The sequence below is a fragment of the Daejeonella sp. genome (assembly GCF_017495225.1).
GTDB lineage: Bacteria > Bacteroidota > Bacteroidia > Sphingobacteriales > Sphingobacteriaceae > Daejeonella.
Map to the genome: position 1 here is coordinate 1 of NZ_JAFEIG010000011.1, position 57,671 is coordinate 57,671.

The 57,671-nt window shown below is 34.6% G+C and carries 61 protein-coding genes (1 of these 61 running past the window's edge); 53 read left to right on the plus strand and 8 right to left on the minus strand.

Going from position 1 to position 57,671, the window contains the following annotated elements; translation table 11 throughout:
• Positions 1 to 511: 511 nt before the first annotated feature.
• The 13 genes from QZ136_RS04060 (at position 512) to QZ136_RS04120 (ending at position 14,141) form a co-directional block, all read left to right on the plus strand.
• On the plus strand, positions 512 to 1,024 hold the full coding sequence (locus QZ136_RS04060; protein ID WP_291400613.1) for a M23 family metallopeptidase: 513 nt from the start codon (positions 512 to 514) through the stop codon (positions 1,022 to 1,024).
• Positions 1,025 to 1,209: 185 nt separating this feature from the next.
• Positions 1,210 to 1,461 (plus strand): DUF4160 domain-containing protein, encoded by a 252-nt coding sequence (locus QZ136_RS04065; protein ID WP_291400615.1) that lies wholly within the window; start codon positions 1,210 to 1,212, stop codon positions 1,459 to 1,461.
• Position 1,462: 1 nt separating this feature from the next.
• Positions 1,463 to 1,693 (plus strand): DUF2442 domain-containing protein, encoded by a 231-nt coding sequence (locus QZ136_RS04070; protein WP_291400617.1) that lies wholly within the window; start codon positions 1,463 to 1,465, stop codon positions 1,691 to 1,693.
• Between the two features lie 605 nt (positions 1,694 to 2,298).
• A complete protein-coding gene (locus tag QZ136_RS04075; protein WP_291400619.1) occupies positions 2,299 to 3,957 on the plus strand; it encodes a hypothetical protein in 1,659 nt (552 codons plus the stop codon).
• Positions 3,958 to 4,122: 165 nt separating this feature from the next.
• Positions 4,123 to 5,073 carry an SPFH domain-containing protein gene (locus tag QZ136_RS04080; RefSeq protein ID WP_291400621.1) on the plus strand — a complete coding sequence of 317 codons (951 nt, stop codon included), beginning with the start codon at positions 4,123 to 4,125 and terminating at the stop codon, positions 5,071 to 5,073.
• Between the two features lie 4 nt (positions 5,074 to 5,077).
• Complete coding sequence (locus QZ136_RS04085) at positions 5,078 to 5,329, plus strand: hypothetical protein (RefSeq protein ID WP_291400623.1); 252 nt, start codon at positions 5,078 to 5,080, stop codon at positions 5,327 to 5,329.
• Positions 5,330 to 5,333: 4 nt separating this feature from the next.
• Entirely contained in the window at positions 5,334 to 6,284 is a 951-nt protein-coding gene (locus QZ136_RS04090; protein WP_291400625.1) for a hypothetical protein, read from the plus strand.
• A 39-nt stretch (positions 6,285 to 6,323) separates the two neighbouring features.
• On the plus strand, positions 6,324 to 7,268 hold the full coding sequence (locus tag QZ136_RS04095; protein WP_291400627.1) for a DUF6620 family protein: 945 nt from the start codon (positions 6,324 to 6,326) through the stop codon (positions 7,266 to 7,268).
• 363 nt (positions 7,269 to 7,631) lie between these two features.
• On the plus strand, positions 7,632 to 8,306 hold the full coding sequence (locus tag QZ136_RS04100) for a hypothetical protein (RefSeq protein ID WP_291400629.1): 675 nt from the start codon (positions 7,632 to 7,634) through the stop codon (positions 8,304 to 8,306).
• Positions 8,307 to 8,451: 145 nt separating this feature from the next.
• On the plus strand, positions 8,452 to 9,282 hold the full coding sequence (locus tag QZ136_RS04105) for a phosphatase PAP2 family protein (protein WP_291400631.1): 831 nt from the start codon (positions 8,452 to 8,454) through the stop codon (positions 9,280 to 9,282).
• Positions 9,269 to 10,786, plus strand: coding sequence for a phosphoethanolamine--lipid A transferase EptA (gene eptA, locus QZ136_RS04110; protein ID WP_291400633.1), 1,518 nt, complete (start codon positions 9,269 to 9,271; stop codon positions 10,784 to 10,786). The genes QZ136_RS04105 and eptA overlap by 14 nt, the downstream gene beginning before the upstream one ends.
• Positions 10,787 to 11,130: 344 nt before the next feature.
• On the plus strand, positions 11,131 to 12,345 hold the full coding sequence (locus QZ136_RS04115; RefSeq protein WP_291400635.1) for a porin: 1,215 nt from the start codon (positions 11,131 to 11,133) through the stop codon (positions 12,343 to 12,345).
• Between the two features lie 299 nt (positions 12,346 to 12,644).
• Positions 12,645 to 14,141 carry a deoxyribodipyrimidine photo-lyase gene (locus tag QZ136_RS04120; protein WP_291400638.1) on the plus strand — a complete coding sequence of 499 codons (1,497 nt, stop codon included), beginning with the start codon at positions 12,645 to 12,647 and terminating at the stop codon, positions 14,139 to 14,141.
• Positions 14,142 to 14,248: 107 nt separating this feature from the next.
• On the opposite strand, the gene QZ136_RS04125 is transcribed toward QZ136_RS04120, so the two are convergent.
• Positions 14,249 to 14,656: a PIN domain-containing protein gene (locus QZ136_RS04125; RefSeq protein WP_291400640.1), complete on the minus strand. Its 408-nt coding sequence runs from the start codon at positions 14,654 to 14,656 to the stop codon at positions 14,249 to 14,251.
• The gene (locus tag QZ136_RS04130; RefSeq protein WP_291400642.1) at positions 14,656 to 14,895 is read right to left on the minus strand and encodes a DUF6364 family protein; all 240 of its coding nucleotides are present in this window, start codon (positions 14,893 to 14,895) and stop codon (positions 14,656 to 14,658) included. The genes QZ136_RS04125 and QZ136_RS04130 overlap by 1 nt, the downstream gene beginning before the upstream one ends.
• A 180-nt stretch (positions 14,896 to 15,075) precedes the next feature.
• Between QZ136_RS04130 and QZ136_RS04135 the strand changes: the two genes are divergently transcribed.
• The 22 genes from QZ136_RS04135 to QZ136_RS04240 all read left to right on the plus strand — a co-directional run bounded on the left by QZ136_RS04135 (position 15,076) and on the right by QZ136_RS04240 (position 34,592).
• Positions 15,076 to 15,483, plus strand: a complete 408-nt coding sequence (locus QZ136_RS04135; protein ID WP_291400644.1) for a VOC family protein — start codon at positions 15,076 to 15,078, stop codon at positions 15,481 to 15,483.
• 18 nt (positions 15,484 to 15,501) lie between these two features.
• Entirely contained in the window at positions 15,502 to 16,119 is a 618-nt protein-coding gene (locus tag QZ136_RS04140; protein WP_291400645.1) for a DUF1801 domain-containing protein, read from the plus strand.
• Positions 16,120 to 16,136: 17 nt separating this feature from the next.
• A complete protein-coding gene (locus tag QZ136_RS04145) occupies positions 16,137 to 17,195 on the plus strand; it encodes an NAD(P)/FAD-dependent oxidoreductase (protein WP_291400647.1) in 1,059 nt (352 codons plus the stop codon).
• A gap of 182 nt (positions 17,196 to 17,377) precedes the next feature.
• Positions 17,378 to 17,584 carry a type II toxin-antitoxin system RelE/ParE family toxin gene (locus QZ136_RS04150; RefSeq protein WP_291400860.1) on the plus strand — a complete coding sequence of 69 codons (207 nt, stop codon included), beginning with the start codon at positions 17,378 to 17,380 and terminating at the stop codon, positions 17,582 to 17,584.
• A 30-nt stretch (positions 17,585 to 17,614) separates the two neighbouring features.
• Positions 17,615 to 17,905, plus strand: coding sequence for a helix-turn-helix transcriptional regulator (locus QZ136_RS04155; RefSeq protein ID WP_291400649.1), 291 nt, complete (start codon positions 17,615 to 17,617; stop codon positions 17,903 to 17,905).
• A gap of 1,015 nt (positions 17,906 to 18,920) precedes the next feature.
• On the plus strand, positions 18,921 to 20,399 hold the full coding sequence (locus tag QZ136_RS04160; protein WP_291400663.1) for a cryptochrome/photolyase family protein: 1,479 nt from the start codon (positions 18,921 to 18,923) through the stop codon (positions 20,397 to 20,399).
• 360 nt (positions 20,400 to 20,759) lie between these two features.
• Positions 20,760 to 21,773 carry a YncE family protein gene (locus QZ136_RS04165; protein ID WP_291400665.1) on the plus strand — a complete coding sequence of 338 codons (1,014 nt, stop codon included), beginning with the start codon at positions 20,760 to 20,762 and terminating at the stop codon, positions 21,771 to 21,773.
• A gap of 216 nt (positions 21,774 to 21,989) precedes the next feature.
• Entirely contained in the window at positions 21,990 to 22,874 is an 885-nt protein-coding gene (locus tag QZ136_RS04170) for a sterol desaturase family protein (protein WP_291400667.1), read from the plus strand.
• A gap of 207 nt (positions 22,875 to 23,081) precedes the next feature.
• Complete coding sequence (locus QZ136_RS04175; protein WP_291400669.1) at positions 23,082 to 23,243, plus strand: hypothetical protein; 162 nt, start codon at positions 23,082 to 23,084, stop codon at positions 23,241 to 23,243.
• 53 nt (positions 23,244 to 23,296) lie between these two features.
• Positions 23,297 to 23,917: a hypothetical protein gene (locus QZ136_RS04180; RefSeq protein ID WP_291400671.1), complete on the plus strand. Its 621-nt coding sequence runs from the start codon at positions 23,297 to 23,299 to the stop codon at positions 23,915 to 23,917.
• Positions 23,918 to 24,129: 212 nt separating this feature from the next.
• On the plus strand, positions 24,130 to 24,399 hold the full coding sequence (locus tag QZ136_RS04185) for a zinc ribbon domain-containing protein (protein ID WP_291400672.1): 270 nt from the start codon (positions 24,130 to 24,132) through the stop codon (positions 24,397 to 24,399).
• Between the two features lie 505 nt (positions 24,400 to 24,904).
• The gene (locus tag QZ136_RS04190; protein ID WP_291400676.1) at positions 24,905 to 25,378 is read left to right on the plus strand and encodes a flavin reductase; all 474 of its coding nucleotides are present in this window, start codon (positions 24,905 to 24,907) and stop codon (positions 25,376 to 25,378) included.
• Entirely contained in the window at positions 25,375 to 25,644 is a 270-nt protein-coding gene (locus QZ136_RS04195; protein WP_291400680.1) for a TIGR03643 family protein, read from the plus strand. The genes QZ136_RS04190 and QZ136_RS04195 overlap by 4 nt, the downstream gene beginning before the upstream one ends.
• Positions 25,645 to 25,782: a DUF2256 domain-containing protein gene (locus QZ136_RS04200; protein ID WP_291400682.1), complete on the plus strand. Its 138-nt coding sequence runs from the start codon at positions 25,645 to 25,647 to the stop codon at positions 25,780 to 25,782. It abuts the gene before it with no gap.
• Between the two features lie 121 nt (positions 25,783 to 25,903).
• Positions 25,904 to 27,175, plus strand: a complete 1,272-nt coding sequence (locus QZ136_RS04205; RefSeq protein WP_291400684.1) for a voltage-gated chloride channel family protein — start codon at positions 25,904 to 25,906, stop codon at positions 27,173 to 27,175.
• A gap of 96 nt (positions 27,176 to 27,271) precedes the next feature.
• On the plus strand, positions 27,272 to 27,478 hold the full coding sequence (locus tag QZ136_RS04210) for a DUF2892 domain-containing protein (RefSeq protein ID WP_291400687.1): 207 nt from the start codon (positions 27,272 to 27,274) through the stop codon (positions 27,476 to 27,478).
• A 44-nt stretch (positions 27,479 to 27,522) separates the two neighbouring features.
• Positions 27,523 to 27,975 carry a DinB family protein gene (locus QZ136_RS04215; RefSeq protein WP_291400688.1) on the plus strand — a complete coding sequence of 151 codons (453 nt, stop codon included), beginning with the start codon at positions 27,523 to 27,525 and terminating at the stop codon, positions 27,973 to 27,975.
• Between the two features lie 67 nt (positions 27,976 to 28,042).
• Entirely contained in the window at positions 28,043 to 28,951 is a 909-nt protein-coding gene (locus tag QZ136_RS04220) for an ATP cone domain-containing protein (protein ID WP_291400690.1), read from the plus strand.
• Positions 28,952 to 29,683: 732 nt separating this feature from the next.
• Positions 29,684 to 32,083 (plus strand): PAS domain S-box protein, encoded by a 2,400-nt coding sequence (locus tag QZ136_RS04225; RefSeq protein ID WP_291400697.1) that lies wholly within the window; start codon positions 29,684 to 29,686, stop codon positions 32,081 to 32,083.
• 5 nt (positions 32,084 to 32,088) lie between these two features.
• Positions 32,089 to 32,754 carry a response regulator transcription factor gene (locus tag QZ136_RS04230; RefSeq protein WP_291400699.1) on the plus strand — a complete coding sequence of 222 codons (666 nt, stop codon included), beginning with the start codon at positions 32,089 to 32,091 and terminating at the stop codon, positions 32,752 to 32,754.
• A 42-nt stretch (positions 32,755 to 32,796) separates the two neighbouring features.
• Complete coding sequence (locus QZ136_RS04235) at positions 32,797 to 34,182, plus strand: response regulator (protein WP_291400701.1); 1,386 nt, start codon at positions 32,797 to 32,799, stop codon at positions 34,180 to 34,182.
• A gap of 14 nt (positions 34,183 to 34,196) precedes the next feature.
• Positions 34,197 to 34,592 carry a response regulator gene (locus tag QZ136_RS04240; protein WP_291400703.1) on the plus strand — a complete coding sequence of 132 codons (396 nt, stop codon included), beginning with the start codon at positions 34,197 to 34,199 and terminating at the stop codon, positions 34,590 to 34,592.
• A 5-nt stretch (positions 34,593 to 34,597) separates the two neighbouring features.
• Here QZ136_RS04240 and QZ136_RS04245 read toward each other — a convergent pair whose 3' ends face one another.
• From QZ136_RS04245 to QZ136_RS04255, 3 genes are read right to left on the minus strand one after another with little or no spacing between them, the layout of a single operon-like run.
• Positions 34,598 to 35,278, minus strand: coding sequence for an ABC transporter ATP-binding protein (locus QZ136_RS04245; protein WP_291400706.1), 681 nt, complete (start codon positions 35,276 to 35,278; stop codon positions 34,598 to 34,600).
• Position 35,279: 1 nt separating this feature from the next.
• Positions 35,280 to 36,542, minus strand: coding sequence for an FtsX-like permease family protein (locus QZ136_RS04250; protein ID WP_291400708.1), 1,263 nt, complete (start codon positions 36,540 to 36,542; stop codon positions 35,280 to 35,282).
• Positions 36,539 to 37,615, minus strand: a complete 1,077-nt coding sequence (locus QZ136_RS04255; protein WP_291400710.1) for an efflux RND transporter periplasmic adaptor subunit — start codon at positions 37,613 to 37,615, stop codon at positions 36,539 to 36,541. Before QZ136_RS04255 ends, QZ136_RS04250 begins: the two co-directional genes overlap by 4 nt.
• 212 nt (positions 37,616 to 37,827) lie before the next feature.
• Between QZ136_RS04255 and QZ136_RS04260 the strand changes: the two genes are divergently transcribed.
• From QZ136_RS04260 to QZ136_RS04300, 9 genes are all read left to right on the plus strand, one after another.
• Positions 37,828 to 38,949, plus strand: coding sequence for an XdhC family protein (locus QZ136_RS04260; RefSeq protein WP_291400712.1), 1,122 nt, complete (start codon positions 37,828 to 37,830; stop codon positions 38,947 to 38,949).
• 4 nt (positions 38,950 to 38,953) lie between these two features.
• Positions 38,954 to 39,562 (plus strand): nucleotidyltransferase family protein, encoded by a 609-nt coding sequence (locus QZ136_RS04265; protein ID WP_291400714.1) that lies wholly within the window; start codon positions 38,954 to 38,956, stop codon positions 39,560 to 39,562.
• 13 nt (positions 39,563 to 39,575) lie between these two features.
• Positions 39,576 to 40,556 (plus strand): GTP 3',8-cyclase MoaA, encoded by a 981-nt coding sequence (gene moaA / locus QZ136_RS04270; protein ID WP_291400716.1) that lies wholly within the window; start codon positions 39,576 to 39,578, stop codon positions 40,554 to 40,556.
• A gap of 96 nt (positions 40,557 to 40,652) precedes the next feature.
• The gene (glp, locus tag QZ136_RS04275) at positions 40,653 to 41,849 is read left to right on the plus strand and encodes a gephyrin-like molybdotransferase Glp (RefSeq protein ID WP_291400718.1); all 1,197 of its coding nucleotides are present in this window, start codon (positions 40,653 to 40,655) and stop codon (positions 41,847 to 41,849) included.
• A gap of 6 nt (positions 41,850 to 41,855) precedes the next feature.
• Positions 41,856 to 42,590, plus strand: coding sequence for a sulfite exporter TauE/SafE family protein (locus QZ136_RS04280; protein WP_291400719.1), 735 nt, complete (start codon positions 41,856 to 41,858; stop codon positions 42,588 to 42,590).
• Between the two features lie 10 nt (positions 42,591 to 42,600).
• The gene (locus tag QZ136_RS04285) at positions 42,601 to 42,834 is read left to right on the plus strand and encodes a MoaD/ThiS family protein (RefSeq protein WP_291400721.1); all 234 of its coding nucleotides are present in this window, start codon (positions 42,601 to 42,603) and stop codon (positions 42,832 to 42,834) included.
• Between the two features lie 2 nt (positions 42,835 to 42,836).
• Positions 42,837 to 43,952 carry a HesA/MoeB/ThiF family protein gene (locus QZ136_RS04290; protein WP_291400723.1) on the plus strand — a complete coding sequence of 372 codons (1,116 nt, stop codon included), beginning with the start codon at positions 42,837 to 42,839 and terminating at the stop codon, positions 43,950 to 43,952.
• A gap of 2 nt (positions 43,953 to 43,954) precedes the next feature.
• Positions 43,955 to 44,398 carry a molybdenum cofactor biosynthesis protein MoaE gene (locus QZ136_RS04295; RefSeq protein WP_291400725.1) on the plus strand — a complete coding sequence of 148 codons (444 nt, stop codon included), beginning with the start codon at positions 43,955 to 43,957 and terminating at the stop codon, positions 44,396 to 44,398.
• A complete protein-coding gene (locus QZ136_RS04300; RefSeq protein ID WP_291400727.1) occupies positions 44,398 to 44,853 on the plus strand; it encodes a DUF1801 domain-containing protein in 456 nt (151 codons plus the stop codon). The genes QZ136_RS04295 and QZ136_RS04300 overlap by 1 nt, the downstream gene beginning before the upstream one ends.
• A gap of 4 nt (positions 44,854 to 44,857) precedes the next feature.
• On the opposite strand, the gene QZ136_RS04305 is transcribed toward QZ136_RS04300, so the two are convergent.
• Entirely contained in the window at positions 44,858 to 45,769 is a 912-nt protein-coding gene (locus QZ136_RS04305) for a Gfo/Idh/MocA family oxidoreductase (RefSeq protein WP_291400728.1), read from the minus strand.
• An 873-nt stretch (positions 45,770 to 46,642) separates the two neighbouring features.
• Here QZ136_RS04305 and QZ136_RS04310 point away from each other — a divergent pair.
• From QZ136_RS04310 to QZ136_RS04320, 3 genes are read left to right on the plus strand one after another with little or no spacing between them, the layout of a single operon-like run.
• Positions 46,643 to 47,413 carry a DUF5668 domain-containing protein gene (locus tag QZ136_RS04310; RefSeq protein ID WP_291400730.1) on the plus strand — a complete coding sequence of 257 codons (771 nt, stop codon included), beginning with the start codon at positions 46,643 to 46,645 and terminating at the stop codon, positions 47,411 to 47,413.
• A gap of 55 nt (positions 47,414 to 47,468) precedes the next feature.
• Complete coding sequence (locus tag QZ136_RS04315) at positions 47,469 to 48,521, plus strand: histidine kinase (RefSeq protein ID WP_291400732.1); 1,053 nt, start codon at positions 47,469 to 47,471, stop codon at positions 48,519 to 48,521.
• Positions 48,515 to 49,258, plus strand: a complete 744-nt coding sequence (locus QZ136_RS04320) for a LytTR family transcriptional regulator DNA-binding domain-containing protein (protein WP_291400861.1) — start codon at positions 48,515 to 48,517, stop codon at positions 49,256 to 49,258. The genes QZ136_RS04315 and QZ136_RS04320 overlap by 7 nt, the downstream gene beginning before the upstream one ends.
• Before the next feature lie 43 nt (positions 49,259 to 49,301).
• Here QZ136_RS04320 and QZ136_RS04325 read toward each other — a convergent pair whose 3' ends face one another.
• Positions 49,302 to 50,198, minus strand: a complete 897-nt coding sequence (locus QZ136_RS04325; RefSeq protein ID WP_291400734.1) for a flavin reductase family protein — start codon at positions 50,196 to 50,198, stop codon at positions 49,302 to 49,304.
• Positions 50,199 to 50,203: 5 nt separating this feature from the next.
• On the minus strand, positions 50,204 to 51,208 hold the full coding sequence (locus QZ136_RS04330) for a fumarylacetoacetate hydrolase family protein (protein WP_291400736.1): 1,005 nt from the start codon (positions 51,206 to 51,208) through the stop codon (positions 50,204 to 50,206).
• Between the two features lie 165 nt (positions 51,209 to 51,373).
• On the opposite strand from QZ136_RS04330, the gene QZ136_RS04335 reads away from it, so the two are divergent.
• From QZ136_RS04335 to mreC, 6 genes are all read left to right on the plus strand, one after another.
• Positions 51,374 to 52,537 (plus strand): homogentisate 1,2-dioxygenase, encoded by a 1,164-nt coding sequence (locus tag QZ136_RS04335; protein ID WP_291400738.1) that lies wholly within the window; start codon positions 51,374 to 51,376, stop codon positions 52,535 to 52,537.
• A 62-nt stretch (positions 52,538 to 52,599) separates the two neighbouring features.
• Positions 52,600 to 53,724, plus strand: coding sequence for a 4-hydroxyphenylpyruvate dioxygenase (gene hppD, locus QZ136_RS04340; protein ID WP_291400740.1), 1,125 nt, complete (start codon positions 52,600 to 52,602; stop codon positions 53,722 to 53,724).
• A gap of 184 nt (positions 53,725 to 53,908) precedes the next feature.
• Complete coding sequence (gene purN, locus QZ136_RS04345; RefSeq protein ID WP_291400742.1) at positions 53,909 to 54,493, plus strand: phosphoribosylglycinamide formyltransferase; 585 nt, start codon at positions 53,909 to 53,911, stop codon at positions 54,491 to 54,493.
• A 91-nt stretch (positions 54,494 to 54,584) separates the two neighbouring features.
• Entirely contained in the window at positions 54,585 to 56,111 is a 1,527-nt protein-coding gene (gene purH / locus QZ136_RS04350; protein ID WP_291400744.1) for a bifunctional phosphoribosylaminoimidazolecarboxamide formyltransferase/IMP cyclohydrolase, read from the plus strand.
• A 97-nt stretch (positions 56,112 to 56,208) separates the two neighbouring features.
• Positions 56,209 to 57,231 (plus strand): rod shape-determining protein, encoded by a 1,023-nt coding sequence (locus QZ136_RS04355; RefSeq protein ID WP_291400746.1) that lies wholly within the window; start codon positions 56,209 to 56,211, stop codon positions 57,229 to 57,231.
• A 112-nt stretch (positions 57,232 to 57,343) separates the two neighbouring features.
• Positions 57,344 to 57,671: the 5' end (the start) of a rod shape-determining protein MreC gene (mreC, locus tag QZ136_RS04360; protein WP_291400748.1), read on the plus strand. It continues 500 nt past the right edge of the window; only the first 328 of its 828 coding nucleotides appear in the window; it begins with the start codon at positions 57,344 to 57,346; its stop codon lies off the right edge, out of view.

Below are 57,671 nucleotides of genomic sequence, written 5' to 3' on the forward strand. Positions count from 1 at the left end.
CTTTGCCCTTAATGAACCTTAATGTCTTAATGTTAAAAAAGATAAAACCATTAAGAAATTAAGAAACATGAAGACCTTTAACACGCTTTGCCCTTAATGAACCTTAATGTCTTAATGTTAAAAAAGATAAAACCATTAAGGGATTAAGAAATTAAGAAAATTAAGACCTTTAACACGCTTTGTCCTTAATTAACCTTAATGTCTTAATGTTTAAAAAGATAAAACCATTAAGGGATTAAGATTTAATCAAAGAAATAGTTTTAAGCCTAACAATTTCATTTTCAAGGCATATAATTCTTAAATTCAGGATTATTACCAAGGATAATTTACAAAAATGCACTTTATATTGTGCAATATTTAATAAAATTTGCACATTCAGTTGTGCATTTTTTAATATTAATTGCATATTCTATTGTGCAATTAATACAAACAATCTAAAGAAATATCATGCTATTTACATTAAGAATAATGATCTAACAACAATTATATAGCTTTTTAAAGCACATCCAATTTGACACTAAAAAAAAAATCCTTCCTCCTACTCTTCGTCCTTTTCCTCCTAGGCTTCCTCATCCCACAAAGATTCACGATGCCCGTTGAAGGTGCCACAAAATCGAGCTACCATCCAGATTCTTTTTGGTTTTATCCTTGGGGGAAATCCATAACCCATAAAGGAGTAGATATTTTTGCTAAAAATGGGACAAATGTGCGTTCATCAACTAGTGGTTTGGTAATATACACCAGACAATTAAGCATGGGTGGAAATGTGGTTTTGGTTTTAGGTCCCAAATGGCGCCTACACTATTATGCTCATTTACAAGATATTAAAACATCCCAATTTTCTTGGCTCGATAAAAATGAAATCTTAAGCACGATTGGAACGAGCGGAAATGCCAAAGGAAAAGCACCTCATTTACATTATTCGATTGCAACACCTATCCCCTATTTTTGGCGTTTAGACTCCGATAAACAAGCCTGGATAAAGATATTTTATCTTAACCCGATTGTGTATTTGGAGGAATAAAAACCTGTTTAAACGCACATTAATGAAACGAGTAATCTAATAAACAAGACAAAATACAAAAAAATAAAGTTTAGATGAAGATGCATGAACTTACTCTGATTTGGCGAAAAAATTAAAAAACAAATCACGTTAATCTCAAATATTTTCAATAAAATATTCGTTAAATTTGTATATATCTAAAATAGATGCCAACAATTTTATTTATTTACGGCTGGAGATTATTCTTCTATTCAAATGAAGGTTCCGAACCAATTCATGTACATGCGGAAAAAGCTGATATGGAATGTAAATATTGGATACTAATTGAAGAAGTTGAAATTAAAGAAGAGTTTGCTTTTAATTTAACTCCAACAGCAAAAAAAGAAATAAAGAAAATTATCTATCAACATTTCGACTTAATAATTGAATCTTGGAATAATCACTTTAATTTAAAATAAAATGATTGCAACCCGTAAAATTGAAGATTTAACTTTCGATAAAAACACAATGTTTTTAAAGATAGATGGGAAAGTTTTCAGAATATCTATAGAAAGAGCATCTGTGAAATTGGTTCTTGCAAATGACGCGGAAAGAGGATTTTATAAAATTTCTCCTTCTGGTTATGGAATACATTGGCCATTAATTGATGAAGATTTATCAATAGATAGTTTAATTGAAATGGCAGAATAATTGGGATATTAAATTAGATAAAACCATTTTAATTTTAATAATCAATTTGCCCTCAAGTATTTCCAATTTAATCTTACGCTTGCCCCCTTTATAAACATTCATTAAAACAATGCGCTTATTTTAGCTCGATAAAAATGAAATCTTAGGCACGGTTGGAACGAGCGGAAATGCCAAAGGAAAAGCACCTCATTTACATTATTCGATTGCAACACCTATCCCCTATTTTTGGCGTTTAGACTCCGATAAACAAGCCTAGATAAAGATCTTTTATCTTAATCCGATTGGGTATTTGGAATAGGAAAATACCATTTACCCAAAAGATAAATATTTTCGATTTAAATATAAATTGATAAAATATTTACATTATTTCATTCTAAATCAGATAATATTATTAATTATTTATAGTTTAGCGATATAAAATATCTCACGAATTTAACCAAAGAAATCTTCTCAAATGAATGGATGAGGGTGGAAATTTGGCATTAATTTAATATTCGTGTTATCATTCATTTTAAGATTTTACATGAAACAATAAAGCAGATAAGCTTTTATTTTAATGTAGAAAACCTTTTTTAAGACCTTAAACCATATTGGAGTAAAATTTTATGAGATCACTAATTATTGCTTTTTTTCTATTGTTACCATTTAGCAATGCAGCACAAGAAAAAGAGATAATTGATGCCTATAACTTAAGATATATTGATAGCACCGAATCGTTAAGCATTCAAAAAAGGATTGAATTAGAAGCAAAAGACAGAGAAATTAAATGCATTTCCAACTGCTTTATATCCCTTACCTATCTCAGACAAAAAAAACTCTTACTTGCCAAAGAAGCCATTGAAAAGGCCAAAGAAAATATAGCTCAAATTTCCAATGAAAACTCCTTAGGGTATTATTATTACGCGCTATACCGCTATAAATATTATATAGATGAATCGGGTTATGAAGAAGATATATTAAAATCTTTAACTCATTTTGAAAAGGCCAAAAATTACACTTTTGCAGCATTAAGTGCTATTAGCATTGCGAATTCAGGAGAATTGGTCAACAAAAACTTTTTAGAAAAAGGAATTCGTTATGCAGAACTATCAAATAATAACGACTTAAAATTAGAAGCTCAAATTTGTGAATCGACTTATCTAAAAGAGCAATTTTATTCAAAGCCAAAAACTATACCCATCGATAAAGTAATTTCTTCATTTGAAAAGGCTATTCAACTTACTAAAAACCAAACCACTAACAAAATGAATGTGGCGGTGGCTTATCTCAATTATGCCAATTTTTTAGTATCTCAAAATCAAAATGAATCCCAAATAATTAACTTAACAGATACCGCCTTGGGCTATGCCGAAAAATATGGAATAGTAAGTGTGGTTAGAAATTGTTATGGTATCAAAGGACTTTTGTATCTGAATAAAAATAAGTTAGACGAGGCTGAGAAATCCTTTTTAAAAGGGATTAATTATTTAAAATCATTGCCATTTAAGGAATATTCAACGGAGAAAAAATTCTATCAAGATTTAAAGGAAATTTCGGCTAGCAAGAAGGATTTTATTTCTTATCATAAATACGATTTACTATTTCAAGAAGCAACCAATGCGAGCAATGCAAACGAAAAGGAAACGGGAATTCAAAATGCCATTGCCAAATATGATTTGAAAGCCAAAGAAGAAAAAATCACACTTTTATCGAAAAAAAATCAATTTAAAAACGGATTGATTATTGCCTCCCTCCTAGCTCTTTTTCTGGGTTTTGGAATGTTTTTTTATTACTATAAGTCGAACAAAATAAAACACATTTATTCCGAACAGAAAAAGCAAAAACTCCAAGAAGAGAAAGAACAAACGCAAAAAGAATTAATAAACAGTGTTCTTCATTTGGAAAAGAAAAACGAAATTTTAAATGAGCTCAAAAGCCAATTATTGGTACAAAATAAGGAGCAACACGCAACCATTAACAACGCTATTTTTAAAACAATTGACTCTGGTTTAGCTATTGATGATGATTTTGAGAAATTCAAAAACAATTTCAATACAATTTACCCAGACTTTTTTAATCGCTTACAAGCCAAAGCAAGTCAGTCGCTCACCCAATTAGACCTTAAATACTGCGGATTTATACTCATGAAGGTCACAAATAAAGAGATGGCAACTCAAATGAATGTTGAACCTAAGAGCATTCGAATGGCTCGTTACCGAATCAAACAAAAATTACAACTTTCTAAAGAACAAGATTTAGATGAGTTTATCCAAAGTGCTAAATAAATCCATTTTCTAGTCTTTACAATAATCTCATTTTCAATAAATTAAATGTCTTGTAGTCGCTGAATAGACTCCATTTTTTGTCCTGTAGACAACTTATAGACACCCAATTTACCTGCTTTCTACTCCATCGAAATAAATTTGCTTCATAATTTAAATACATAAATAATGAAGTTACCTTTTATTGAAATTATAGAAGCCACCACGCCAGATCCTAATCTATTGATGTGGAAATACGCAGATGAAGACCAAGAGATAAAAAATGGTGCTAAGCTAACGGTTCGTGAAACACAACATGCTATGTTCCTTAATGAGGGGCAGTTAGCTGATGTATTCGGACCAGGAATGCACACACTTTCGACAGAAAACATCCCGCTTTTAAGTCGTTTAAAGGGCTGGAAATACGGATTTGAGAGTCCTTTTAAAGCAGATATTTATTTCTTCAACACCCATCAATTTATCAATAATAAATGGGGAACTCCAGCACCTATTTTAATGAAAGACCCTGATTTTGGGCAGGTTAGAATCCGTGCTTTTGGCAGTTTCGACTTCAAAATTGCCGATGTAGCTACTTTTTTCAGGCAATATTGTGGCACCTATATTCAGCTGACACTATTTGAACTTCAAGCTCAATTAAGAGATTTTGTAGCACCAAAATTTGGCGAAGTTTTGGCAAATCAAAATTTAGCTGTTACCGATGTAGCAGGAAATATTTCAGATTTAAGTAAACGTGTAGAACCCGAGCTAAAGACATATTTCTCTCAACTAGGGATTGAGCTTACACAATTCATCATTACGAGTGTAACACTTCCAGAAGAGGTTACAGCACATTACGACAAAATGACCAATATCAATATGGTCAAAGACATGGATAAGTTTACGCAATTCAATACAGCATCGGCCATTGGTGATGGTAAAAGCGGACTTAACGATGCGGTACAACAGGGTGCTATGCTAAACATGATGATGCAGCAAATGCAACAAAATCAACCAGTTATAGCAGCTGTGGCAGAAGATATTCCTGCAAAGTTAAAGCAGCTAAAAGACTTGTTTGATGCCGGTGTTTTAGATGAGGACGAATTCAAAAGCAAAAAATCTGATTTACTAAGCAAATTATAATTTGATGGACGAAAAAAAACCACTTTCATTCATAGAGAAAATGAAGTTGAAAGCTCAGAGTCAAAAATCGTACGGAATTGACGAATCATTCGCCTTTAAAGAAGCTAAGCTGGATGCCGAAAATTGCCCCAATTGTGGTGCCGGTAGAGCCAAACAAGATGGCTTAACACATTGTGGCTATTGTGGCCATGAATTTATAGCTATCACCCTGACCGATGGCCTATTCCTAAAAAAAGAAGACAATTCACAACACTAAAATTATGTTCGGATTATTTAATAAAAAAGATGCTGATAACAATACTTCTGTTTCGGCAGAGTGGTTAGCACAAATTCATGAAAACCAACAACGTTTTTTTGATTTCTTAGACAAAATAGAAGTCCGAATGCAAGAACTCACCGATGCAGCCATTCCCGAACTGACGGAAATGCGCAATAATACGGAAGAGAGTTTCAAAATGGATTTTCATCGCATGAAGTCGGGTATAGATGGACAGATGGAGAACATTCGTAAAAAGGTATATGATGTACATGATGATAAAATTTTGGATCTGTACCATGAAATAAAACATAACTATTCGCCTAAAGATAAGGAGCGAGATCTGCTTGATACTTTCCGTACAGATTGTAGAAACCGATACAACATATTTGAAGAGAAATATCAAGTCTGCTCGAATGCAATTAATGCCACAGACTATGAAGATTATGAAATTGCGTATCAAAAAGTATTAGACGAGTATGCTGCGATTAAGGATAAATTTAATTGCAAACAATGTGGAAGCCCTATTTCTATCGAGAAAATATTCTTTATCAATGTGCATTTGAACTGTTCGGCCTGTCAAACACAAAACACCTTTGAACCTAGTACTCAGGCCCGAATGGTACAACATTTTGCACAAGACTTGGCTCAACAGCGTGCAGCTGATTTGTATGAAAAATACCAAAAAGAAGATGAAAAAGAACGTTTCCATTATCATGAAATGCACCCGCTAAAATTGAGCTTGAATTTTGAAAAAGATTCTAAAATTAAAGCTGAAGTTGAAGCCAAAATCGCTGATTTAGAAGCCAAAAGGCAAGAATCAATCAAAAACACACCTTTATTTAGAAAGGAATATTTGCATAAAAAATTTGCTGAATGGAAAAAAATTATTCCCGATTTAGCAGACCATCTCGAAACCCGATTGCAAAATGAATTGGCAAACATTGAAGAATAACACCAAAATAAATCATTAATAAATCCAAAAAACACAATTATGTTCAAAAAACTATTTGGCTCTAACACGGGCAAAGAAGAAGTAAATCAAAATGCACAAAATCAAAATTTAAACTCAGATGAGACTAATGATTTTGACAGTGAATACGAAGAAACAGAATACGACCCAGAAACGCTTCATGGAACCCATTACGATGTAGATGATTTCGAAGAAGAAGTTGAACGTTTGGCACAAGCTTGGATTGAACAAGAAGACATTACGAGCCAAAGCGAGATCAACAATGTGTTTTTCAACTACCGTAGAGATGTATATATGGCTTGGAATCAGTGCGATTCAGATCAATATATTCGCTTCGACCAACGCAATTCAATGGCACATCATGGGATAGCAAGTATGGGAAATACGGTTGAGGATGAGAGCAACCCACTTTTAGCGCCAGTTCACGGAATTGCATTGAGAGATTACGCAGCTATTTGTGCCAAATTAGGTTCGGGTGTAGCAGAAGATGAAATCTACAAAGCCTTCGGAATTGATGCCACCATTTGGGGTGAATTAAACACCATTTGGCCTGCAAGAATGGCAGAAGACACTACTTTTAGCGTTTCCGTTTTGTTTGGTCAATATTTTGGTGAAGCTGATCAACACCCAAAACTTCAAGGAATTAAAACTAATTTATCTGAAGAAGGTGAAGCCAATTTAGAACGATTGAAAAACGACCCCTATTTCTACTATGAACTTACAGGTGCACGCCAGGCGGCTTACGAATATGGTATGGACGGCGCACAGTGGATTTTGGATAATTTTGGAATCGGTTTAGGTGATTTTCAATCCGTAGCCATGAAATATATGGAATTACAAAACCAGAATTTCGATTCTAATGTAGTACTTCATTACCACGAATACCAAGATGAAAAACAAGCTGAATACGCCGAAAAATTCGCAGCCGAACAAGGTGGAAATGTGGCTGATGATGTAGAGTTTTAATAATTAAAGCCTTCAAAAAAGGCTAGAATTTATATTTAATCTCCCATTTGAATAGATAAAAGCACTGCTTTTTATTGATTTCATTTGGGAGATTCTTTGCTTAAATCCATAAAGCAGGCTGAAATAAGCAACATCATTGCTTAAAATAAAAACATTAATTAATCTCAATGCTAATCAAATTTAGCAACTCATAATTTGATACCAAAGCCCAGGTACAAGCCCGATAAATAGCATGTTTAATCGCGAAAAAATCAAACTCTACAAAAAGGAATACTGAATAATAGAAAGACAAGAACAAAACACAATCAAATACAGCATTTTTGCATATTTTTACGCTTAATCCCCAAAAATTAAGCCACATTAATGGAAAAATATTTCTACAAAATAGTAGATAACATAGACTTCGTTTGGAAAGTTGAAAGCATCATAAACGATCCTTACAAACAAAATGAAATAGATTTTGGGCTTTATGCATGCAATAAGCGTCTATTTAACCCCTATATTTTTAATAGTCTTGAGGATTTTGAAAAACATGAGCTATTAACAAGCTACAAAGAAATAAAATCCGACCAAATCAATGACGATAAATGTTATTTTGACAAGAGCATCGGACTATTACATAAAGACGATTATTGGCATAATCTCTACGCCTTAAGACAAGTAAATTGTTTGGATGAAATGGCTCCAATTGTATTTGGTAATAGTACTGATCAAGAGGACTTTATCACAGAAAAAGATAGAGAATTATATTTGAAATTAATGTCTTGCGGTCAAGATACTGGCCAAAAAATTTACCAGACTGCCCACAACTATTTTAAATCTCTATGGGAATTTGATGAGTTTTTTGCTAAAACAAAGCTAGATACCCTCGAAAAATTTCTTCCCACACTAGAACTCCAAGCTATTTATTTGAAGTATGAAGAAGATGAAAATACCGAAATTGCTACGGTAGTTTTTAGACCTTCATGGGATCTTGAACATGGATTGGCTATTCTACTTAAGCTCAACACGATGGAAGTAACATTATACGAGGACTAAGAAATTTTACAACAGACAAAAATTAATAAAGGAATTGAACGTTTATTAAATTTGGATAATTTATTTTTAGCATGTCCAATAAAATAATTTATGCATCAAAAATTTATCTTTATAATAAAAATTAGATTTTAACATCAAAAATAGAGTGGACAAACAAATTCAAAATAATTACGAAAAACTTAAGCTTTCTTTATTCTTTTTACCATTTATTCTGTTAAGTTTTATTGCATTTATTCTTTTTAAACAAAGCGCACTAAATACTGATTCGTATATACAGGTTCAAAAAGAATGGTTTTATTACTTAAATAATAAATTATCTGCTTTTCCGCTAACAGAATATAATCTCACACAATTCGGTGATGCACTCATCGCGCTATCATTTTTAGCAATTTTTATTGTAAAGGCTCCAAAAATTTGGGAATCATTAATCAGTGCAACCATAATTTCTGGAATACTTTCAAAGGTTTTAAAAACAATTTTTTCGGTACCCAGACCTGCAGCTATTTTAGATCATCATACTTTTGTTATCATTGGGAAACCACTTCTAGGTCAGACAAATAGTTTGCCTTCCGGACATTCCATTACTGTTTTTACAGTACTCACAGTAATCATGTTTAGTTTTATTCCTAAAAAAGCCATTATCAAAGTCTTTTGGTATTTATCTATCATTTTTATCGGAATAATATTGGCAAGTACAAGAATAGGGATTGGAGCACATTTCCCATTAGATGTTTTAATAGGTTGTATTATAGGTTATATTTCAGGTATTTCGGGTATTTTTATTAACCTTAAATACCCAATCTGGACATGGATAAATAACAAAAAATTCTACCCTATTTTCATTTTATTATTTGCAATTGCAATGGCTTTTATTGTAACTAAAATTAGGATTGAAAATCTAATCATCTATTATTTATCATTCATTAGCTTGGCTGTTTCATCATATATCATCATTAAAGATTATGTTAAAAAGTAACTTGAAATTAACTCATTTTGTTCTATTAGTAAGTTTGGTTAATTTCTTATTCTTTCATTATCCATTTTTCAATTATGTTGTTAATAATATTGATTATAAGAGCTTTAATGGCATATTAATCATTATTAGCTTAATAATATTAATGCTCATCTTAAATGCTTTTGTCTTTTTTCTGATCTTTCAGTTGTCGAGCAGGTTGGGGAAAGTTTTATTGACCGTATTTTTTACAATAAATGCCATTGCGGTGTATTTTATAAATACCTATGGAGTAATTATTGACGAAAGCATGATAGGTAATGTGCTCAATACCAATTATGAGGAGTCGAGTAACTTTTTTTCAATAAAACTACTTCTTTATATCCTTTTAGGGATATTATTGAGTACTTATGTTATAAAAGCCAAGATAAATAAAATGCCTTTAAAGCGGTTTTTAAGCATCTCGGGACTAAGCTTAGCATTCATAGTGGTTTTGGTATTTGCGAATGCAAGTAATTGGCTCTGGATTGATAAAAATTCAAAACAATTAGGCGGCTTGGCCATGCCTTGGTCCTACTCTGTAAATCTTTCGCGATTTTATATTCATCAAAGTGATGCAAATAAAAAAGAGATTTTATTACCTGATGCTAAAATCAAAGACAATAAAAAATCTGTTGTTGTGCTCGTTATTGGAGAATCAGCAAGAAAGCAAAATTTTTCATTGTATGGCTATTCTAAAAATACCAATCCGCTATTATCTAAAACATCAAATTTATTTCATTTCGACGCCACTAGTTGTGCCACCTACACCACCGCAGGCCTTAAATGTATATTAGAACATACCAGTAGCAATGAATTGTATGAAATCTTACCTAATTACTTGTATAGAAATAATGTGGAGGTTGTTTGGAGGACTACCAATTGGGGAGAACCTCCAATACACATAAAAAACTATCAAACTAAAAACGATTTAATGCCAGATTGCAAAGGTGATGATTGTAAATACGATGAGGTACTTTTATCTGGACTAAAAGAGCAAATTTTATCAAGTGATAAAGATAAAATCTTAATCGTATTGCACACAAGTACGAGCCATGGACCAAGCTATAGTAAGAAATATCCACCTCAGTTTGAAACTTTTAAGCCTGTGTGCAATAGTGTTGAACTGGGGAATTGTTCGCAAGAAGAACTAATTAATGCCTACGATAATACCATTATTTACACCGATTATATCTTAAATGGTGTGATTCAAAATCTCAAAGAACTGAAAGAGTTTAATAGCACCATGATTTTTGTTTCAGATCATGGAGAATCCTTAGGAGAGAAAAATTTATACATGCACGGTATTCCGATGAGCTTTGCTCCAAAAGAACAGTATGAAATACCATTTATTGTTTGGATGTCTGATAATTCTAGAAAACTAAAAACAAAGCAAACACTATCTCAAAACCATGTATTTCATAGTGTATTATCTTTCTTAGCCATTGAAAGTCCTATTTACAAGGAGGAAATGAATATTTTTAAATGATTGTATGGTATTTAAAAAATTAGCATCATTAGCATTTAATACATCATTATATTTCGCAAAGGTTCCATGTCCTGAAGTAAAATCCAAAGATTAAAATCGTCGATTAAGCTGAAAATAATAAGCGCAGATATAGATCTCACTACTGAATTATAATTTTAAAAAAGGCCTAAAACCTCATTTAAGCCAAGGGAAAGCCTTCTTCAATTAAAAATATATCTTTAAAGACAATAAAAAATAGTAAATTTGCATTTTTATGGGATTTATTTAAAAAACATCTACTATTTAGATAAAATATATCTAAAATGGTAATGCATACATTCTTAGTATTTTATTATTGTTCAAAAATGACCAGATTTTCATATCTAATTTTACTTTCAATACTTTTCTCCTTCCAAGCCTTTTCACAAACCGACACCGTAAAAAGTACTAAGCAAAGCCCAACAACTAAAAAGTGGTATGATAGCTTTTCAATCAGAGGCTATGCCCAATTAAGATATAACAGACTTTTTGAAACAAACCCTAATTTAAATTGCGAACAATGTGACCGGTCTTGGGGCGACAATGGTGGATTTTTTCTCAGACGGACACGAATTATTTTCTCAGGACAAATTAACAAAAATATATATTTCTACATTCAGCCAGACTTTGCCAGCAGCGCTTCTACCGATAGACTTCATTTCGGACAATTAAGAGATGCTTATTTTGACGTGGGTATAGATCAAGATAACGAATTTAGAATTAGAATTGGCCAAAGCAAAGTCCCTTATGGTTTTGAAAATATGCAGTCGAGCCAGAACAGATTACCCCTCGACAGAAATGACGCATTAAATAGTGCGGTTTCTAATGAAAGAGATATTGGTGCCTTCTTTTATTGGGCGCCCAAAGAAAAACGACAACTCTACGCAAGTTTGATTAATGACGGATTAAAAGGAAGCGGTGATTACGGTGTTTTTGCTTTCGGTGCTTATAATGGGCAAACAGCAAACAACCCTGAGTTAAATAATCAACTTCATATTGTTAGCCGTTTTACCTATCCTTTTGAAGTTAAAAACCAAATTATTGAAATGGGTGTACAAGCCTATACAGGAAAATATGTAATCCCTAAAGCAAATTTAAGTCCCGGTGTAAAAACAAATGCCGACCTAAATTATTTAGATCAAAGAGTTGCTGGTACCTTCGTTTTATATCCAAAACCTTTTGGAATTCAAGCAGAATACACTTTAGGTAAAGGACCAGAATTTAACAAAGCGACAGATGCAATAGAAGTAACACCTTTAAAAGGTGGATATGTAACCTTAAGTTATCTCGCAAAACTCAACAAACAAATACTCATCCCCTTTATTAGATATCAATATTATGAAGGTGGTAAAAAGCATGAAAAAGATGCGCGTAGCTATAATGTAGATGATTTTGAGATTGGCGCTGAATGGCAAATGAATAAAAACTTTGAATTAGTGCTTAATTATACTTCATCAGAAAGAAGATTTGAGGATTTTGTCAAAAGAAACAATTTCCAGACTGGGAGACTCTTAAGAATACAAGCTCAAGTTAATTTTTAGGAAGAATTAATACCCTTGGTAGTAAATAACTGCCATATTTAACCTTATTTAAAAAAATAATCATTAATTAGATTATATAAATCATTCATGCCCAAATCTTAAGGCATGCAAATGATTTAGCAATCATAAAATCTAATCTTCTCTCCTCATCATTTTATTTTACTAAGTAATCAAAAGGTAAAATTAAAATCACAAGCAGTTTTAACGCTGTGTATTTGATAAATTCGTTGCTAACAGAATAGCATTGCCAAAAACAAAATGGCATCGTTTTATTCCCATAAATTTTATCAAAATCCATCGTGCAAAATAGCGTAAAGCAAGAAATAGCAATTGTTTGGTTCAAAAGAGATTTACGCTTTACCGACCATGAGCCACTTTTTTACGCCCAAAAGCAAAATCTTCCCATTTTACTGATCTACTGCTTTGAGCCCTCTATCATGAATTTTGCCGATAGCGATGTACGACATTGGCGCTTCGTACATCAGTCTATTCAGGAAATGCAAACAAAACTAGCTGATTTAAACACCCAAATCGCTGTATTTCATAATGAGTCGACGCTAGTATTTGAAGAAATCCAGAAACACTATAGCATCAAAAAAATCTATTCTCATCAAGAAATTGGCAATAAAATTACTTTTGATCGAGATCTTGCCATGAAAGATTTTTGTTTAAAGAACAATATCCAATGGACTGAATACCAGCATAATGGGGTTGTACGGAAATTAAAATCTAGGAAGGATTGGGAGCGATTGTGGAAGCAAAAAATGGAAGAATCTCCAAAATTAATTGATGAAGGCAACTGGAATTTCCTAAACTTTGATTTAAATCTATACCAATCGCTCAAAGGGCCAGCATTGAATCCCGAAATAACCACTGAAAACAAATCCTTTCAAATGGGTGGCGAAAGCATGGCTTGGCGTTATTTACAAAGCTTCTTAAAGGATCGATACGTAAACTATTCGAAACATATTTCCAAGCCCGCATTGAGTCGTAAAAGTTGTAGCAGAATCTCCCCTTACCTCAGTTATGGTAATTTGAGCATGCGCATGGTCTATCAATTTACTGTTCAGCATTATCAAAAATCGGAGAATAAAAGAGCGCTTTCTAACTTCATTTCACGACTGCATTGGCATTGTCACTTTATGCAAAAGTTTGAAGATGAGTGCAGTATGGAGTTCGAAAATGTAAATAAGGCTTATAATGTGATGTTGAAGCCTAAAAACGAGTCATATATTTTGGCTTGGCAGAATGGCAAAACTGGAGTCCCAATTGTGGATGCTTGCATGCGCTGTTTAGTCGCAACAGGTTATATCAATTTCAGAATGCGTGCCATGGTGGTCTCCTTTTTTGTGTTTAATTTATGGCAAGATTGGCGCGAATTACATTTCCTTGCTCGTCAATTTCTAGATTATGAACCGGGAATTCATTATCCTCAATTACAAATGCAATCCGGCGTGACCGGTATCAATACCATCCGAATTTATAATCCCATAAAAAACTCACAAGAGCATGACGAGGAAGGAGTTTTTATTAAAACATGGATTCCAGAATTAAAAAATGTGCCTCCTGCCATCATCCACGAGCCCTGGAAAATGAGTCTGATAGAACAAAATCTCTATGGAGTACTAATTGATCAAGATTATCCCAAGCCCATTGTAGATATTGAAACTAGTCGCAAAGCCGCAAGCGATTTAGTCTGGAGCTTCCGCAAAACAAATGAGGTAAAAGTGGAAGGCAAAAGAATTTTGAAAAAACATGTGAATAATGAAGGTAGAAGACCATCAAAAAAGGTATAAAACTATTGAATAGAGATAATTCATACACAAATTACACGCATAAATATTATATTTAATTACGTATCACAATTTCAATTCACATCCCTTTTAACTATTATCGAAGGCTATTATTTATTCAAATACTCCCCTGCTGTTAAAACCGGTATAGTTGAACTTTTAAAATCTTTTTTATTCCTAGTGATGATAATATCTGCTTGATTATCCATTGCAATATAATATTGGAGTCCGTCTTCAAAATCAGAAAAATCAGATACCAATGCTAATTCAATGGCCTTATCATCTAAGGGAAGAATTTTTACCAAGACTTTAAATTTCGCCAAATACTTTTTCGCATCTACATATTTATAATGTTTAACTATAGAATAATAGGCATTTGCGAAAGTTAAGGAAGATATAAGTACCTGAATTTCATCCCTATCCGCTCGTGTAAATAAGGCCTGTGCATCTTTATAATAAGGCTCACGCTTTGCTAAAAGATCAATTACAATATTGGTATCGACAAAAACTTGCTCCATTATGAATATTTTTTATCGATATAATTTCTATAATCCTCTCTTTCATCATAATCACTAGGTATGATGCCTGTTAAACTTTCAACTAAAGGACTAATAGTATCTCTATTGTTTGACTCATGAGTTAATGAGTTTAGATAATTTTCTATTAGTTTAGATAAACTCACCTGGTGACTTCTAGCATAGCTTTTGGCCTCCGCTATTATTTCCTTATCCAAACTTAAAGTCAGTTTCGTATTCATAATAATAAATATACGTATAAAAATATAAAATAGTTACGTATAAATAAAATTTGAGAATAGAATTCTACCATGCCTCAGTATTATGATATTTTAAGTCTATAGCTCCTAATAGGTTTGCAATTAAATTAGCATTCACACAAATAAAATAGCGTAATTTGAAATAAACAATTCATTAAATCCATGAAAGTAAAATCCATTTATGTAAACCTTCCAGTCAAAAACCTTGAAAAGACGAGGGAATTTTGGACTAAGCTAGGTTTTTCCTTTAATGAGCAGTTTTCGGATGATAAAGCATTGTGTTTGGTATTAAATGAGGGACTTATTTACTCCATGTTAATTAGCCATGAGTTTTTTAGCACCTTCACCAACCGAGCCATCGCTGATGGTTCAACAACACAAGTTTTAGTGGCAATTGAAGTAGATAGCCGCGAATTAGTTGATCAAATTGTGGAAAATGCCTTAGAAAATGGGGCTAGTCGCTATAAAGAAAGCGCCGACCATGGTTGGATGTATTATGATAGTTTCGCAGATATAGACGGACATCAATGGGAAATAATGTTTACCGATCCGAGTCAAATAGCACAATAGTTTAAAAATACTCTTTAAATGAATCCACGAGTTGATCAATATCTTATTGATGGTTGTATGCGTTGCAAATATGGTGCAACGCCAAAATGTAAAGTCAATACTTGGCAAACTGAACTGAAAATACTCAGAGAAATTGCCCTTGAATCGGGATTAATTGAAGAAATCAAGTGGGGAGTACCGGTTTATACTCATCATGGTAAAAATATCATTAGTGTAAACGCTTTAAAAGAGTCGGCAAATATGACTTTTTTCAAAGGTGCTTTATTAAGTGATCAACATAAAATCCTACAACAACAAGGCAATATTCAGTCGGGAAGAATTGCAAAATTTACCAATCCGGAACAAATTGAAAAATTGATTGATGTCTTAATTTCTTACATAGATGAAGCTATAGAAATTGAAAAAAGTGGAAAAAAGGTGCCAATTCTTAAAAACCCTGAGCCAACTCCTATCGAGTTATTGCAGGCCTTCGAGGAAGATCAAACATTCAAAAAAGCATTTTATTCACTTAGTCCCGGTCGCCAAAGAGGCTATACCCTTCATTTTTTACAAGCTAAACAATCGGTCACTCGGATTGCCCGAATTGAAAAATATAGAGCCCAAATATTGAATGGTATCGGCTTGAATGATCGTTAAAATAAAGAAAAATATACATGCAATTAGATAAAAGAGTTGTTATTATTGGCGGCGGACTAAGTGGTTTAACTTTGGCCTATTTATTAAAACAAAATGGCTTACAAGCTCTAATTTTAGAGGCATCTTCTCGCTTGGGAGGAAGAATTCAGACCATTAAAGGAAAAAATGAAACACCTTTAGAGCTCGGAGCAACTTGGTTTTCGGATATACACCCCAATTTATTGTCGCTCATTGATGAATTGGAACTTATCAAGTATCCGCAATTTTCGAAAGGGATCTCATTTTTTAAAACCAAATCTTTCGAGCCAGCACAGCAGTTTTTTGTCCCGGAAGCTGAATTACCATCCTACCGTTTAGCAGGCGGCACACAAACACTAATTGATAGCTTGAGCGCTAAGCTAAACTCAGAAAATATCCAGCTCAACACAAAAGTTAAGGCAATCAAAGAATTAGACCATGAAGTTTTAATTGAAACTACTAACGGAAAAGAGTTTCAAGCCGATAAAGTAATTGTTTGTATTCCTCCACAACTAGCCCTTAGTAGCATTCAATATTTCCCGGAATTAGGTACGGATGTCAATGCTATTTTTTCAAATGTTCAAACCTGGATGTCGGGCTCCATCAAATTTGTATTAGAATATGATGAAGCCTTCTGGCGAAAAAATGGCCAATCGGGAATGCTATACAGCCATACCGGCATCATTAGCGAAATGTATGACCACACTAATATTGAAGGCAATAAATTTGGTTTTACTGGCTTTTTAAGTGGTGCAGCAGCAAACTATAGCCAAGAACTACGAAAAGAATTGCTTTTACAACAATTGCATGAATTGTTTGGCGAAAAAATCATGAAGCCTCTATCCTATTTCGATAAAATATGGAACGACGAATATATTTCTGGAGCGAATCAAATTATACAAAGACCGCATCAAAATAACGGACATAAAGTACTACAGGATAGTTATTTAAGTGGCAAACTATACTTTTCTGCGACAGAAACGTCTAGCATTTATCCTGGATATATGGAGGGTGCAGTTTGTGCAGCGAAGAGGGTGCTGAGGGATTTGAAGGGTTAGATATAATCTGGTTACTTTTTTAAGATAAATCGAAAAAAAAATTGAAAATAGTAACTTATAAGTTACTTTTGTTTTATGGTTGCTAAGGTTCGTGAAATCGTTGAATTTGAAAATCACTTTTTGAATTTTTAAAGAAACAATCTTTAAAAGTTCAAAATAAGATTTTTAAGATTATTGAGGTAATTGAAACATTAGAACGCGTTCCTAGCAATTACCTAAAAGCGATTAAAGGAACGGATGGACTCTTTGAAGCGAGGATTCAAATAGGCACAGATATTTGGCGAGTTTTTTGCTTTTTCGATCAGGGAAGACTAGTAATACTTTTGAACGGATTTACAAAAAAACACAAAAGACTCCTCAAAATGAAATTGATAAAGCATTACACCTAATGAATAAATATTATAAAAATAAAAACTGACATGAGCACAAGAACTTGGAAAGAAATCAAAGATGAAGTTTACGGTAACCATGGGACACAACGTCGTGATCAGTTAGAACGCGAATTTGAATCATTTAAAATTGGAATTCTCCTGAAAAAAGCTCGGGAAGAAAAACATTTAACACAAGAACAATTAGCCATTTTGGTTGATAAAAAAAGAACCTATATCTCTAGAGTTGAAAACGATGGGAGTAATATGACTTTAAAAACATTATTTGAAATTGTAGAAAAAGGACTAGGTGGAAAGGTTAATATTTCAATTGAAATTTAACAATAAAACCAAATGCCCGATTTAGCGCAATGTTACTCCACTGTCCGGATAGTTAAGCGCCAGCGCTCTACGGATTACCCAATATTGGGAGTCTCATGCTAGTGCACTGGAAAGTCAATGGATTATTGCTATTTTAAGATTTGCTTTTCCTAGCATGAGATTTCTCCATGCCAGATATTAACAGGTAACAGAGCGACATGAGAGGCATGTTCGAAATGACGGGTAGATTGAATGTAAATCCTAAATATTATTCAATGATTAATTCTTTGATTAGTTTTAATTCAAAAGAATTAATATAAAATATTTAGCTTTTATGTTTGTTTTTTTTTAAGTTTAGGTTTATAACTTTAATTTAAAGCAAATATCATGAACAACTCAAATTTCAAAGGCATATTATTGACTAATTATTCTTTTATTAATTATTCATTAGTTTTTGCTTTTATAGCGATATTTTTTTTCACGGAGAGAGAATCAGGATTTAGAGATACTGCATCAAATGTTATTCTAATATTAATGGTTTCTCTCTTAACCATAAAAATAGTAGGGACACACGGCCGTGTGTCTCTACTAAGGAATAGGGATGAAAATAGTTTAAAAATTATCTCCAGCATAATTATTAGAGTCTTATTGATTTTAGCAATATTGCTAGCCGTTTATTTTTTCTCGTAGAGACACACGGCCGTGTGTCTCCTACGTATTATCAAATATCGTAGAGACACACGGCCGTGTGTCTCCTACGTATTATCAAATATTTTTGGAGACACACGGCCGTGTGTCTACGGATTATCAAATATTTTTAGAGACACACGACCGTGTGTCTCTACGGATTATCAAATATTTTTAGAGACACACGACCGTGTGTCTCTGCGGATTATCAAATATTTTTAGAGACACACGACCGTGTGTCTCTACGGATCACCAAATAATATAAATTGACATCAAGTCAACCATCTAACCTATAAAATAGATTAATTTAGTCCTTTATAATTTTGATCTACAATTGTTATAAAGTCCAATGAAAAACGTTAAACTCATTTTCCCGCATCAATTATTTCAGTTTAACCCACTTTTTCAATTAGAAGGTCCCATTTATTTGGTAGAAGAGTTTTTATTCTTCAAACAATACAATTTCCACAAGCAAAAAATTACGTTTCATAGGGCCAGCATGAAGTTTTATCAAAAATTCATGTTGGACAAGGGTTTTTCTATAAACTATATCCAATCAACTGATAATGAATCGGATATAAGGCTCCTAATCCCAAAATTACATGCCTCTGGCGTGGTTACGATAAGCATAATCGACCCATGCGACAATTGGCTATTAAAGCGCATAAAAACCGCTTGCCAAGCCCTAAACATTCAAGTCAATGTCTTGGATTCGCCAATGTTTTTAAATAGCAATGAGGATTTAGAGGCCTTTTTTAAGCCTACAAAAAAGAAATTCTTCCAGACAGAATTTTATAAGCAAGAACGCATCCGCAGGAATATTTTAATTGATCAGCATGGTGGTCCGGAAGGTGGGCAATGGACCTTCGACGTCGATAACAGAAAGAAATATCCCAAAAACAAAGCAATTATTCCTGTTGAATTCCCAAACATCGATGAATTTACTAAAGAGGCATATCATTATGTAAATGAGCACTTTAGCAAGAATATTGGCGAACTGAGCGATTATTTTATCTATCCTATAGGTTTTGAAGCAAGCGAAAAATGGCTTCAACAATTTCTTGAAAAAAGAATGTCCGAATTTGGAGATTATGAGGATGCCATTTTACGACACGAAATCATCATTAACCATAGTGTGATAAGTCCCATGCTAAATATAGGCCTCCTCACCCCTAACCAAATTATCACCCAATTAATAGATTATAGCAGAAAAAACAGCCTCCCAATCAATTCGGTAGAGGGCTTTATCAGGCAAGTAATTGGCTGGCGCGAATTTATTCGTGGCGTTTATATCAGCAAGGGAACAGAAGAAAGGACTAAAAATTATTGGTCTTTTGACAAGAAAATTCCAGCTAGTTTTTATGATGGCACTACAGGAATTTTACCGATTGATGATACCATTAAAAAAGTCCTGAAAACGGGTTATTGTCATCATATTGAGCGACTTATGATATTGGGAAATTTCATGTTGCTTTGTGAATTTGATCCGGATGAAGTCTATCGTTGGTTCATGGAATTATTTATCGATGCATACGATTGGGTGATGGTTCCAAATGTGTATGGGATGAGTCAGTTTGCAGATGGCGGACTCATGTCGTCGAAGCCATACGTGAGTGGAAGTAATTACTTAATGAAAATGAGTGATTATCCCAAGGGCGAATGGCAAGAGATTTGGGATGCCCTTTTTTGGCGCTTTTTGGATAAACAACGTGTATTTTTCTTGAAAAACCCAAGGCTAAGTATGCTGGTCAGAACTTTCGATAAATGGGACGAAAGCAAGAAGGCAATGATGCATGAAAAGGCAGATAAATACCTCGACCAACTCTAAAAAAGGTCAAAAGAGCCTAAAAAAGGAATTGATTAAGTCCAAAATATGTCATTTAAGTGTCATTTACTGCTCCTCTAATTAAAAAAAATAGCTAAAAACAGCTTCTAGAAGAAAATTAACTGGTGTAAAAACTCAAATTTTATACCTATTGTTATTTCTGTTTTATTCTAGGTTAATAATTTCATGTTCAAACACTTAATTAATAAATCTATAGCTAAAATATAGATTAGAATAAACAAAAAATGATAGATATTTCTATTTAAGCTGTAAAAATATGCCTTGTTTGATCATTTAGAATGATTTTGAAAAAATATGATAAGAAAGAAATAATAATAATTTTGAAGAATAAAATATAAATAAATGAATAAGAAAATTTCAATTTTAGGATTATTTATTGCTTTTTCAGCAATATTATTAAACTCATGTAAAAAGAATGATAGTGACACAGTAAATTATGAGGAGAGTGTAGTGGTAGCTAATCGAGGAGCTGGCAGCATTAGCTTCATCGATCCAAATTCAAACATGGTTACCAGAACCCTATCAATTGCGGGTTCAGAACCAATGTATGTTGTTTATGTTGCAGCTAATGATAGACTTTATGTTGGGGATAGAGCTGGCAAAAAAGTTCATATCGTTAATCCGAATTCAAAAGTGGTTGAAAGTGCTATCACGGTGGGGAACGGTGTTTTTCATATGTGGGCAGACGGACAAGGGAAGCAATTATGGGTAAACAATGATGTAGACAATACAATTTCTGTAATTGACCTAAAAACAAATACGGTTACAAATACGATTAAATTAGACATGAAACCACATGATGTATTTTTAACTAAAGATGGAACAAAGGCCTATGTGTCTATCTTAAACTCAGTTGCAACTTCGCCTGATAAAATTTATATGTACTCTACGTCAAACTTTACCAAAACAGCTGAGGTAAATGTTGGAAAAGATCCACATTTGTACCATTTATCAAATTCAAACAAATTATTTGTGCCTTGTCAATCAGGCCAAGTTTATACATTAAATGGAGATAATTTAAGTGTAAGCTCTAATAATGCATTCGTAGGAGCACATGGTATATTTCCTGCACCTAATCAAAACACTGTTTTTGTAACTAATATTTCAGGAGCACAGCTTTATTCGATCAATGCAAGTACTAACGCACAAAACGGTAATGCATTGGCTTCAATAAGTGCAACTCCACATAATTTAGTAGTTAATGAAGCAGGTAATAAATTATTTGTTACACATTCTGGTGCAACAGCTTCTACAGTTTCAACTTATACGGTAAATGGAACTACCTTAAGTGCTGGTTCGAGTATAGCTACGGCGACTAATCCATTTGGGATTGCTTATTACAAGAGAAAAATATAAGTTATCAAATCATGGTTTTTTCCATGTAGCAATTATTGTTAATTATCAAGAATACGACCTATAAGCAAATTTATAGGTCGTATTTGTTTTTGGTTTTTGAGATTTTTCAAAAAAACAAACCTCGATCCTTTTCCTTAGTAAAAAGTGCCTCCATTGCTCCCATTGTAGTTCACCATTTTTTAACCATTTTACCATATAAATTTCCATCTTTGTATCATGGAAAAGTACTTCAAAGTGATGATGGATGGCTATACTGGTTATGCAAATTACTTTATCAATGAAATTCTGAATCCGAGCTGGCATAATTATTTTTATTGGCTGCTTGGGGCTTCCATACTTATTTATTTGGCTGAAATTGCCTTTCCATGGCGTAAAAACCAGTCCCTGATACGAGAACATTTTTGGCTCGATATTTTTTACCTTTTTTGGAACTACTTTCTATTCTCGCTCATTGCCTATAATGCCCTTTCGATGGTAGCAGTGGAGGCTTTTAATGATTTTATTGGCTTATTCGGAATTAGCAATTTAGTTGCAATTCAAGTCGGGAGCCTACCTGGATGGTCACAATTATTACTGATTTTTTTGTTACGTGATTTCATGCAATGGAATATCCATCGACTTTACCATCATGTGGGTTGGATGTGGGAATTCCATAAAGTACATCACAGCACTAAAGAGATGGGTTTTGCTGCCCTCCTACGCTACCACTGGATGGAAAATATCCTCTACCGAACACTAGAATACATTCCCCTAGCCATGATTGGATTCGGCATTAGTGATTTTTTCATTGTTCATATTTTTACGCTTGTAGCGGGTCAAATTGGTCACGCTAACCTAAATATCCCTTTAGGAAAGTTAAAATACATCTTCAACGGGCCACAGATGCACCTCTGGCATCATGCTAAGGAACTTCCTGAGAGTCACCCAAACGGCTTTAACTATGGCATAACACTCAGTGTTTGGGATTATATTTTTGGCACATATTATTGGCCATCAAACGACGAAAACCTGCCTTTAGGCCTTCCTGATGAAGAAAAATTTCCTGAAGATTTTGTGGGGCAAAATATAGAACCTTTTAGAAGAATTTTTAAGAGTAAATAGGGAATCTTTTTTGTACAACGCCTTCAATATTTTTGCCTCTATAGAACAATAATTAATTTTAATTATATATTTGTTCGCCTACGAAAAACATTCAAAATAATATTTGGTAAAATTTATTGAAGCGCAAGGAACTCAATCCAAGGCTATGTATTTACATAGATTAAGCTGTTTTCACTTGATGTAAAATTATTTATTAAAATTTTTAGGATGGATTTAAAAGAGAATACCCCAAATAGCAATCTCCCCAATTTACTCATTAAGACAATTCTGATACTATTATTCATTTATGGAGCCGCATACGCTCTTGGAGCCTTTGTTGCTCATTATGAAAATGTTCAGGATGAAAAAAAGAAAGAGTTAAATAATTAATAGACTTTAGAATATATATCAATAATTACCAAAATGGTAATAAAATACATAAAATGAAAAAAATACTACTTGCACTTCTCATCTCACATTCAATTATTTCTTGTAAAGGACAAAACAAAACTGAAAATCAGCAAACATCAGCAGCAGAAAAAACAAACTCTGCAACGGAAGGTGCCACGTTTAATGATGATAGTGGATGCGACAAGCTTTCAAACTTATATGAAGCAATCCCACATTTAGGCAGCTACAAAGATTTAGTTTTTTGGCAAGTTAGTTGCTTCGAAAATGAGGATCATAAATTTCTTGAGGTAGTTTATGGAAGCAGAAATTCATCTGAAGATTTAAAAATTAAATTTTATGATATTTCTGGTAAAAAGCCAACTGAAAACAATGCAATTTCCCAAGGAAAGGCGAATTTTAGCACCATAAATTATCCTAAAGAAGTATTTCATTGCTATCCAAGTAAAATTAACCGCTTTGATAATGCAACAATTAATTTAAAGGGAATTAAATCTGAAAGTAATGATGTTGTTTATACAGCAACCTACAAAGATAAAATCATGATTTCTGCATTGATTAGAGTTAAAAGTATAAAAGATGTAAATGATGTAGATAATTTCATGAAAGAATATTTAGAAAAAATTAATTTAGATAAGATTATTAGTAATCCATAATTATCATTTAATTTCATTCTGAGACTATTTATAATTCTATAGCATAATTTATACTAATAAATTAAAATCACTAAAAACCTTTTCATAATACCATTGTTATACCCCTAAGATAATCCCAAAAGCATTTAACAGCTTCAAATTAAAATGTTAATGCCTATTTTCTTGTTGATTCAACAAAAACGAATCAGATTGTATAATAAATAGCTATAAAAATGAAAAGTAAATTACTCTGCCAAAGTTGCAGTATGCCACTTGAAATTGATCATGTAAAAGGGACTGAAAAAGACGGATCGAGAAGTAATGAATACTGTATTTATTGCTATGAAAATGGCCTTTTCAAGGACCCAAGCTTAAGTCTAGCAAAAATGCTTGATATCGTAGAAACGCAAATGGAAAAGATGAATTTACCTTCAACAATCATTCAGTCTTCATTAAATAAAATTCCGAAACTGAATAGATGGCGAGTATTATCCGAAAAATAATTTTAATCATTAAATAAAATCCATCAAAAAATAAATATAAAACAATCATAATGAGAGTTTTATAAAAATCAGATAAATTCCATCCCTAATAAAAATTAAAAACGCTTCAATATTTTTATCTGATTAATTCAAGCCAAAAAAATTAAAATACCAACCGGGAAAGGAGAGGAAGATCCCTTGGATATTGTGTGCTAGTTGAGTGCACAATATCTGAAGGTGATTTTCATGTAAATTTATTTTATTATATAGGTTTTTTTGAGGTCGCTGTGCACGTCCCCCTCTAGAGGGGGCTGGGGAGGATTATTAAACAATTTTCCGGATAATCTTTGTAACGTACTAAAAAAATACTTTTTTGATTTAATACTGAAATGCGCTTACTAAATACAATTAATAAACGCTCCACCTCCACCCTCAAATTTTACCTTAAAAAGAAATTTCATCCAATAAAAGATCTTAATTTCACCCCATTGAATTGTCTGATTAGCAAAACAATCCAAAAAATGAAATGAGAAGACCTTGGAACCTAATTGACCCTCCTGTTTACAGCCTAGCTACCTATTGTGATGGTCAGGTAAACATGAATATATGCACCTATGTAACTGCCATAAGCATGGAGCCAAAAATCTATGCCATCGCTATTTACAAGAATACCAAGACTTTAGAAAATATGTATAACTCTGAACAGGCTGTTTTACAATTCCTTCATCCTGAGCAGTTTAAACTCGTCAAAAATTTGGGTCAGCGGACTGGTTTAAATTTTAATAAGCAAGCATATCTCAAGAAAAACAATTTACTAGAAAGTTGGAACGACTATGAGGTGCTAAAAAATACATCAGCACGCATTTTACTTCAGAAAATTGAGTTCAAAGAAACTGGCGACCATATATTATTCACCTTTAGGACAGAAAAATACAAAAGCTATCATCCAGAAGTTTTAACTTCGGAGACCCTAAGGATTAAAAAAATTATCAGAGCATGACCGAAGCAGAAACCGACCGTATAATTGAAATGGCATGGGAAGATCGCACCCCATTTGAAGCGATAAAAATACAATTCGGCTTCAGCGAGTCTGATGTGATTAGCCTCATGCGAAAAGAGTTGAAGAGAAGCAGCTTCAATCTATGGCGCAAACGCGTAAACAGCGGTGTAAGTCAGAAGCACCTCCATAAACGCACTGATGAGATTAACCGCTTTAAATGCACCTTGCAGCGCAATATTAGCATGAATAAAATCAGCAAACGCTAAATGAAAGGGGTAAAAAAAGAAAATCTACCCTCCAAAATTTGCCTTGTTTGTGGGCGCCCCTTCACCTGGCGTAAAAAGTGGGGAAAAGTATGGGAAGAGGTCAAATATTGTAGCGATAAATGCCGCAAAGGGAGATAAGTCCTACAAAACCCAAAAAACCTGCATGCCCAGCTCATTTAAAAATTTTCTTAAATTGCCTTCTATATTGATTGTCTAAATAAAGGATTCAGAATAATTTTAAAGAAAGCCTAATAACATAATGCAAAACTCTGATTCTGAATCAATTATATCAAAAGCCAAGAATATTCCTTTTTTATTTTATTTAATAAAGTGGCTCTTCTTTTCTGCTCTGATTGGCATTTTAGCAGGTTCTGCCTCCGCATTTTTCTTAGTCGCCTTAGATTTTCTAACAAATTGGCGTGAAAACCACCTTTGGATCATTTCATTTTTACCAATAGCAGGTTTAGCAATTGGCTTGGCCTATCATTATTCGGGTTCTGATGTGGTGAAAGGAAACAATTTAGTCTTGGAAGAGTTCCACCATCCTAATAAGCTTATTCCCTTAAAAATGGCCCCATTGGTCCTTTTAAGCACATTAGCCACACACCTTTTCGGAGGCTCTGCTGGTCGCGAAGGCACAGCCGTACAAATGGGAGCAGCTATTTCAGATCAGTTCAGTAAGTTGTTTAGCTTAAATGAAAACGATCGAAAAATTCTATTAATTATTGGCATCAGCGCAGGATTTGCGGCTGTTTTTGGCACTCCCCTAGCAGGCGCTGTATTTGCACTTGAGGTTTTAATCTTAAAAAAGTTTAAAACAGATGCCATTTTTCCGAGTTTAATTGCTGCATTTATTGCCGATTTTACCTGTCTAGCCTGGAATGTAAGTCATAGCAATTATAGCATTCCGCTTGTACCCGAAATGGGAATTATCAATCTTTCATGGGCGGCATTTGTGGGTATTATTTTCGGAATGGTTGCCTGTTTTTTTTCAAAATCAATGCAAACTTGGAGCAATTTATTCAAGAAATGGGTTAAATACGCCCCTTTTCGTCCCATGATTGGCGGTATTGTAATTGCATTGGCAGTTTTTTTCATCGCTGATACCAAATATATTGGCTTAGGTATTCCAACTATCCAAAGTGCCTTCAGCAATAATTTAGAACCTTACGATTTCATCTTAAAAATACTATTTACCAGCTTCACCATTGGTGCAGGTTTTAAAGGCGGTGAAGTTACTCCCCTCTTTTTTATTGGCGCCACATTAGGCAATGCGCTGGTTTGGTTTGTCCCACTTCCTCTTGCATTATTAGCCGGAATGGGCTTTGTAGCAGTATTTGCGGGTGCTAGCAATACTCCAATTGCCTGTACCCTAATGGGGATAGAGCTTTTCGGAGTCGAAAGTGCTGTTTTTATAGGGATAGCCTGTCTCCTTTCCTACTTCTTCTCAGGCCATAAAGGGATATATAGTTCGCAAAATCAATCGCGACTCAAAAAAGCATTTTATAAGAAATTAGGATTAGAAAAATAGGGCTTAAGGATGCCTATTAGGATAAAATCTGATCATGACGCTTGATAATATCTTGAAAATTTAGTATATTGTATTAATTAAATAAAAACAAGAATTATGAAAGCAAACATGGGTAGTACCGACAAAATCATCCGTATTCTGGCTGCAGTTTTAATTGCTGTTCTTTATTTCACCAATTTAATTTCAGGCACTTTGGCAACAATACTATTAGTTATTGCTGGCGTGTTCATCCTAACTAGCTTCATTAGTTTTTGTCCGCTTTACTTACCATTTGGCATCTCAACCAAGCCGAAAAATAAGTAGCTGGATTATTAGCAGATTAGTTTCACAAATATTTAGGCTGCATTATGAACATCAATGAAACACTCATCGGGTCATTAGAAGAAGGCCGAACTCGATTTACAAAGCTCTTAGCTGAATTACATGAAGATGATCTAAAGAAAAGATTATCGCCCTCCCCTAACTCCGCAGGATTTTTAATCAGACATATTGGCGATGTTGAATTTTTGTTCGCTAAGAATTTATTCAAAATACCTGATATTCAAGTGCATGCTAAAACGGTAATTGATCAGAAGGATAGTGGCGAGTGGACTAATCTAAGTGAATTATTGGTTTATACTCAAAAATCATTCGACACCTTGAAGTCTGCTATTTTACAGCAAAAAGAAGATGAATGGGATAATCTAGTGGTAACCAAAGAATTTGGCAGCAAAACAAAAGCCGAAGCTTTTGGACGAATTATCACGCACACGGCATATCATGCTGGTCAGTTGGCAATAATTTTAAAGTATGGGCAATAGAAATTAAAGGAATGATATTTAATTTTCCATCAAGCCTATTCAATTATTATATCAGATTAAGCAAGGAATGCGCCTTAAGAAAACAGAACATACATCGGAAAAGCAGAATCAAAAACAGGGCATTCTTATAACTAAAATGTCGGGCGATCAAGTCTATTTTGATGAAGAAAAATTAAAAAGATCATTGAGGCGTTCAAAAGCTGATGAAGACATCATCGCTCAAGTTATCGAAAAGGTAAAAAAGGAGCTATATGATAGCATGCCGACCAAAGAAATATACAGACTTGCATTTTCACACCTCAGAAAGTATTCTGCCACATCAGCATCCAGGTATAAACTAAAAAGCGCTATTCTCGAATTAGGCCCCAGTGGCTTCCCATTCGAAAAATATGTTGCCGAATTATTGAAGTTTAAAAATTATCGAACAGAAGTGGGGAGTGTTGTTCAGGGGCACTGTGTAACACATGAGATAGATATTTTAGCAGAAAATGAGCATCAGTATTTAATAGTGGAATGTAAATTCCATAGCGATCAAAGGCGCTTTTGCGATATTAAAGTCCCACTTTACATCCACTCAAGATTTAAGGATGTAGAGAGTAAAATGCGGGAGAAACAGAGTAAAATTGAGAAATTGTATGTTGGCGGACTAGTAACTAATACCCGATTTTCGAGCGATGCACTTCAATATGGCAAGTGCATGTCAATGTTCATGCTTAGCTGGGATTATCCTATGAATAAAAGTTTAAAAAACCTGATCGATGAATCGGGCTTACATCCAATAACCAGCCTTTTAACTCTTTTAAAGCATGAGAAAGATCAAATACTCAGTAAGGGAATAGTATTATGTAAGGATTTGATAAATAAAGAGCAGATCCTCGCTGAGATGGGTATTTCTGAAACGCGGATTAAAAAAATTGTTGATGAGGTAAAATCAATTTGTGAATCATTAGCCTTGAATAATCCAGAAAAGATTTAAAACAATACGATATCTATTTACCAACACTAATCAATCCCATTTATTTCAATCTGTAAAATTTAGATCATCTTTAATTAGGTATTTATTCTTTCCTTAATCCAAACTAAAAATATTGTAATTAAATTAATCAAAAAGAAAAATATTTAAAAAATCGATTATTAATTTCTGGAAAATAAAAATAATTTAAAATAAATAAAATAATGCAATGATGCATTATTTTATTTATTCATTAAAAATTTATGTTTTTCGCGGTTAGTCGTAGGGTAGCGACTTTTTCTTAAATATTGTTCCACAAAGGTCAGTTAAAATCTAATACTCCACAATAGGTAATCATACTCAAATATATATACAAAAGAATAATTGTATCGTTAAAATTAATAAAATTAAGTGCATATTTGCCAAATAATTAATAAAATTAGCAAGAACGCATTCAAAAGCCGTCCTAAAGCCCTAATTTTGAATATTTTAATATTAATTTTTATAGATTAATTCAAAAACAATAATTAAATATATTGAAATAAATTATCTTTAAAAGAAATATTTTTAAGATTTTTAATTATGTCTTGATGACAATAAATTGGAATCAATTTTATAAGTGTTTGTACTTATAAATGTGTAATTTATTAGTTCCATGAGTACAAATTACTTATATTTATTTATTTATGTACTTAATAAACACTTAGTTTAAAGCACCAAGTTTACCGTGGGATTAATTATTGAACCGAGTCAAAAATGAACATCCAAAAATTAAAAGAGCATTCTTATTTTAATACTTTGAGTGAAAAGGAATATGAAAGTTTAAAAAACTTAGATGTTCAAGTTCATGAAACAGGAATTGCACATTCAGTCATACTTAAAAACAAACATGATGACATTTCATTTTACGAAGTTCAATTTATACCTGAATTTAATTCAAATGGAGAAGTAGAAAAGGTAATTATTAATGTTAATTCAAGTTCACAAAATGCTTATGAGCAACAGCATTATAAAGCTTTAATTGCAGATAGCACTTCTGAAAATTCAAATTTTACTGCCTTAGCAACCTTTAATAAAAAGCTGGAGCTAATCGACTATTTTACATCTAGCGGGGTTGAATTCCATTATTTTTTCAGCAAGCCTGAGACATTAAAAAACTTAAATACTTGGCTTAGCAATCAGTTTAACAAAACAGGCGAAAATCGTTTATCGCTTTCTGAAAGTGATACGGGAATAAAGAATTTGAGTCTAACTTCCCTAGGCTTAAGCAAGAAGAATGAGCTTCTATGCATCCGTATTGAATGTGCGGATTATAATTTTTTATTCGATCCGGTAAACAATATCAATAGCCTAGAGAAAAACATTTTAGATTCCATCCCTGCCGACATTGTCATCATGGATGTAAACCAACGTTATGTATTTCTAAACAAATCTGCTTGTCCTACAGAATCTGTCAGAAAATGGTTGATTGGCAAAAACGATTTTGAATACTGCCGTTACCGCGACAAGCCAATACATATTGCTGTAAAAAGAAGGACTACCTTTAATGAAACCATATTAACTGGTGCTCCAGCTTCTTTAGAAGAGCGATTTGAAACAAATGACGGCGATAAACACCATCTTAGAATCTATCAACCCTTACATGATTCAAATGGTCAGGCTAAATGGGTAATGGGTTACGGACTTGATCTTACTTCTATCAAAAGCATTGAGTCGGTACTTAATAAAATGACCATTGCCGTACAAGATGCGATGGATGGAATTGCGGTAATTGATGATAAAGGCCAGTATGTATATGTAAATGAAGCACATATAAAAATGTTTGGCTACAATAATGACCTTGATTTTATTGGTAAGAAATGGCATATGCTTTACGAGCAGAATGAAATTGATTATTTAGAAAATAAAATATTTCCACTAGTAAATAAAGATGGTCGCTGGGCGGGCGAAACAATAGCCAAATTAAAAGATGGATCTCCTGTTTATCAAGAAATTACGCTTACCAGCCTGGCAGACGGTGGTGTAATATGTATCTGTAGAGATAAAACAGAAGAGAAAAAGCAGAAACAAATAGCAGATATAGCCGCTATAGTTGCTGATAATACAAGTAGTGTCATCATCATTACTGATCCCAATTTAAGAATTCAATGGGTTAACAAAGCCTTCTCTGATGTGATGGAGTATAGTTTTGAGGAGGTTTTTGGCAAAGATCCTACTTTCCTCCACGGACCGGAAACAGATTCGAAGGCAATCAAGAAAATTTACAAGCATTTACTTGATAAGAAAAGTGTATCAGCAGAGATTCTAAATTATAGTAAAAATGGTCGTAAATATTGGATGCAAGTCAATGTAAGCCCCTTTTACAATGCAGATGGCGAATTAGTAAATTTCATCTCTGTAGAAAATGACATCACACAATTAAAACAAGCCGAAGACAATATTAAAAACAGTCTACAGAAAGAAAAAGAGCTCAACGAATTAAAAAGTCAGTTTGTAAGTATTGCTTCTCATGAGATTAGAACACCACTAGCAAGTATTCAATCGAGTTCGGATTTAATCCGAATTTTCCTTGAAAATGATCAAGTACCCAAAGATAAAGTTGAGAAACATATCGATAAAATAGAAAGTCAAATTACAAGGCTTTCTACAATCATGTCGAACCTTTTAACAGTTGGGCGTATCAACCTAGGCAAATTTGACCTACATAAAAACGAAACGGATATAGAAAATTTTGTTAAAAACATTATCAATGAGTATTTTGCAGTAACATCAGATGGCCGTCAAGTCATTTTTAATGTAATTGGAGAAAAACATAAAAGCCATATCGATAAAGTTCTAATGAGCCAGGTTTTAATTAATCTGATCAGCAATGCTATAAAATACTCGATTGGGAAGCCTAATCCGGAGGTTATTTTGGAGTACCAATCCGACAATTTCACTATCGAAGTAAAAGATAAAGGAATTGGAATTCCAGCTGGGCAACATAAAAATATATTTAATTCTTTTTTTAGAGCAAACAATGTTGAAAATATACAAGGAACTGGCCTGGGACTAGTTATTGTGAAGAAATTTGTAGAGATGCATAAAGGAAAAATATCCTTCACCAGTACTTTAGGAAAAGGAACAAGTTTTAAAATAAAATTCCCTTATCAATAAAAATTATGAATGAAAGGAAGCTTAAGGTACTTTTAGTTGAAGATGAGCAGATACTAAGAGAAAATATCGCTCAATTTCTTGAATTAAAGAAATTTAAAGTAATTCAGGCTAAAAATGGTCTTGAGGCAGATTATATCTTAAAAAAGGCAAACCCTGACATCATTATCTGTGATATTTCTATGCCATTTATGAATGGTATTCAGTTATTAAAGCAGGTAAGAAAAAATGATCAGTACAATCATATACCATTTATCTTTTTAACAGCAAAAGCTGAAAAAGAGGATTTAAGAAACGGAATGGTTTCAGGGGCTGACGACTATATAATTAAGCCTTTTACCTTCAGTGAATTGTTTAATTCGATTCAAAAGAGGATTGAGCGACTTTCGCAAATTAGAAATAACAGTCATTTAAGTAATGCGCTAGAAGGATCTATTTCACTAAGTAGTGAGGAAGAACATAAAGCTTTATCACAAATTGAAACTCTCTCAAAAACAGAAAGCAAAATTTTGAAAAAAATAGCGATGGGAATGACTTCTTTATTAATCAGCCAAGAGTTAAATATAAGCATCAGAACAGCTGAAAATCATCGACATAATATTTGTAAAAAGTTAAATCTTAAAGGATCAAACTCACTCATAAAGTTTGCCTTGAAATTTAAATCAGTTCTATAGCGCCCCAAAATACCATTTTCATTAATTTTTTAATTTAATACCGTGTCTAAAATATTAGTAATTGAGGATCAAGAGGATATACGTGAAAACGTAAAAGAGTTGCTTGAACAAAAGGACTTTCTAGTTGAGACAGCTATAAATGCTGAGGATGGATTTAAACTTACAAACTCCTTTTTACCCGATCTTATTTTATGTGATTTAATGCTTCCCGATCATTCTGGCATTGATTTTATTAAAAGACTTAAAGAAAACAAACAGCTTAAAGAAATTCCGGTCATCATCATTACTGGGCATAGTCAGCAAGAAATTTTCAGAAATTCAATGACTCAAGGCGCTGACGATTTTATTGTAAAACCCTTTAAAGCAAGGGAGCTTTTCGATGCAGTTGACGCGCAACTTTCAAAAGCTAAAATCAGAAAACAAGACCATCGTTTAATTGCTGAATTATCCGAACAATCGCCTCTTCCTATTTTAAGATTGGACGAAAAAGGTAAAATTGTATATTCTAATCCAGCAGCTAAATTCTTGGAAGATGAAAGTTTAATAAAAGAATTAAACAATCTGATTGAACTTGAAGTAGGTGAAAATTTTGAATTTGAATTCCCTGTAGCCGACAAAATATTCAACTGTATTGTATCCTATAATCCAGATCATAAATACCATAATGTGTACTTTATCGACAATACAGTCCAGAAAAATGCATTTAGCGAATTAGAAAGTCAAAACACATTAATTGAAAGAAAAAATCAAAACCTATCTCAATTTACATATATCGTTGCACACGACTTAAAAGCTCCAGTAATAAACCTCAGGCAGCTTTTAGACCTGCTTTTACAGAACTATCATCTCAAATCTAAAACAAAAGATAAAGACCATGTTTTATTGAGCTTATTAAACGAGAGTCTCGACAAGCTTGAAACAGTAATGGAGGACGTTTCTGGGATTTTAAAAGCAAGAGAAGAAAGCGCTATTCAAAAAAAGGTTATTTTCTCAGTTGCCAAATACGCTAAAAAAGCAGTTAATGAATTTAAGGATGTTTTAAAGGACATTAATGCCGAAGTTAGCTTTAACATTGAAAGTAGTCTGAGATTAAACTTTCCCCTAAGTGATTTTTCGACTATTTTATTCAATCTAATTGAAAATGCAATAAAATTTAGAGATCCAGAAAGGACATTAAACCTAAATTTCACCGCATCAGAAACACATGATGAGATCATTCTCAAAATTAAAGACAATGGCCTAGGCTTCGATGAAAAAATAGCAAAAGGAAAACTATTCGTCTTCTATCAAAGAATGCACAGTCAGATTGAAGGTAAAGGCCTCGGACTTCAGTTGGTAAGAAATATCATGGATTCGCATGACGGACGAGTGCATTTTATAAGTGCCGCAGGATCTGGCTCAACTTTCCTGCTCAATTTTAAAAAATAATACCTATCAAAAACATGTCAAATATAGAGAGCCCAAAATTTATAGTTATTGATGATGATAACATCAATAATTTTTTAGTCAGAGGGGTATTAAAACAATTATCCTCAAGTTCTGAGGTGGAGTGCTTCACAAATCCACAACTTGCTTTAGATCATTTAATTGGTCTAGAAAATGAAAAATACAAAGACCTTATAATCTTTTTAGACCTTAATATGCCCGTAATAAATGGCTGGGATGTATTAGATAAGCTAAGTGAACATTATGGTGCTTGCCTACCTGAAAATGCAAAATTATACATCGCAAGTTCTTCAGATATTGATAAAGATATCTCTAGATCCAAAGCTTATGAAATGGTGACAGGTTACCTATCAAAACCCCTAAAATTGGAAAAGCTAAAAGAAATTTTATAAGCTAATTAAAGACTTATTATTCGACCATCTTCCATCTCAATAATTCGGTGTGTATTTTGAGCAAATTCTTGATCATGGGTAACAATCAGTAAAGATTGATTGTAAAGTTCGGCTAGTTCCTTAAAAATATTGAAAACAATTTCACCGTTTTTCTTGTCGAGATTTCCAGTAGGCTCATCACCCATAATAATTAATGGATCATTAATTAATGCCCTTGCTATTGCTATGCGCTGCTTTTGGCCGCCTGAGACTTGATTTGGCTTTTTGAGAGCCTCACTTTCTATTCCTAAAATCTTCAACTTTTCATAGGCTCGATGTTCGATTTCTTGCTCCGAATATTTACCGAGCTTCAATCCTGGAAGCATCACATTTTTAAGCACCGAAAACTCATTTAGTAGATAATGAAATTGAAAAACAAAACCTATTTTTTCATTTCTTACCCTAGCCAAATCAGCTTCCTTCTTATTTTTCATGCTTAGTCCATCAATCAAAATCTCCCCTTCATAATCCGTATCCATAGTGGATAAAATATAAAGAAGAGTTGATTTTCCGCATCCAGATTTACCAATCACAGATACAAAATCGCCCCTATTTATGGTAAAATTTATATCATTCAATACCTGAACGGTAATTGGATCATGAAAATATTTCGAAACCGCTTTAGCTTCCAGAATTATTTGACTCATGCTATTTCCCTCGAATAATTATTACTGGATCAACTTTACTAGCCTTGCGAGCAGGAAAATATCCGGCAAAATAGGTGGTAACGATTGAAAAAACTACTCCAATCATATAAAATCTAGGATTATAATTAATTGGATAGGTTTTAATAGTTGGCAATGCTGAGGTATTAAAAGGTATTTGATCAATAGACCATGACATGCCAAGTCCCAAAAGCAAGCCCAAAGCACCACCCAAAATACCAATTGTTAAAGCAATTCCGATAAAAATCCGGTTTACGTCCTTGCCAGAAAATCCAGTAGCCTTTAAAATAGCAATCGAATCCATTTTCTCGTAAATCATCATATTGAGGATATTGTAAATACCAAATCCAGCAACAATCAGTAAGGTAATCCCAACCGAATAAGAAATAAGAGTACGAACTGTGCTACCTGTTTCAAATTGAGAATTTGCAGTCTGAATATCAATAGCATCCACATCAAATAAATTTTGATATTCCTTGGCTAATGAAGGCGCCAAATTAATATCATTTAGCTTAATTTGAATATCGGTAATATATGAGCCCGACTCACCCAAAAGTTTCTGTGTAGTGCTAATAGATGCATAACTTTGTGCATTATCAATATCTTGCAATCCCGATTGAAAAAAACCAACCACCTTTAGCTTAACACGCTCTCCTCTTGAGGTAGTAACTTGAATCATGTCACCTATATTGGCCAACATTTTCTCAGCCAAACCTTTGCCCAAAATAATACTGTTCGGCGTATTCTTTAAATCTATATAATTCCCATCAGTAACATAATCCTGAAATAAAAAGAGCTTATTCTCTGCCTCAACATCAATCCCATTTATGGCACCAGTTAAATCAATGGCTCCGATATTAAAAAAAACTTGAGTAATAATTTTAGGTGCTATGCCTGATACTCTTAAATCCGACTTTAAAAAATTCATAATCGCATCATTATTATAAATTTGAAGTCGCTCTTTTTTAGGCTTTACCGAACTAATAAAATTATGATGCGATTTATAAGTTTCTGATAAATCTATCGGCTGCAAATTAGATGGCCTAATTTCATTATACAAACGAATATGAGCCGTACGATTGATAATTAATCCATCTAGCAAATCATTTAAACCCGACATGAAACTGAGTAAGGTAATGAACATAGCGATACTAAAAGTAACACCAACCCCAGCAACAATTGTTTGCTTTAATCTTGCAACTAATAATGAACCTGAAATACTTACCAATAGTTTAAAATTCATCATAAAGGCTTTTTTATCTCATCATCAATGCTAATTCCAGATATAATTTCAACCATTTGATAATCCTTTAAACCTGTTTTAACTTTAACTGTATCTCCATTGGACATCACAACACTTGAATCATTTAATAAATAATTCCTTGGAATTAACAATGCCCTTTCTTTCGATTCAATTAATATACTTGCTTCAAAAGAAACATTGGGATAGATTTTGGCTGGTTTTTCAATAAATTCAGCTTCCACTAAAAAGGTTTTGCTTCTTTCATCCATCAAAGGGTTTATACGAGTAAGCCTTGCCTCGAAAACTTGATCCTTATAACTATCAAGTTTCACAATAACTTTAAGTCCCGGTTTGACAACTAAAATATCATATTCATCTACCTGCATCTCCAAAATGAATTGATTTGAAGCACCGATTGTAGCTAATGGACTTTGGGGATTAACCAATTCGCCCTTAGATTTGGTTAAATTGTAGACTAAACCATCCATCTGACTTTTTAAGATAAAATCTTGTGCCAAACTTTGTGAAATATTAAGGTTTTTCTGAGCCTGACTCGATGCAAAATTCAATTGACGCTTGAGATCATTATACCTAATTAAAGCCGAATGATAAGCATTTTTTGAATTTTGGAAAGATAATTCACGTTGCTCTAACTCCACTTTTGTCCCAACACTTTGTTCCCATAATTTCTTCTGCCTAAAAAATAATAAAGAATCATTTTTCAGTTTATTGCTCAAAAAATCTATGGAAGCTTCTGCATCATTTAACTTACCCTGATTGGCAGAAAGATTATTAAAATCGGCATTAAGACGCGCATTTTCAAGGTTCAATTGCTGAACTTCATTTGAAACTCGAAGAATTGGCTGACCAACTTTTACTGAATCACCCTCAGTAACATAAATTTCCTCAATAATTCCGCTAACTGTTGAGTAGGCTTGGTATTGGTTCTTACTTTTTAACACTCCTGAAGCATAAACCGATTGTGAAACAGCTTTGATGACAGGTTTAATGGTTTCTTCAGGAGTCTGACATGAATAAAGTAAAACCAGAAATATAAAAAAAATCTTATTCTTCATAAATACTATTTTCTCAAAGCTAAACTATTATTAGCTCACAAAAAATGATTTACATCTCCTTTTTAGCAATTTTTAATCTATAGGGTAAATGCTTTTTAAATAAAAATTGAACCCCAATGCATCAAATAAAAAATCAATAATATTTTCCGAAATTTATCCAATTGATTGTCCCTAAAAGACAATAATTAATTTGACTAGCTTTAAAGCTCAGTATGAAAGAAATTAAAGCCATCATTGCCGCTTACGATAAGATCGATCAAACACAAACACGTGCTGCTCTAGCCATTGTTGTACGTGTAGAAGGTTCATCCTATCGCCGTACAGGGGCAAGAATGCTTGTTTTAGATGATGGGACATGGGTTGGCGGAATTAGTGGAGGTTGCCTAGAAGGCGATGCATTGAAACGCGCGCGACTTGCCATAAACAAATCTGAAGCCTCACTCATTACCTATGATACCAGTGAAGATGATCCTCATCAAATTGGAGTGGGATTAGGCTGCAATGGCATCATTGATGTCTTGTTTTGCCCAATAAATTTTAATGACCCGAATAACCCTGTTGAAATTTTAAAAAAATGCCTTAAAGCCAATAGAGAAACCCATACTTTAATTACAATTACGGATTTAAAAGGGGAATATCATGGGATTAAAAAAGGAAATTGTTTTCAATACAATGGTGAAGAAAGTCTGAAAGAATTTGAAAATTTAAAAACACAACAATCAGTAAATCAGGTAATTAAATCACAAATAACGACTCACAAATCTGGAATTTCAAGCATAGAATTAGACAATGAAAATAGCATAAGTCTATTCATCGAATTATTAGCTCCCGAAATCCATGTCGTTTTAATGGGGAATCAATATGATGTTTTCCCAATGTGCCGCTTACTAAAGGAAATTGGCTGGCGCATAAGCATTGTTGCGAATCCATTGAAACTAAATTCCAAAATTGTAGCGCTTGTTGATGAGGTTAAATCGCCTACAGAATTTCAAAATATGCTGATTGATGAGCATACAGCCATAATTCTCATGTCGCATGATTTTAAAACTGATAAAATAAACTTACCAAAAGCGCTGAATACCGCCTCCCCCTACATCGGAATGTTGGGTCCGAAGGTGCGTGCCCAAAAAATATGGGATGAGCTTGCTGAAGAAGGTTTTAGCATCCATGAAGCAGATATGAAACGTATTTATGCACCCCTGGGACTTGATATTGGCGCTATAACACCCGAAGAAATCGCTCTTTCAATGGCCGCAGGAATAAGAGCAGCATTTACCGGTAGAGATGGTACTTTCTTAAAGTATAGAAAAACACCTATTCACCCAAGAAATTAAAATGATGGCCACAAAAGACCGAACTTCAAAAAATATCGGAATTATTATTCTTGCGGCAGGTACATCTGCAAGAATGGGTTCAGCAAAACAATTATTGAGCTATCGTGGTAAAAGCTTGCTTCAACATAGCATAGATACCGCCTTGGATAGTTTAGCAGAACTAGTGATTGTTGTTCTGGGTGCTAGGAAAGAAATTATTGAACAAGAATTAGATCAATCTAACATTCAGCTAATTGAAAACCCTTTGTGGGAAAGCGGAATGGCTTCATCGATTAAATTCGGACTTCAAAAACTTAAAATAATGCTCCCAGAGGCCGATGGAGCTATTTTTATGGTCTGCGATCAACCCTTTGTAAATGCCCAATTATTAAATAAACTTATAGAAAAACACATCACAAGCGGAAAAAACATTGTTGCCAGTAAATATGCAGATACCCTTGGCACCCCTACCCTTTTCCATCATAGCTTTTTTGATGAACTTTCTAGCCTCGAAGGCGATATTGGCGCTAGATCACTAATAAAAAATTATAAAAACCAAACAGAATCAGTAGAATTTCAACTTGGAAGTATTGATATTGATACACGAGAAAATTACCTGAAATTACCTAAATAACGTACTTTTATCCATGCTTGTCGACGGTTTTAACAGAGTTCATAATTACCTAAGAATATCGCTTACAGATAATTGCAACCTCCGTTGTTTTTATTGTATGCCGGAAGAGGATTATGAATTTACACCGCATTCAAGACTAATGCAACCTTCTGAAATAGAATTACTTGCAAAAATATTTGTAGAGAATGGCGTCAATAAAATCCGACTTACGGGAGGTGAACCTCTAGTGAGGAAAGATGCTGCTGATATCATTTTACGTCTATCAAAGCTTCCTGTATCGCTCACAATGACCACAAATGCAACACGACTACATGATTTTGCAGATGTATTGGAAGAAGCGAAAATTAAATCCCTAAACATTAGTCTCGATACCCTCGATGCCGATAAATTCCAAATCATTACTCGCAGAGATTCTTTCCAAAAGGTAATCGATAATATCCATTTAATGATCAGCAAAAACATTCATGTTAAGGTTAATGTGGTGATTATGAAGGGCTTGAATGATCATGAAATAAATGACTTTATTGAGTGGACCAAAGATCTCGCAGTACATGTCCGTTTTATAGAATTTATGCCTTTTGAGGGTAACCGCTGGACCAGCAACCAGGTGTTTACTATGGATGATATGTTGCAGCAAATCGGCAAAAAATATAACCCTATACGCTTAAAAGACGATATTAACGATACCGCAAAGAAATTTGCTATTGAGGGCCATCAAGGTACATTTGCTATCATCAGCACCATGAGTGCACCATTTTGCAGTACTTGTAACCGCATGCGACTAACAGCAGATGGGAAAATGAAAAATTGCCTCTTTTCACAAAAAGAAACGGATTTACTTAGCGCACTTCGTAATGGAGAGGATGTTTTGCCACTCATCCAAGAAAGTATTGCATCGAAAGCGAAGGAACTTGGTGGTCAATTCACGAAAGATTTTGAGAAAATTCAAGCTGAAGACCTTCAAAATCGCAGTATGATTAGTATTGGTGGCTAAAATTTCAGGTATTTTTATAATCCTAGTAGCCAATTCAAGCTTTGTTAATCATCAATTTTTTATCGAAATTCACAACAAATAAAGAAAAACAGCCAGATGCCCAAAGAGTTAATACCTGTTTCTGAAGCAAAACAACTAATTGAAGAGCATATCGAGGCAAGCAGTCCCATTCAATTTCATTTAAATGAAGCTGCAGGTTTAATCCTTGCTGAAGAGCTATTTTCTTTGAGCGATTTACCACCATTCAATCAATCCTCCATGGATGGTTATGCGCTAAACTTCGAGGAATGGCAAAAACATCAGGAATTACTCATTGACGGCGAGTCGCAAGCAGGCTTAGCCGATTTAAAGCCCCTAAAGCCTCAAAGTGCCCGACGAATATTTACCGGTGCAGCAGTCCCGCCCGGTGCAGATACCGTTGTCATGCAGGAAAAAACAAGCATTTACAATGGTAAATTAAGCATTACAGATCCACAATTAGTGAAAGGTCAGAATGTTAGATTACAAGGCTCTGAAGCTAAAGCCAATGAAATGGCGCTCGAGAAAAATTCGTATTTAAGTCCGGCGGCTATTGGATTTATCGCCGGACTAGGCATCAACCAAATATTAGCCTACCCACAACCCAGTGTAAGCATTATTCTAACTGGAAATGAATTACAAACACCAGGAAAACCACTGCAATTAGGACAGGTTTATGATGCCAATTCCTATGCTTTAAAAGCAGCCTTAAATCAGATAGGTATCACCAAGATTAATATTTTATCATCTGAAGATGATTTAGAAATTCTTAGTTCAGTTTTAAAAAGCGCTCTAAACCAAAGTGATTTAGTGTTACTTACAGGGGGCGTAAGTGTTGGAGATTATGATTTTGTAGTTCAGGCGACTAAAGAAAATGAAGTTGAGCAGATATTCCACAAGATAAAGCAGAAGCCTGGTAAGCCACTTTTCTTTGGTAAAAAAGGCAAAAAATACATATTTGGCTTACCTGGAAATCCCGCATCGGTTTTAAACTGCTTTTATGAATATGTATATCCAGCCATTGGGATATTAAATAATAGCAAGAAAGATCTTATCAAAATTCAAGCGCCACTAAGCAAGTCACAAAAAAAAGCAGCTGGCTTAACTCAATTTTTAAAAGGATATTATGATGGTAAAATGGCACATGATCTAAAGGCGCAAGAATCATTTAGGTTAAGCTCTTTTGCCAAGGCAAATTGCTTGATCAAACTAGATGAAAATCAGACAGAATTCACTGAGGGTCAAATAGTTGAAATACACCTTTTGCCAGTTTAAATAGCAATGGAAAGCATCTATATTTTTTATGTTTTACTTTTTATTGTTGCATTTTTATATGCCTCTGTAGGGCATGGTGGTGCCAGTGGCTATTTGGCATTAATGGCAATCTATGCTGTTAGTCCCGAAGTAATGAAACCCACCGCACTCCTACTCAATCTTTTTGTATCGCTTACCGCATTCATACAATTTTACCGTGGGAAGCATTTCAAATGGCCAATTTTCCTCCCACTTGCGCTTGCATCTATCCCAATGGCATTTTTAGGTGGGATGATTAGTTTAGATGCCGATATTTACAAAAAAGTACTGGGAATACTCCTACTCATTCCCGTTTTTAGATTCCTCATCTATAAAAACAGTGAGGCACAAGATTTACAAAAAAACACCATTTTTCTCTCCATTTTAATAGGTGCAGGAATAGGTTTCCTTTCGGGATTAATAGGCATTGGAGGCGGAATTATTCTTTCGCCGGTGTTATTATTGCTGCGCTGGACTGACCAAAAACAAACTGCTGCTATCAGTGCATTATTTATTTTCGTAAATTCGTGTTCGGGATTAGCAGGCCATCTATACAAAGGCATTAATTTTAGTCCGGATATGATAAGTTATGTTGGCATTGCCTTTGTCGGCGGACTATTAGGTTCTTATTTAGGGTCCTTGAAATTCAATCAGAATATATTGAAGAACACCCTGGCAATTGTGCTATTGGTGGCGGGACTAAAACTAATTTTCACCTCTTAAAAGCTTAAATATGAAAGTTGAACTTACGCTTTTCGGACAGTTGGCAGATATCGCAGGAAGAACAAAATTCCAACTCCAAGATATTCCAGACACGGATACACTTCAAAAGAAAATTCATGAAATGTATCCTGAAATGGCAAATATGAGCTATAGCATTGCGGTGAATAAAAAGACTATTCATGAAAATACAGTTTTTGAAGGAGATGCAAATGTGGCATTATTACCACCTTTTTCTGGAGGATAAATATGAGCAAAGCAGCTAAAAATGAACGATATGCCCGACAAATATCCTTGAAAGAATTGGGTGAAGCCGGGCAGGACAAATTAAAAAATGCCAAGGTTTTAATTATTGGTGCTGGTGGCTTGGGATGCCCAGCAATGATGTATCTCGCTGGTGCAGGAATAGGCAATTTGGGCATAGTAGACTTTGATTTAGTAAGGCTTAGCAACCTCCACCGACAAATTTTATTTTCTGTAAATGATATCGGGCAATCAAAAGCAAAGCGTGCGGCAGAGGTATTGAAACAGATAAACCCAGATATTGAAATTCATGTATTTAATGAAGAATTAAGCAATTCCAATGCATTGAATATTTTGTCGGATTTCGATATCATTCTCGATGGAACAGATAATTTTTCGAGCCGCTACTTGATAAATGACGCTTGTGTACTACTCAATAAAACACTCGTTTATGGCGCTATTTCACGGTTTGAGGGACAGTTAGCTGTCTTTAACAGTACAAAATCAAGTCCTGAGGACAGAGTAAATTACCGCGACCTTTTCCCCTTAGCTCCCGCAGATCATGAAGTATTAAACTGTGCCGAAGCAGGTGTAATTGGGGTGCTACCAGGAATTATTGGCACTATGATGGCCAATGAAACGATCAAACTAATTACAGGAATTGGAGAAGCATTAATCAACCGACTACTCACTTATAACTCTTTAAATAACCATTTTTTTGAATTGGAATTGACTCCAAGAGCGGAAACAAATAAAATGATTCCTAAGGGAATTAGCGAATTTGAATCCTTTAGTTATAAAGCTTTTTGCAGAATAAATTCAACATTTGATTTGTCTTATGAGAATTTTGAGCCCATGATTAAGAATGGCAATATTCAAATTATAGATGTTCGTGAAAGTGGTGAAGCGCCTGATATTGAGCACATTAACCACATAAATATTCCATTGAGTAAATTAAAAGAACAAATTCCGGAGATTGATGCGAAAACCATTGTACTTTTATGTCAAACAGGTAAACGCAGCACGGTAGCGGCAGAAATATTGAGCCAACATTATGGTAAATCGCGCAAAATATTTAGCCTTAAAGATGGAATCGCCGCATGGCAAAAAGAAAATAATTAAGCATGTCAGAAAGAAAAATTAAAAATATTTTTAGTCAGGGGCCAATTCCAGCCACATTTATCGCTGAAAGCATACAAAAGCATAGTTCGCAGACAGCCATTGGCGGGCATAGCATTTTTCTGGGACAGGTAAGAGCCGACGAAACTGAACAAGGCAAGGTAAAGGCTATCGATTATACTGCATTTGAAGAAATGGCACTCGAAAAAATGCATCAAATCCGTGAAGAAATCTTCGCGAAATACCCAATTACCTGCATGCACGTTCATCATAGTCTGGGGCAAGTCCAAGCCGGCGAAATCTGTTTATTTGTATTTAGCTCATCGGCACATCGAAAAGCAGCAATTGATTCATGCAATGAAATTGTGGAGCGAATAAAAGCCGAATTACCTATTTGGGGCAAAGAAATTATGGAGAATGACTCCCACCAATGGAAAGTTAATAAATAATGGAAAGTCAAGTAAATAGTCCACAAGAATACATCAAAACCTTAAACCTTGAGAGACAAGAAGCTTTAATTCTACTCAGAAAAACCATTCTTGAACATTTACCAGCAGGTTTTACTGAAGAAATGTCTTATGGTATGATCGGATATGTAGTTCCACATTCAATTTATCCAGCAGGTTATCATTCTAATCCCAAATTACCGCTTCCATTTATCAGTATCGCCTCTCAAAAGAGTCATATTGCCCTGTATCACATGGGTTTATACGCTAATCAAGAGCTTTTAGAATGGTTTATTTCAGAATATGAGAAGCATTCCAAATCTAAAATTGACATAGGGAAAAGCTGTATTAGATTTAAGAAAATAGAGCAAATACCCTATCCATTAATTGCAGAACTCGTTTCTAAAATGACGGTTAAGAATTGGATTTCTATCTATGAAAGCACAGTTAGAAGCTAATTATTTAAGCAGATTGAGCTATTAATTCCGCAACAATTTTCTCACATAATTCATGAGTTTTCAAAGCATCTTGCATGGATATTTTAGGAGCTTCATCGTTTTGAACTGCATATAAAAAATCATTCACAATATGTTCGAAACCACGTTTAGAAAGCGTTGACTCCCAATCATTTATACCATTTGAGATTTCAATTTTATTTCTGTTGGTTTTTAAATTGGTCAAATTAAGGACTGTTTTCTTCTCTTCTCCGCTAAACACCTCCACTTTTTCTTCCAAGGTGCCCGAATCACGATTCATGATGGCAATAGCAATAGCGCCATTTTCGGCAATAAGCTGAACAACCACGTGGATTAATAAATCCTGGCTATGCATTCCTCTCACCAAAATTTCTTTAACAGGATAGGTAAAAAGAAAACGCATGGTATCAATAACATGTATAAAATCATCAAAAACAAAGGTTCGAACATCCCCAGGTAAAGAATGACGATTCTTTTGAAGAATAATCATGTTAGGATTGGCCAGCTTTTTCAATTCAACATAAGCAGGTGCATATCTCCTATTGAAACCAACCATTAAATGAAGCTGTCGAGCCTCTGCCAAATCAATTAATCGCTTAGCTGATTCAAAATGGTAGCTAATTGGCTTGTCAACATACACATGAATATCGTGCAGTAAAAGTTGCTCAATAATTTGCTCATGCGATTCAGTCGCGCTATGCACAAAAGCAGCTTTAATCCCACTATTTATCAAGGATTCTAAACTAGAATGGAGATTAGCAATTCGATATTGATTACCTATTGCCAAAAGACGATCCTGATTACGAGTAAAAAGGTGAAGGTCTAAATGCTTTGCAGCCAAAACTGGCAAATATGCCTTTTGTGCGATGTCGCCTAATCCGATGATGCCTATTTTCACTAGTTAGTAGTTAGATGTGAGATATGAGATGTGAGACATTAGATGTGAGATATGAGACTACTAGACAGGTCTCGACCTGGCCTATTACAAAAATATAAAATTCTTGTACAAATTGGCCTAAATCTTTAAGGTTGGTATTGAGATGTGAGATATGAGATGTGAGATATCGCGCGTAGGGACAGGTCGCGACCTGTCCTCTTATGAAATTAAAAACCATTAAGAAATTAAGAAAAATTAAGTCGTGATGATTTATGGAGACCTGTCAAGTTAGAAATTAACAGATTTTAAATTAGACATTATGCCTTAATAACCTTAATTTCTTAATGTTTAGACAAAAAACACATTTGGACAGGTCGCGACCTGTCCTATTTCAAAAAAATAAAAATCATTCCAACACGAAAATTTTGCGTCACTGCGTTTTTGCATGATTTTATATTCTGTGTCTCCCAAAGACGCTAAGTCGTAGAGATATAATACTCCTAACGACTGGTACGGTGACAACACCGACCAGAGGATGAACTGTATTGAGATGTGAGATATCGCGCGTAGGGGCAGGCCGCGACCTGTCCTCTTAAAATGATATCGACAGAGAAATAAAAACCATTAAGGAATTAAGAAAAATTAAGATTTTAGATGTGGAATGTCCTATCTCACATCTAATGTCTCATATCTAACGTCTCAAATCTCAAATCTAATGTCTCAAATCTCATATCTCACATCTCAAATCTAATGTCTCAAATCTCACATCTCATATCTCATATCTCACATCTTTCACCGACAATTTACCCCCATTTACCGAGAACTACAATGAGCTTGCCTATTTTATATATGACATTCAAAAAAATGAGCCTATTTTTGTATTAAACTAAGACCATGAAAAATCAGATTCGTCCGAACCAACAATCAGATAAGGCACTCTTCGGAATGACCCTTGTTCTTTTAGGAATTATTCTTCTATTAAGATCCCTTGATATTTTATTTATCTCATCTTGGATAATTAGCTGGCCAGTTTTTCTAATTGCTATAGGTGTATTGATAGGTAAGCGAAAAGGATTCAGCAAACCAGTTGCATTTATGCCAATCATAATTGGAGTAATATTTCTATTCGGTGAAATTAACCCCGATTTTGATTCCGACCGACTTTTCTGGCCGGCAATGATTATTACATTAGGTTTTTGGCTGATTTTAGGTCGTAGAAAACAATTCCAAATCGAAGAAAAACCAAGTCCGATAATCTTAGATCCAATCAGTCCAGAACCCATTCAAGAGCCTGTAAATCAGGAAAATACAAGCAAATCATCTTATTTAGGAGACCGTATCGATTCGACCTCAATATTCGGAGGAATTAAAAAGAATGTGGTGTCCAAAAATTTTCAAGGTGGTGATATTTTAAACTTTTTTGGCGGCACTGAAATCAATTTATTGCAGGCAGACCTTCAAGGAATAGTAAAGATTAATGTGGTGCAGATATTTGGCGGGACTAAAATAATTGTCCCAGCAAATTGGGTTGTACAGTCGGAAATGATTGCTATCATGGGAGGCATCGAAGATAAACGTCCTCCACAATTAAATGCCAGTACCGATAAAGTATTGATCATTCAGGGAACCTCCATATTCGCTGGTATCGATATTAAAAGCTATTAATTAGCTGCAATTCATAAACCTTGATTAAAAAACAATTTGCCGCACAGTAGCCATTATGGAAAAAACTACGGGATTACTTATTTCAAAAAGCAAGATAATTCTCATTGTTTCTCAATGCATGGTGGCTTGTATTCTATCGCAGGCAGCCATTTTACTTTGGTTTGGCTTTAGCCTTCGGACTTCTTTTATTGATAGCACCATTAGCATTTGCCTACTCACTATTGCTTGCTATTTAATGAGTAATAACCTTCAGTATTACAGACCTGAAAAAAATCGCTATTTATTAATACTTTTTTATTGCGCCATTTTGGCAAGTCTTTGGCTTTTTCTAAACAATTGGACACTAAATCAACTGATTTTAAATGATTTTAAATATTCCATATTTTTATTCGAATCATTGCCTATTCGATTTTTCATCGGATTATTAATCATTGGTTTGATGGCCATGATTAGCATTGTTTGGTTCACACAAATTGATCAGAAAGAGACAGAAAAAAGAAAATTAGAAGCCGAAAGCCTCGCCAAAGAGGCAGAATTATATAATTTAAGGCAACAATTACAACCGCACTTTCTTTTTAATAGCCTTAATTCAATTACTGCGCTTATTGGCAGCCGACCAGAAGAAGCACGTAAAATGATTCATCAATTATCTGATTTTTTACGCGGAACTCTTAAAAAAGAAGATCAACAGCCCGTTTCATTAATGGCCGAGCTGGAGCATTTGCAACTGTATCTAGATATTGAAAAAGTACGATTTGGACATCGCCTATCCACAGAAATATCCTATAATGATAGCTGTAAGGACATGAAACTTCCACCAATGCTATTACAACCCATTGTAGAGAATGCAATTAAATTCGGGCTCTACGACACTACAGGCGTGGTTACGATAAGTATTTTCGCTGAATGTACTGAAAATGAGCTACATATAACCGTTCAAAATCCTTTTGATCAAAATACGGCAAAGCCGGTGCAGGGGACTGGTTTCGGACTAAGTGGTGTAAAGCGAAGGTTATATTTATTATTTGGTAGAACAGATTTGATAGAAACAAGGCCATATAAGCATATATTTACAAGCATAGTAAAAATACCTCAGACACAATTATGAGAGTGATTTTAATTGATGACGAACCACTGGCTCGTACAATAGTAAAAGAATATTTAAAGAACTGGCCAGAGCTAGAAATCGTTCAGGAATGTAATGATGGTTTTGAAGGTGTTAAAGCTATTGCTCAATTCAAACCCGATTTGATATTTTTAGACATTCAAATGCCTAAAATCAATGGTTTTGAGATGCTCGAGCTTATTGAACAAGCACCTTCTGTGATATTTACTACCGCCTTTGATGAATTTGCTATCAAAGCCTTTGAAGAACATGCAGTAGATTATCTCCTAAAACCATTTACTAGAGAGCGTTTTGATAAGGCCGTACAAAAATGGTTGGATCAAGAACAAAAAACCCTTGTCAACCAAACTTCAAAAGAACAATTTGCAAATCTCCAAACAGCATTCCCTAAAAATGATCGAATTGTAGTTAAAACGGGCAATAAAATTAAAATCATTCCACTAAGCGATGTTTTATTCCTAGAGGCAGATGATGATTACGTAAAAATACACACCCCCGAAGGCTCCTTCCTTAAAAATAAAACCTTAACTCATTTTGAAAAACTATTGGGTGAAAGCAATTTTGTGAGGGTTCATCGATCATTCATCGTTAAAATCAACGAAATTACAAGAATAGACCCCTATGAAAAGGATTCACACCTAGCCATTTTAAAAACAGGTGAAAAAATCCCTGTTAGTAAAACTGGTTTTCCTAAATTAAGACAAGCGCTCGGATTGTAATCCTTAAGATAATTGTTTAATTTAAAAGATATATTATTTCGATTTATATATCGAAACTTAAAAGAACCTTCCAAGCATCTGCCACATTTCCTTTTTCAAGCAGGGATTTAGCGTATTGGTGTAATTCACGTGCTCTTGTCCGATTATCGCCAATGGTAGCATTTAAAATTTGGCGCAATTCAGAATCAAACTGAAATTCTTCAATTTCTTTATCTGTTGGTAGGGTTTCCACATTGCCCAACTGACCTAAATTATTTCCTGTGAGGATATCTGAATTTCTAATTGCTGAAGGGATTGAATCTACACCAATTCCGAGCGTTCGTACAGGCTTCTCCACTTTAAAAAGATTATCGGAGTTAACACGACAATACCAATCGCTACCCAAACGGGCAACAAGATCTATTTTTTCTTGATCAATTTTACCGCTCTCATCAAGGATATCCTCCTGAATATGAATGAGTTTTATCTCAGCCAAAACTAAATTTCCGGCACCTGCCTCATTGCCTAAGCTAATCACCTCTCGCACTATACATTCCATTTGGACTGGCGATTCGGCAACTCTTGGTGGCTTTACAAGCTCTGAAGCTAATTCTGTAAATCCCGCCTTTATAAACTCATTGGTCCCTTTTGGATACTCCACACTCGCCAAGGAAGTCTGCTGCACCATATCATAATTCACAATATTGATCACACATTCAGGCACTTCCAATACATTTTCAAGGCTATGCTTTGTGGTATTGTCGCGAACACGCCTTGCCGGAGAAAAAATACAAATGGGCGGATTTGTACTGAACATATTGAAAAAACTAAAGGGACTCAAATTCACGTTTCCTTCTTTGTCGATCGTAGAGACAAAACAAATAGGGCGAGGCGCAATGGCATACTGCAAATAATTTTGCAGCTCGGCAGTTTTTAAATCAGAAACCTTAATGCTGAGCATATAATTTAGCTATTCAATTTTTTCAACTTTAAAATCGACCAATCGCTATCAACTTTTCGAATGGTATTGGTTAATCTACCTAAACCGGTAATTTCCATTTCAACAATATCCCCATCTTGCAACCACTGTGGTTTAAAATTAGGATCATTCAGCAGACCAGTCCCGTTTAGCTCCAGAAAACAGCCCGTACCAACGGTCCCAGACCCAATAACATCCCCAGGCAATACATCCACACCATAAGAGCAACGCTCAATAATTTCGGCAAATGTCCAATCCATATCGCCCATCGAACCCGAAGAAACTTCCACACCATTTACCCAACACTTCATGTCGAGGGCATAAGAATTGCCGGTATGACCAGCCTTTGCGGGTATTTTATAAGCTTCAAGCTCATCGGGGGTAACTAACCAGGGACCGATAACTGTGGAGAAATCTTTACCTTTTGCAGGGCCTAAATTGAGAAGCATTTCCTCCATTTGAAGGGTGCGCGCACTCATATCATTCATAATCATGTAGCCAGCGATATAATCATCCGCTTCCGAAGCTTTGATATTTCTACCTTTTTTGCCGATTACAATAGAGGCTTCAAGCTCAAAATCAAGCTTTTCAAAATGATCGGGCATACATTCAATATCGCCAACACCCTGAATGGCATTATGATTAGTGAAATAAAATATCGGATATTGATCAAATTCAGGAATCATGTCAACCCTACGGTTTCTACGCGCCGAAGCCACATGTTGCCTAAAAGCATAACCATCTCTACATGATGTTGGATGAGGTACAGGAGCTAAAATCTCAAAGAAAATCTCCTCTTTGGCTGTCATTTCGCCCGACTTAATTTTTCGATCTACATTTTTTGCACGATCCATCAATTCCTCACCGCCATTCAAGAATTCATTCATCGAATCGGGAATGAGCTTATCACAAGAATTTAGATTATAAATATGGCCCTTAACGAACAATCCTAAATGCTCTCGGTCTTCGGTTTTGTAGGAAACTAATTTCATATCGTTTATAATTTGGTTGTAGCTAGCCAAAATTACAGAATTTTGACTTGATGGATGAATTTCAAGCCAAATAAAATTTCGAATAAGACAAATTCATGATAAAAATTAACATAAAGAAAACATTACCTTTGTACTAACCAATTATAAAACAATAAATTCTAATTTATGCCTATTTATCATACTTTAGGATCTATTCCTCACAAACGTCATACTGTCTTCCGTAAGCCGGATGGTGCACTGTATGCTGAGGAATTGGTCTCAACTGAAGGCTTCTCTAGCCTATATTCGCTTGTTTATCATTGCCACCCTCCAACAATTGTGAAGGAATTGGGCGAGCCTTATTCTGTGGAACCAAAAATTGCTAGAGAAAAGCATTTAAAACATACCAGCCTTATCGGATTTAAGATTAAGCCTGAAGATGATTACCTAGAGAGCCGCAAGCCTGTTTTAGTGAATAGCGACCTTCATATTTCATTGGCTGCACCGCGACACTCCATGACTGATTATTTTTATAAAAACAGTCAGGCAGATGAAGTGATTTTTATCCACGAAGGTAGCGGAACCTTAAAAACAGGCTTCGGAAAAATTCCTTTTGAGTATGGCGATTATTTGGTTATCCCACGTGGTACCATTTATCAATTGGAGTTCAATACCGAAGATAACCGCCTCTTCATCATCGAAAGTTTTAGTCCGATACGCACCCCAAAAAGATACCGCAACCAATGGGGACAGTTAATGGAGCATTCTCCATTCTGCGAGCGCGATATCAAGAGACCGCAAAACTTAGAAACGATAGATCAAAAAGGAGATTTTAAAATTCTGATCAAGAAACAAGGATTGATTTACCCTTATATTTATGGCACACACCCATTCGATTTTATCGGCTGGGATGGATTCCACTATCCTTGGGCATTCTCCATTCATGATTTTGAACCGATCACAGGTAGAGTGCATCAACCACCACCGGTACATCAAACATTTGAAGGGCATAATTTTGTGATTTGCTCCTTCGTGCCAAGAAAATACGACTATCATCCGCAGGCTATTCCTGCCCCATACAATCACAGCAATGTGGATAGCGACGAGGTTTTATATTATGTTGATGGCGATTTCATGAGTCGCAAGAGTGTGGTAAAAGGACAAATAACCCTACATCCAGGCGGAATACCACATGGACCGCATCCAGGAACGGTAGAAAAATCAATTGGCAAAGAAAAAACGGAAGAATTAGCCGTGATGATTGATCCTTTCAAGCCATTGATGCTCACAGATTATGCCATCAACATAGAGGATGAAAACTACCATAAAAGCTGGCAAGAGAATTCATAATTTCAATTTTAGGGAAAATGCAAGCCATAATATTTGGCTAGCAATGTAGATTCAAAAAAGACATGAAAACAGAAACAGTTGAAAAAAATACGCAAGAAATAGATTTTCTTCCATTAAAAGGGACCGATTATATTGAATTATATGTAGGAAATGCCAAGCAGGCAGCACATTTCTATAAAACAGCCTTTGGATTTCAGAGTTTGGCCTATGCCGGACCAGAAACTGGGGTTAAAGACCGTGCTTCCTATGTGCTTGTTCAAGAAAAAATAAGATTAGTTTTAACCACACCATTATATCCAAATCATCCAATTTCTGAGCAATTAACCAAGCATGGCGATGGCGTAAAAATTATTGCACTGTGGGTTGACGATGCCTATGATGCTTATAATCAGACCACTACAAGAGGTGCTGAAAGCTATATGGAACCGCAAACTTTAGAAGATGAACACGGAACATTACGCATGAGCGGTATCTATACCTACGGCGAAACTGTGCATTTATTCATCGACCGTTCCAATTATAATGGTCCATTTATGCCTGGCTATAAAAAGTGGGAAAGCCATTATAACCCAGAGCCAACCGGCCTACTTTATGTAGATCATTGTGTAGGGAATGTGGGATGGAACCAAATGGATAAATGGGTTAAATTTTATGAAGAAGTTATGGGCTTTCGTAACATTCTAACCTTTGACGATAAGCAAATCTCGACTGAGTATTCGGCTTTGATGAGCAAGGTAATGAGCAATGGAAACGGCTATGTAAAATTCCCAATCAATGAACCTGCAGAAGGTAAAAAGAGGTCTCAAGTGGAAGAATACCTTGATTTTTATGGAGATGAAGGAGTGCAACACATTGCTATCGCCACCAATAATATTGTAGATACCGTTACAAAACTACAAGATCGTGGTATCGAATTCCTGAAAGTCCCAACCACCTATTACGACACTTTAGAAGCACGCGTTGGTAAGATCGAAGAAGATATTGAGCCCCTTAAAAATTTGGGTATTTTAGTCGACCGCGACGAAGAAGGCTACCTTTTACAGATTTTCACCAAGCCTGTTGAAGATCGCCCGACCTTATTTTTTGAAATTATTCAGCGTAAGGGAGCTAGATCATTTGGTGCCGGAAATTTTAAAGCACTATTTGAGGCCTTGGAGCGTGAGCAAGAATTAAGAGGTAATTTATAATTCTAATATTGTTGCTAGAATGGATCTTTAACCCATAATTATGGTGATGAAGATCCATTTTTTATTAATTAGCCATGGGATATCAACTATTACCATCAATTGGAAAATACTGACAATCAATGTATTTTGATATTTCATTTCTATAAAAGACACAAAATAATATCTTTGTTAAAAATTAATCATTTTGAAAAAACGTATTGCCATTTTTGCTTCCGGATCAGGGTCGAATGCTCAAAAAATTTTGGAGTTTTTTAAAAAACACCCAGAAGCGGAGGTCGCCTTAATTCTTAGCAATAATCCTGAGGCTTACGTTTTGCAGAGAGCAGATAATTTTGAAGTCCCATCACATATTTTCGATAAGCAAGAATTTTATAAAAGCGACGAGATTGTAAGCCTTTTAAAAAATCTACAAATCGACCTGATAGTACTTGCCGGCTTTTTATGGTTAATTCCTGAAAACCTAATTTCCGCATTCCCGAACCGAATTATCAATATCCACCCTGCCCTACTCCCCAAATATGGCGGTAAAGGCATGTATGGCGATAAAGTCCATAAAGCAGTATTAAATGCCGGCGAAGAAGAATCTGGAATCACCATCCATTATGTAAATGAACATTTTGATGAGGGAGAAATGATTCATCAATCGCGATTTAAAATCGAAAAAGGAGATGATTTAGAAATGATCAAATTCAAGGGACAACAATTGGAGCATTTACATTATCCAAAAGTGGTGGAGCAAATCCTGAAAAAGATTAAAAACAAGAATTAATTTTTTGAAAAAAGCAGCCCTTTTTTGCTAAATCCTTAACGTCAAATCCATCAAAAAACCTTATCTTTGCGGCTTTATAACCTTTATCTAAATGAGTCAGACCGTAAAGATCAAAAACGCCTTAATTTCAGTTTATTACAAAGATAATCTAGAGCCCTTAATCAAGCAATTGCACCAAGATGGAGTAGTTTTTTATTCTACGGGTGGGACAGAAAAGTTTATCCGTGATTTAGGAATTGACGTTATTGCCGTTGAAGATTTAACCGGTTATCCATCCATTCTTGGCGGTCGCGTAAAGACCTTACACCCTAAAGTATTTGGTGGAATCTTAAACCGCAGAGATCATCAAGAAGATCAGGCTCAAATTGCTCAGTATGAAATTCCGCAAATCGATTTAGTGATTGTTGACCTCTACCCTTTCGAAGAAACATTAGCATCGGGAGCAACAGAAGAAGAAATCATTGAAAAAATAGATATTGGTGGTATTTCATTGATTCGTGCCGCTGCAAAAAACTACAATGATGTGGTAATTATCGCATCGAAAGACGATTATACCACATTAGGCAACATTTTAAGCGAAAACAATGGCTCAACTACATTGAGTCAGCGTAAATCTTTTGCACGTCAAGCATTTAATGTTTCATCTCATTACGATACCGCAATATTCAATTATTTTAATCAGGAAGATCCAATCAGCGTATTCAAATACAGTGAGCAAAAAGCAATGAGTCTTCGTTATGGAGAAAATCCGCATCAAAAAGGAGTTTTCTATGGCAATTTAGACAATATGTTTGAAAAGCTTAACGGTAAAGAGCTATCCTACAATAATTTAGTAGATGTGGATGCAGCTGTTGCATTAATTGATGAATTTGAAGACCCTACATTTGCCATTTTAAAACATACCAATGCTTGTGGCATCGCATCTTGTGATACCATTTTAGAAGCTTGGAATGCGGCACTAGCATGCGACCCAGTTTCTGCATTTGGTGGTGTATTAATCTGCAACCGTGAAATAAATGAAGAAACAGCCAAAGAGATAAACAATTTATTCTTTGAGGTTTTAATTGCACCCTCATTTGATGAGCAAGCAAAACAGATATTATGTGGGAAAAAGAACCGCATCCTATTAAAAAGAAATGAGGTTGAGCTACCTAAAAAACAGTTCAAAACTCTCTTGAATGGCATCATTGAGCAAGATAAGGATCTAGTGATGGAAAAGCCAGATCAAATGGTGGCAGTTACCGCGCTGAAACCAAATGCGCAACAATTGAAAGATTTAGAATTCGCAAATAAGATTGTTAAACATACCAAATCAAATACCATTGTGCTTGCAAAAAATGGATGCTTGATTGCTAGTGGAGTGGGACAAACATCACGTGTTGATGCCTTGCAACAAGCACTAGTAAAGGCCAAAGCATTTAATTTTAGTGTGGAAGGCAGTGTAATGGCATCCGATGCATTCTTCCCCTTCCCTGATTGCGTGGAAATAGCTGCCGATGCAGGAGTTGTCATGGTTTTACAACCAGGTGGTTCAATAAAAGATCAAGAATCTATTGATATGGCAAACCAAAAAGGTATTGGCATGGTGACCACAGGAGTTAGACATTTCAAACATTAATAGATTTATCAAAAAAAGAATGATTAACATCTAGATAACAATCATTCATAAAAAGAGTTTATATTAGCATACATTTCAAAATAATAATAAATACAAAATGGGATTATTTAATTGGTTTACACAAGAAATTGCCATCGACTTAGGCACCGCAAATACGCTTATTATTCATAATGATAAAGTTGTAGTTGATGAACCATCAATTGTTGCATTTGACCGTACCACCAACAAGGTTATTGCCATTGGCAAGCAAGCCATGCAAATGGAAGGCAAAACCCATGATAATATACATACAGTTAGACCATTGAAAGATGGTGTAATTGCTGATTTCAATGCTGCTGAATACATGATTCGTGGTATGATAAAAATGATCAATAATGGCAAAGGGTGGTTTTTCCCTTCTTTACGTATGGTTATTTGTATCCCTTCAGGTATCACAGAAGTTGAGAAAAGAGCTGTGCGCGACTCTGCCGAAATTGCCGGAGCAAAAGAAGTTTACCTTATTCATGAACCAATGGCCGCTGCAGTAGGTATTGGTATTGACGTGGAAGAACCAATGGGTAATATGATTATCGATATTGGTGGTGGAACAACCGAAATTGCCGTTATTGCCCTTTCTGGAATTGTTTGTGATCAATCTATTCGTGTGGCTGGAGATAATTTCGATAGTGATATTGTTCAGTATATTCGTAGACAACACAATATTATGATTGGCGACCGTACCGCAGAGAAAATCAAAATCGAAGTAGGTGCTGCATTACCTGAGCTTACAGATCCACCTGCTGATTTCGCCGTTCAAGGTCGTGATTTAATGACTGGTGTTCCTAAGCAAATTACAGTTTCTTATACTGAAATTGCACATTGCCTAGATAAATCCATCTCAAAAATTGAAGAAGCTATCTTGAAAGCACTAGAGATGACTCCCCCTGAACTTTCAGCTGATATCTACCAAACAGGTATTTACTTAACTGGTGGTGGTGCGTTATTACGCGGACTAGACAAAAGAATTTCGTCAAAAACTAAGCTTCCTGTTCATGTTGCCGAAGATCCATTGCGCGCAGTTGTACGCGGAACTGGTATCGCATTGAAAAATATTGGAAACTTTAAATTCTTAATGCAATAAGAAATTAAATATCTTTTGAATTAATTTATTTAATTCAAAAGATATTATTTAAAGCTATGAACGTTATATGTCACTTTTTACAGGATTCAAGCCCATATTTGTAGGATAACACATGCGTAACATTTGGCTATTTTTTCTTAAGCACAATGCATTTTTTCTGCTGGTTTTTTATTTTTTAATATCGCTATCCCTGCTTATTAAAAACAATTCTTTTCAGCGAGCTAGTGTATGGAATTCTTCCAACAAAATGGTGGGCTCTGCTTATGAGCAAGTGAATGAAGTAAAAGGTTATCTCTCACTTAGAAGCATCAATGATAGTCTGGCAGCAGAAAATGCGCTCTTGAGAAATCAATTAGCCTCTTCATTCAAAAGCGATAGCTTAAAACAGGTAACGGTCCGTGATAGCACCCTAAAACAGCAATACACCTATACCCTAGCCA

Bases quoted from the DNA above. Each gene is read 5' to 3' on its own strand.
- QZ136_RS04065 (WP_291400615.1), top strand. From the start codon at position 1,210: ATGCCAACAATTTTATTTATTTACGGCTGGAGATTATTCTTCTATTCA.
- QZ136_RS04070 (WP_291400617.1), top strand. From the start codon at position 1,463: ATGATTGCAACCCGTAAAATTGAAGATTTAACTTTCGATAAAAACACA.
- QZ136_RS04075 (WP_291400619.1), top strand. From the start codon at position 2,299: ATGAGATCACTAATTATTGCTTTTTTTCTATTGTTACCATTTAGCAAT.
- QZ136_RS04080 (WP_291400621.1), top strand. From the start codon at position 4,123: ATGAAGTTACCTTTTATTGAAATTATAGAAGCCACCACGCCAGATCCT.
- QZ136_RS04085 (WP_291400623.1), top strand. From the start codon at position 5,078: ATGGACGAAAAAAAACCACTTTCATTCATAGAGAAAATGAAGTTGAAA.
- QZ136_RS04090 (WP_291400625.1), top strand. From the start codon at position 5,334: ATGTTCGGATTATTTAATAAAAAAGATGCTGATAACAATACTTCTGTT.
- QZ136_RS04095 (WP_291400627.1), top strand. From the start codon at position 6,324: ATGTTCAAAAAACTATTTGGCTCTAACACGGGCAAAGAAGAAGTAAAT.
- QZ136_RS04100 (WP_291400629.1), top strand. From the start codon at position 7,632: ATGGAAAAATATTTCTACAAAATAGTAGATAACATAGACTTCGTTTGG.
- eptA (WP_291400633.1), top strand. From the start codon at position 9,269: ATGTTAAAAAGTAACTTGAAATTAACTCATTTTGTTCTATTAGTAAGT.
- QZ136_RS04115 (WP_291400635.1), top strand. From the start codon at position 11,131: ATGACCAGATTTTCATATCTAATTTTACTTTCAATACTTTTCTCCTTC.
- QZ136_RS04125 (WP_291400640.1), bottom strand. From the start codon at position 14,656: ATGGAGCAAGTTTTTGTCGATACCAATATTGTAATTGATCTTTTAGCA.
- QZ136_RS04130 (WP_291400642.1), bottom strand. From the start codon at position 14,895: ATGAATACGAAACTGACTTTAAGTTTGGATAAGGAAATAATAGCGGAG.
- QZ136_RS04135 (WP_291400644.1), top strand. From the start codon at position 15,076: ATGAAAGTAAAATCCATTTATGTAAACCTTCCAGTCAAAAACCTTGAA.
- QZ136_RS04140 (WP_291400645.1), top strand. From the start codon at position 15,502: ATGAATCCACGAGTTGATCAATATCTTATTGATGGTTGTATGCGTTGC.
- QZ136_RS04145 (WP_291400647.1), top strand. From the start codon at position 16,137: ATGCAATTAGATAAAAGAGTTGTTATTATTGGCGGCGGACTAAGTGGT.
- QZ136_RS04155 (WP_291400649.1), top strand. From the start codon at position 17,615: ATGAGCACAAGAACTTGGAAAGAAATCAAAGATGAAGTTTACGGTAAC.
- QZ136_RS04160 (WP_291400663.1), top strand. From the start codon at position 18,921: ATGAAAAACGTTAAACTCATTTTCCCGCATCAATTATTTCAGTTTAAC.
- QZ136_RS04165 (WP_291400665.1), top strand. From the start codon at position 20,760: ATGAATAAGAAAATTTCAATTTTAGGATTATTTATTGCTTTTTCAGCA.
- QZ136_RS04170 (WP_291400667.1), top strand. From the start codon at position 21,990: ATGGAAAAGTACTTCAAAGTGATGATGGATGGCTATACTGGTTATGCA.
- QZ136_RS04175 (WP_291400669.1), top strand. From the start codon at position 23,082: ATGGATTTAAAAGAGAATACCCCAAATAGCAATCTCCCCAATTTACTC.
- QZ136_RS04180 (WP_291400671.1), top strand. From the start codon at position 23,297: ATGAAAAAAATACTACTTGCACTTCTCATCTCACATTCAATTATTTCT.
- QZ136_RS04185 (WP_291400672.1), top strand. From the start codon at position 24,130: ATGAAAAGTAAATTACTCTGCCAAAGTTGCAGTATGCCACTTGAAATT.
- QZ136_RS04190 (WP_291400676.1), top strand. From the start codon at position 24,905: ATGAGAAGACCTTGGAACCTAATTGACCCTCCTGTTTACAGCCTAGCT.
- QZ136_RS04195 (WP_291400680.1), top strand. From the start codon at position 25,375: ATGACCGAAGCAGAAACCGACCGTATAATTGAAATGGCATGGGAAGAT.
- QZ136_RS04200 (WP_291400682.1), top strand. From the start codon at position 25,645: ATGAAAGGGGTAAAAAAAGAAAATCTACCCTCCAAAATTTGCCTTGTT.
- QZ136_RS04205 (WP_291400684.1), top strand. From the start codon at position 25,904: ATGCAAAACTCTGATTCTGAATCAATTATATCAAAAGCCAAGAATATT.
- QZ136_RS04210 (WP_291400687.1), top strand. From the start codon at position 27,272: ATGAAAGCAAACATGGGTAGTACCGACAAAATCATCCGTATTCTGGCT.
- QZ136_RS04215 (WP_291400688.1), top strand. From the start codon at position 27,523: ATGAACATCAATGAAACACTCATCGGGTCATTAGAAGAAGGCCGAACT.
- QZ136_RS04220 (WP_291400690.1), top strand. From the start codon at position 28,043: ATGCGCCTTAAGAAAACAGAACATACATCGGAAAAGCAGAATCAAAAA.
- QZ136_RS04225 (WP_291400697.1), top strand. From the start codon at position 29,684: ATGAACATCCAAAAATTAAAAGAGCATTCTTATTTTAATACTTTGAGT.
- QZ136_RS04230 (WP_291400699.1), top strand. From the start codon at position 32,089: ATGAATGAAAGGAAGCTTAAGGTACTTTTAGTTGAAGATGAGCAGATA.
- QZ136_RS04240 (WP_291400703.1), top strand. From the start codon at position 34,197: ATGTCAAATATAGAGAGCCCAAAATTTATAGTTATTGATGATGATAAC.
- QZ136_RS04245 (WP_291400706.1), bottom strand. From the start codon at position 35,278: ATGAGTCAAATAATTCTGGAAGCTAAAGCGGTTTCGAAATATTTTCAT.
- QZ136_RS04250 (WP_291400708.1), bottom strand. From the start codon at position 36,542: ATGATGAATTTTAAACTATTGGTAAGTATTTCAGGTTCATTATTAGTT.
- QZ136_RS04255 (WP_291400710.1), bottom strand. From the start codon at position 37,615: ATGAAGAATAAGATTTTTTTTATATTTCTGGTTTTACTTTATTCATGT.
- QZ136_RS04260 (WP_291400712.1), top strand. From the start codon at position 37,828: ATGAAAGAAATTAAAGCCATCATTGCCGCTTACGATAAGATCGATCAA.
- QZ136_RS04265 (WP_291400714.1), top strand. From the start codon at position 38,954: ATGGCCACAAAAGACCGAACTTCAAAAAATATCGGAATTATTATTCTT.
- moaA (WP_291400716.1), top strand. From the start codon at position 39,576: ATGCTTGTCGACGGTTTTAACAGAGTTCATAATTACCTAAGAATATCG.
- glp (WP_291400718.1), top strand. From the start codon at position 40,653: ATGCCCAAAGAGTTAATACCTGTTTCTGAAGCAAAACAACTAATTGAA.
- QZ136_RS04280 (WP_291400719.1), top strand. From the start codon at position 41,856: ATGGAAAGCATCTATATTTTTTATGTTTTACTTTTTATTGTTGCATTT.
- QZ136_RS04285 (WP_291400721.1), top strand. From the start codon at position 42,601: ATGAAAGTTGAACTTACGCTTTTCGGACAGTTGGCAGATATCGCAGGA.
- QZ136_RS04290 (WP_291400723.1), top strand. From the start codon at position 42,837: ATGAGCAAAGCAGCTAAAAATGAACGATATGCCCGACAAATATCCTTG.
- QZ136_RS04295 (WP_291400725.1), top strand. From the start codon at position 43,955: ATGTCAGAAAGAAAAATTAAAAATATTTTTAGTCAGGGGCCAATTCCA.
- QZ136_RS04300 (WP_291400727.1), top strand. From the start codon at position 44,398: ATGGAAAGTCAAGTAAATAGTCCACAAGAATACATCAAAACCTTAAAC.
- QZ136_RS04310 (WP_291400730.1), top strand. From the start codon at position 46,643: ATGAAAAATCAGATTCGTCCGAACCAACAATCAGATAAGGCACTCTTC.
- QZ136_RS04315 (WP_291400732.1), top strand. From the start codon at position 47,469: ATGGAAAAAACTACGGGATTACTTATTTCAAAAAGCAAGATAATTCTC.
- QZ136_RS04325 (WP_291400734.1), bottom strand. From the start codon at position 50,198: ATGCTCAGCATTAAGGTTTCTGATTTAAAAACTGCCGAGCTGCAAAAT.
- QZ136_RS04330 (WP_291400736.1), bottom strand. From the start codon at position 51,208: ATGAAATTAGTTTCCTACAAAACCGAAGACCGAGAGCATTTAGGATTG.
- QZ136_RS04335 (WP_291400738.1), top strand. From the start codon at position 51,374: ATGCCTATTTATCATACTTTAGGATCTATTCCTCACAAACGTCATACT.
- hppD (WP_291400740.1), top strand. From the start codon at position 52,600: ATGAAAACAGAAACAGTTGAAAAAAATACGCAAGAAATAGATTTTCTT.
- purH (WP_291400744.1), top strand. From the start codon at position 54,585: ATGAGTCAGACCGTAAAGATCAAAAACGCCTTAATTTCAGTTTATTAC.
- QZ136_RS04355 (WP_291400746.1), top strand. From the start codon at position 56,209: ATGGGATTATTTAATTGGTTTACACAAGAAATTGCCATCGACTTAGGC.